The 57,671-nt window shown below is 61.7% G+C and carries 52 protein-coding genes and 1 pseudogene (1 of these 53 running past the window's edge); 24 read left to right on the top strand and 29 right to left on the bottom strand.

The features are described from left to right. From tcuC to EWE75_RS13860, 4 genes are all read right to left on the bottom strand, one after another. Window positions 1-827, bottom strand: partial view of an MFS transporter gene (gene tcuC, locus EWE75_RS13875; protein WP_130158461.1) — the 5' portion only. It extends 499 nt beyond the left edge of the window; the window shows 827 of its 1,326 coding nt (coding positions 1-827); its start codon is at window positions 825-827; its stop codon lies off the left edge, out of view. 219 nt (window positions 828-1,046) lie between these two features. Then, window positions 1,047-1,553, bottom strand: a complete 507-nt coding sequence (locus tag EWE75_RS13870; protein WP_130158459.1) for a DUF3237 domain-containing protein — start codon at window positions 1,551-1,553, stop codon at window positions 1,047-1,049. 27 nt (window positions 1,554-1,580) lie between these two features. Then, window positions 1,581-2,846: a spinster family MFS transporter gene (locus EWE75_RS13865; protein ID WP_130158457.1), complete on the bottom strand. Its 1,266-nt coding sequence runs from the start codon at window positions 2,844-2,846 to the stop codon at window positions 1,581-1,583. Between the two features lie 344 nt (window positions 2,847-3,190). Further along, window positions 3,191-6,079 carry a TonB-dependent receptor domain-containing protein gene (locus EWE75_RS13860; RefSeq protein ID WP_130158454.1) on the bottom strand — a complete coding sequence of 963 codons (2,889 nt, stop codon included), beginning with the start codon at window positions 6,077-6,079 and terminating at the stop codon, window positions 3,191-3,193. Between the two features lie 270 nt (window positions 6,080-6,349). Here EWE75_RS13860 and EWE75_RS13855 point away from each other — a divergent pair, with 270 nt between their 5' ends. The 4 genes from EWE75_RS13855 (at window position 6,350) to EWE75_RS13840 (ending at window position 11,055) form a co-directional block, all read left to right on the top strand. After that, entirely contained in the window at window positions 6,350-7,861 is a 1,512-nt protein-coding gene (locus EWE75_RS13855; RefSeq protein WP_231708351.1) for an NAD-dependent succinate-semialdehyde dehydrogenase, read from the top strand. Window positions 7,862-7,874: 13 nt separating this feature from the next. Continuing rightward, window positions 7,875-8,840 (top strand): amidohydrolase family protein, encoded by a 966-nt coding sequence (locus EWE75_RS13850; protein WP_130158452.1) that lies wholly within the window; start codon window positions 7,875-7,877, stop codon window positions 8,838-8,840. Window positions 8,841-8,858: 18 nt separating this feature from the next. Continuing rightward, window positions 8,859-10,361, top strand: a complete 1,503-nt coding sequence (locus tag EWE75_RS13845) for a carotenoid oxygenase family protein (RefSeq protein ID WP_130158450.1) — start codon at window positions 8,859-8,861, stop codon at window positions 10,359-10,361. 88 nt (window positions 10,362-10,449) lie between these two features. Beyond that, a complete protein-coding gene (locus EWE75_RS13840) occupies window positions 10,450-11,055 on the top strand; it encodes a TetR/AcrR family transcriptional regulator (RefSeq protein ID WP_165388383.1) in 606 nt (201 codons plus the stop codon). 125 nt (window positions 11,056-11,180) lie between these two features. On the opposite strand, the gene EWE75_RS25565 is transcribed toward EWE75_RS13840, so the two are convergent. Further along, window positions 11,181-11,534, bottom strand: coding sequence for an ATP-binding protein (locus tag EWE75_RS25565; protein WP_282432697.1), 354 nt, complete (start codon window positions 11,532-11,534; stop codon window positions 11,181-11,183). Between the two features lie 129 nt (window positions 11,535-11,663). Between EWE75_RS25565 and EWE75_RS13830 the strand changes: the two genes are divergently transcribed. Then, on the top strand, window positions 11,664-12,245 hold the full coding sequence (locus tag EWE75_RS13830) for an RNA polymerase sigma factor (protein ID WP_130158448.1): 582 nt from the start codon (window positions 11,664-11,666) through the stop codon (window positions 12,243-12,245). A gap of 394 nt (window positions 12,246-12,639) precedes the next feature. Continuing rightward, entirely contained in the window at window positions 12,640-12,957 is a 318-nt protein-coding gene (locus tag EWE75_RS13825; RefSeq protein WP_231708355.1) for a helix-turn-helix domain-containing protein, read from the top strand. A gap of 284 nt (window positions 12,958-13,241) precedes the next feature. On the opposite strand, the gene EWE75_RS13820 is transcribed toward EWE75_RS13825, so the two are convergent. Then, entirely contained in the window at window positions 13,242-13,430 is a 189-nt protein-coding gene (locus EWE75_RS13820) for a hypothetical protein (RefSeq protein WP_130158446.1), read from the bottom strand. Between the two features lie 142 nt (window positions 13,431-13,572). Here EWE75_RS13820 and EWE75_RS13815 point away from each other — a divergent pair, with 142 nt between their 5' ends. Then, window positions 13,573-13,764 carry a hypothetical protein gene (locus EWE75_RS13815; protein WP_130158443.1) on the top strand — a complete coding sequence of 64 codons (192 nt, stop codon included), beginning with the start codon at window positions 13,573-13,575 and terminating at the stop codon, window positions 13,762-13,764. Between the two features lie 270 nt (window positions 13,765-14,034). Here the strand turns inward: EWE75_RS13815 and EWE75_RS13810 are convergent, their stop codons facing one another. After that, on the bottom strand, window positions 14,035-16,005 hold the full coding sequence (locus EWE75_RS13810; RefSeq protein WP_130158441.1) for a M1 family metallopeptidase: 1,971 nt from the start codon (window positions 16,003-16,005) through the stop codon (window positions 14,035-14,037). 375 nt (window positions 16,006-16,380) lie between these two features. Then, window positions 16,381-16,917: an alpha/beta fold hydrolase gene (locus EWE75_RS13805; RefSeq protein WP_130158439.1), complete on the bottom strand. Its 537-nt coding sequence runs from the start codon at window positions 16,915-16,917 to the stop codon at window positions 16,381-16,383. A gap of 388 nt (window positions 16,918-17,305) precedes the next feature. Between EWE75_RS13805 and EWE75_RS13795 the strand changes: the two genes are divergently transcribed. Further along, complete coding sequence (locus EWE75_RS13795; RefSeq protein WP_206364769.1) at window positions 17,306-18,241, top strand: HNH endonuclease; 936 nt, start codon at window positions 17,306-17,308, stop codon at window positions 18,239-18,241. A 557-nt stretch (window positions 18,242-18,798) separates the two neighbouring features. On the opposite strand, the gene EWE75_RS13790 is transcribed toward EWE75_RS13795, so the two are convergent. The 4 genes from EWE75_RS13790 to EWE75_RS13775 all read right to left on the bottom strand — a co-directional run bounded on the left by EWE75_RS13790 (window position 18,799) and on the right by EWE75_RS13775 (window position 22,897). Next, on the bottom strand, window positions 18,799-19,653 hold the full coding sequence (locus EWE75_RS13790; protein WP_130158437.1) for an aldo/keto reductase: 855 nt from the start codon (window positions 19,651-19,653) through the stop codon (window positions 18,799-18,801). A gap of 11 nt (window positions 19,654-19,664) precedes the next feature. After that, window positions 19,665-21,071 carry an aldehyde dehydrogenase family protein gene (locus tag EWE75_RS13785; RefSeq protein WP_130158435.1) on the bottom strand — a complete coding sequence of 469 codons (1,407 nt, stop codon included), beginning with the start codon at window positions 21,069-21,071 and terminating at the stop codon, window positions 19,665-19,667. 86 nt (window positions 21,072-21,157) lie between these two features. Then, window positions 21,158-21,790 carry a glutathione S-transferase N-terminal domain-containing protein gene (locus EWE75_RS13780; RefSeq protein WP_130158433.1) on the bottom strand — a complete coding sequence of 211 codons (633 nt, stop codon included), beginning with the start codon at window positions 21,788-21,790 and terminating at the stop codon, window positions 21,158-21,160. A gap of 12 nt (window positions 21,791-21,802) precedes the next feature. Continuing rightward, on the bottom strand, window positions 21,803-22,897 hold the full coding sequence (locus EWE75_RS13775; RefSeq protein WP_130158431.1) for a Zn-dependent alcohol dehydrogenase: 1,095 nt from the start codon (window positions 22,895-22,897) through the stop codon (window positions 21,803-21,805). 241 nt (window positions 22,898-23,138) lie between these two features. On the opposite strand from EWE75_RS13775, the gene EWE75_RS13770 reads away from it, so the two are divergent. The 5 genes from EWE75_RS13770 to EWE75_RS13750 all read left to right on the top strand — a co-directional run bounded on the left by EWE75_RS13770 (window position 23,139) and on the right by EWE75_RS13750 (window position 28,513). Further along, entirely contained in the window at window positions 23,139-23,825 is a 687-nt protein-coding gene (locus EWE75_RS13770; protein ID WP_231708350.1) for a response regulator transcription factor, read from the top strand. Between the two features lie 371 nt (window positions 23,826-24,196). Then, window positions 24,197-24,652, top strand: coding sequence for a (2Fe-2S)-binding protein (locus EWE75_RS13765; protein WP_130158429.1), 456 nt, complete (start codon window positions 24,197-24,199; stop codon window positions 24,650-24,652). Beyond that, window positions 24,645-26,801, top strand: coding sequence for a xanthine dehydrogenase family protein molybdopterin-binding subunit (locus EWE75_RS13760; RefSeq protein ID WP_130158427.1), 2,157 nt, complete (start codon window positions 24,645-24,647; stop codon window positions 26,799-26,801). The genes EWE75_RS13765 and EWE75_RS13760 overlap by 8 nt, the downstream gene beginning before the upstream one ends. Continuing rightward, window positions 26,798-28,129, top strand: a complete 1,332-nt coding sequence (locus EWE75_RS13755) for a c-type cytochrome (protein WP_130158425.1) — start codon at window positions 26,798-26,800, stop codon at window positions 28,127-28,129. The genes EWE75_RS13760 and EWE75_RS13755 overlap by 4 nt, the downstream gene beginning before the upstream one ends. A 36-nt stretch (window positions 28,130-28,165) precedes the next feature. Then, window positions 28,166-28,513, top strand: a complete 348-nt coding sequence (locus EWE75_RS13750; RefSeq protein WP_231708349.1) for a carboxymuconolactone decarboxylase family protein — start codon at window positions 28,166-28,168, stop codon at window positions 28,511-28,513. A 478-nt stretch (window positions 28,514-28,991) separates the two neighbouring features. Here EWE75_RS13750 and EWE75_RS13745 read toward each other — a convergent pair whose 3' ends face one another. The 4 genes from EWE75_RS13745 to EWE75_RS13730 form a co-directional block, all read right to left on the bottom strand. Continuing rightward, window positions 28,992-29,810, bottom strand: a complete 819-nt coding sequence (locus EWE75_RS13745) for a CPBP family intramembrane glutamic endopeptidase (protein ID WP_165388382.1) — start codon at window positions 29,808-29,810, stop codon at window positions 28,992-28,994. Window positions 29,811-29,907: 97 nt separating this feature from the next. Beyond that, window positions 29,908-30,690, bottom strand: a complete 783-nt coding sequence (gene tetH, locus EWE75_RS13740) for a thiosulfate dehydrogenase (protein WP_130158421.1) — start codon at window positions 30,688-30,690, stop codon at window positions 29,908-29,910. 14 nt (window positions 30,691-30,704) lie between these two features. Then, entirely contained in the window at window positions 30,705-32,297 is a 1,593-nt protein-coding gene (locus EWE75_RS13735; RefSeq protein ID WP_165388381.1) for a serine hydrolase, read from the bottom strand. A 431-nt stretch (window positions 32,298-32,728) separates the two neighbouring features. After that, entirely contained in the window at window positions 32,729-33,553 is an 825-nt protein-coding gene (locus tag EWE75_RS13730) for an SDR family oxidoreductase (protein WP_231708348.1), read from the bottom strand. 804 nt (window positions 33,554-34,357) lie between these two features. On the opposite strand from EWE75_RS13730, the gene EWE75_RS13725 reads away from it, so the two are divergent. Together EWE75_RS13725 and EWE75_RS13720 are read left to right on the top strand one after the other, a co-directional pair. Then, a complete protein-coding gene (locus EWE75_RS13725) occupies window positions 34,358-35,974 on the top strand; it encodes an FAD-dependent oxidoreductase (protein WP_130158417.1) in 1,617 nt (538 codons plus the stop codon). Window positions 35,975-36,301: 327 nt separating this feature from the next. Further along, window positions 36,302-37,156 (top strand): alpha/beta fold hydrolase, encoded by an 855-nt coding sequence (locus EWE75_RS13720; RefSeq protein ID WP_206364768.1) that lies wholly within the window; start codon window positions 36,302-36,304, stop codon window positions 37,154-37,156. Window positions 37,157-37,261: 105 nt separating this feature from the next. On the opposite strand, the gene EWE75_RS13715 is transcribed toward EWE75_RS13720, so the two are convergent. Next, window positions 37,262-38,098 carry a pirin family protein gene (locus tag EWE75_RS13715; protein ID WP_130158415.1) on the bottom strand — a complete coding sequence of 279 codons (837 nt, stop codon included), beginning with the start codon at window positions 38,096-38,098 and terminating at the stop codon, window positions 37,262-37,264. Between the two features lie 194 nt (window positions 38,099-38,292). On the opposite strand from EWE75_RS13715, the gene EWE75_RS13710 reads away from it, so the two are divergent. Next, window positions 38,293-38,640, top strand: coding sequence for a winged helix-turn-helix transcriptional regulator (locus EWE75_RS13710; protein ID WP_231708347.1), 348 nt, complete (start codon window positions 38,293-38,295; stop codon window positions 38,638-38,640). Between the two features lie 92 nt (window positions 38,641-38,732). Next, window positions 38,733-40,481, top strand: coding sequence for a PAS domain-containing sensor histidine kinase (locus tag EWE75_RS13705; protein WP_130158413.1), 1,749 nt, complete (start codon window positions 38,733-38,735; stop codon window positions 40,479-40,481). 131 nt (window positions 40,482-40,612) lie between these two features. Here EWE75_RS13705 and tehA read toward each other — a convergent pair whose 3' ends face one another. The 6 genes from tehA to EWE75_RS13675 all read right to left on the bottom strand — a co-directional run bounded on the left by tehA (window position 40,613) and on the right by EWE75_RS13675 (window position 47,450). After that, complete coding sequence (gene tehA / locus EWE75_RS13700; protein WP_130158411.1) at window positions 40,613-41,623, bottom strand: dicarboxylate transporter/tellurite-resistance protein TehA; 1,011 nt, start codon at window positions 41,621-41,623, stop codon at window positions 40,613-40,615. A gap of 179 nt (window positions 41,624-41,802) precedes the next feature. Then, window positions 41,803-42,324: a hypothetical protein gene (locus EWE75_RS13695; RefSeq protein WP_130158409.1), complete on the bottom strand. Its 522-nt coding sequence runs from the start codon at window positions 42,322-42,324 to the stop codon at window positions 41,803-41,805. A 93-nt stretch (window positions 42,325-42,417) separates the two neighbouring features. Next, a complete protein-coding gene (locus tag EWE75_RS13690) occupies window positions 42,418-43,461 on the bottom strand; it encodes an AraC family transcriptional regulator (protein WP_130158407.1) in 1,044 nt (347 codons plus the stop codon). Between the two features lie 191 nt (window positions 43,462-43,652). After that, on the bottom strand, window positions 43,653-44,075 hold the full coding sequence (locus tag EWE75_RS13685) for a GlcG/HbpS family heme-binding protein (protein ID WP_130158405.1): 423 nt from the start codon (window positions 44,073-44,075) through the stop codon (window positions 43,653-43,655). 234 nt (window positions 44,076-44,309) lie between these two features. Next, window positions 44,310-45,140, bottom strand: coding sequence for an alpha/beta fold hydrolase (locus EWE75_RS13680; protein ID WP_130158532.1), 831 nt, complete (start codon window positions 45,138-45,140; stop codon window positions 44,310-44,312). Window positions 45,141-45,482: 342 nt separating this feature from the next. Then, window positions 45,483-47,450: a PAS domain-containing sensor histidine kinase gene (locus EWE75_RS13675; RefSeq protein WP_130158403.1), complete on the bottom strand. Its 1,968-nt coding sequence runs from the start codon at window positions 47,448-47,450 to the stop codon at window positions 45,483-45,485. A gap of 352 nt (window positions 47,451-47,802) precedes the next feature. On the opposite strand from EWE75_RS13675, the gene EWE75_RS13670 reads away from it, so the two are divergent. Continuing rightward, window positions 47,803-48,522 carry a hypothetical protein gene (locus EWE75_RS13670; RefSeq protein WP_130158401.1) on the top strand — a complete coding sequence of 240 codons (720 nt, stop codon included), beginning with the start codon at window positions 47,803-47,805 and terminating at the stop codon, window positions 48,520-48,522. Between the two features lie 81 nt (window positions 48,523-48,603). Next, the gene (locus tag EWE75_RS13665) at window positions 48,604-49,461 is read left to right on the top strand and encodes an alpha/beta fold hydrolase (RefSeq protein ID WP_130158399.1); all 858 of its coding nucleotides are present in this window, start codon (window positions 48,604-48,606) and stop codon (window positions 49,459-49,461) included. 82 nt (window positions 49,462-49,543) lie between these two features. Here EWE75_RS13665 and EWE75_RS13660 read toward each other — a convergent pair whose 3' ends face one another. From EWE75_RS13660 to EWE75_RS13645, 4 genes are all read right to left on the bottom strand, one after another. Next, window positions 49,544-49,804: an MDR/zinc-dependent alcohol dehydrogenase-like family protein gene (locus EWE75_RS13660; protein WP_130158397.1), complete on the bottom strand. Its 261-nt coding sequence runs from the start codon at window positions 49,802-49,804 to the stop codon at window positions 49,544-49,546. 16 nt (window positions 49,805-49,820) lie between these two features. After that, on the bottom strand, window positions 49,821-50,474 hold the full coding sequence (locus EWE75_RS13655) for a sensor histidine kinase (RefSeq protein ID WP_130158395.1): 654 nt from the start codon (window positions 50,472-50,474) through the stop codon (window positions 49,821-49,823). A gap of 162 nt (window positions 50,475-50,636) precedes the next feature. Beyond that, window positions 50,637-52,268: a sensor histidine kinase gene (locus tag EWE75_RS13650; RefSeq protein WP_165388380.1), complete on the bottom strand. Its 1,632-nt coding sequence runs from the start codon at window positions 52,266-52,268 to the stop codon at window positions 50,637-50,639. Between the two features lie 225 nt (window positions 52,269-52,493). Further along, window positions 52,494-52,883: a response regulator gene (locus tag EWE75_RS13645; RefSeq protein ID WP_165388379.1), complete on the bottom strand. Its 390-nt coding sequence runs from the start codon at window positions 52,881-52,883 to the stop codon at window positions 52,494-52,496. A gap of 381 nt (window positions 52,884-53,264) precedes the next feature. On the opposite strand from EWE75_RS13645, the pseudogene EWE75_RS13640 reads away from it, so the two are divergent. From EWE75_RS13640 to EWE75_RS13630, 3 genes and pseudogenes are all read left to right on the top strand, one after another. Next, a pseudogene (locus tag EWE75_RS13640) lies at window positions 53,265-53,525 on the top strand (TrbI/VirB10 family protein); the annotation flags it as partial. 9 nt (window positions 53,526-53,534) lie between these two features. Continuing rightward, complete coding sequence (locus EWE75_RS13635; protein ID WP_130158389.1) at window positions 53,535-53,765, top strand: DUF2274 domain-containing protein; 231 nt, start codon at window positions 53,535-53,537, stop codon at window positions 53,763-53,765. Next, entirely contained in the window at window positions 53,762-53,977 is a 216-nt protein-coding gene (locus EWE75_RS13630) for a helix-turn-helix transcriptional regulator (RefSeq protein WP_130158387.1), read from the top strand. The genes EWE75_RS13635 and EWE75_RS13630 overlap by 4 nt, the downstream gene beginning before the upstream one ends. Before the next feature lie 7 nt (window positions 53,978-53,984). On the opposite strand, the gene EWE75_RS13625 is transcribed toward EWE75_RS13630, so the two are convergent. Continuing rightward, the gene (locus tag EWE75_RS13625; RefSeq protein WP_130158385.1) at window positions 53,985-55,292 is read right to left on the bottom strand and encodes a tyrosine-type recombinase/integrase; all 1,308 of its coding nucleotides are present in this window, start codon (window positions 55,290-55,292) and stop codon (window positions 53,985-53,987) included. A 192-nt stretch (window positions 55,293-55,484) separates the two neighbouring features. On the opposite strand from EWE75_RS13625, the gene EWE75_RS26255 reads away from it, so the two are divergent. Next, the gene (locus EWE75_RS26255) at window positions 55,485-55,727 is read left to right on the top strand and encodes a helix-turn-helix domain-containing protein (RefSeq protein WP_130158383.1); all 243 of its coding nucleotides are present in this window, start codon (window positions 55,485-55,487) and stop codon (window positions 55,725-55,727) included. A 144-nt stretch (window positions 55,728-55,871) separates the two neighbouring features. Continuing rightward, complete coding sequence (locus EWE75_RS13615) at window positions 55,872-57,080, top strand: amidohydrolase family protein (RefSeq protein ID WP_231708346.1); 1,209 nt, start codon at window positions 55,872-55,874, stop codon at window positions 57,078-57,080. A 1-nt stretch (window position 57,081) separates the two neighbouring features. Here the strand turns inward: EWE75_RS13615 and EWE75_RS13610 are convergent. Next, the coding region (locus EWE75_RS13610) for an IS630 family transposase (RefSeq protein ID WP_130158381.1) at window positions 57,082-57,671 on the bottom strand (590 nt) is incomplete at its 5' end.

The following is a 57,671-nucleotide window of genomic DNA, read 5'->3' as shown; positions in this document are numbered from 1 at the left end:
ACGGTCATCGCGCTTGGCGCCGACAATTTCAGCACGCTGTTCCCGTAGGTCGGCGTGTAGGCGGTGATCATGTAGAAGAAGACGGTCGTCATGACCGCCATCAACGCGCCTAGCAAAATGACGCCTGCATGGTCTGCCACCGTCGTGAAGATCGCCTTCATGTCGGGACGGCTTTCTTCCAATGCGCTCACATCTTCCTGCAGCATACCGCGGATGACGAACAGGAAGGGAAGCAGCGCGGATCCGATGAAGAAGGGTATCCGCCAGCCCCAGGACGCGATCTCTGTCGGCGGCAGCATATAGCTCAGCGCCAATCCGATCAGCGCGGCGAACACCACGGCGACCTGTTGAGACGCGGATTGCCACGCCACGTAGAAGCCACGGTTGTTGGGCGACGCCAGTTCCGCCAGGTACACCGATACCCCGCCGACCTCTACGCCCGCAGACAGCCCCTGGATGAGACGTCCCGCCAGGATGAGCAGCGGCGCAAATATGCCAATTTGCGCATAGGACGGCATGCAGGCGATCGACAAAGTGCCGACGCCCATCAGGGCCAGTGTCAGAAGAAGTCCGCGCCGCCGCCCATGCCGATCCATATACGCTCCGAGAACCAATGCGCCGACCGGGCGCATCAGGAAGCCGGCCCCGAAGGTCATCAGCGAAAGAAGGATCGAGGCGGATTCGTTCTGTGCCGGAAAGAACGTTGCGCCGATCGCCTTGGCGTAATAGCCAAAGACCATGAAATCATACATTTCCAGGAAGTTGCCGCTGGAGACGATGAAGATCGACTTCAGTGGGCTAGCCTTGGCGCTGCTCGGTCGGGGCATCCGCTTTACTCTTGGCAAGGAAAATTGGGGTTCCGGCGGCCTGCACATCGATCAGAACCGTTCTCCGGCCACGGCTTGACCATGTGCGTGGCTTGATCGCCCAGATTGACGGCCGTCGGCAGAAGTGACGAAGCGCTAGTGATCGCGTTGAAGACAAAATTCATCTCAGACGACCTGTCGGGGCGGGGCGGACCTGCTCAGTCCGCAGAAAAACTGCCATTACAGTAACATGAAGTAACGCAGGAACAGCACCTCGGGGTGCCGCTCGCCAATGCCGACGAACACGTGCTTGGACAACCACTCATATTTGCCCAGCGGCGCTTCGAAGCGGGTATATGTCCGTAGATAGTAGCCGTTCGGATCGGCCACTGCGCGCTTGGCGTCGAGCACCGCCAACGTTTCCGGCGGCGCGTGGCGGTATCCGGTATTGATGATGTTGATATAGACGCCGTCATCCGTCTCGAAGGTATAGCGCGCGTCGACGATACCGACACCATCGGGGCGCAGCAGAGGCCAGTCACCACCGCCGGGAAGGATCTTTCCGCGCAATTTCGGCCCCTCGAAGTCGCCGCCCAGAATTTCCAGCATCTTGCGGTCACCCGATCCGCCGACGTTCCCCAGCACCCGGAGTTTTGGGTTCACCAGCACACGGGTCTGCATGACGAACTCGAACTCAGGCTCACTGACGCGGGTGGGTTGGATATCGGGCGTAAGGTCAATAGGCATGACAGATCCTTCAGTACCAAGGATGGTTTAGGAGACGGCGTTTTCGGCGCGTTCGATATCGTGTGCGACGTGCCGCGCGCCGAAGGCATAGAGCAGGCAGGCCAATAGCGCGCCGGCCGCCGGGATCAGGAGCGCGTAGCGCAACGCAGCCTCGCCATGGTTGGCATGCAGCGCATCGCTGGTCGCGCCGATCGCCAGTGCGCCAAGGCCCATGCCGAATAGCTGCGTAAGGGAAACGAACAGCGCGGCCGCAAGCGCTCGACTCCGGATCGGCGAGACCGTCTGTACCAACGAGAAGACCGGCCCGAGTTGCGCCCCGATGGTCATGTTGACCAATCCGAGGCAGACGATGGCGACTGCAAGGCTTGGCGCAAAGAGGAAGGCGAGGAGTGCCAGCCCCGATACACCGCAGATGCAAGCCGGAAAAAGCATGAACCACCGCTGCCCGTAGCGACGGACGCACCAGGTAGCGATCGACCCACCGGCAACCGCGCCCGTCACGCTCAGGCCGGCGCGCAGGAGGGCGATGGTCGTCCCGACGGATGCGGTATCCAACGCATAGATGCGGCGAAGATAGCTCGGGCTCCAGACCTGGATTCCGAAGATGTTGAGGCCCATCGCCATGCTGGCCAGTACGGCGATCACGAAACTGGGTCGCTGCGCCAATTCGGCCAGGGCCGCACCGATCGGGAGAACCGGCTGGCGCTCGACGGTCTCTCCTCGGGGAGGTTCCTTGAGCGTCAGGTGCATGACCACGGCAAGGACGATACCGGGCAGGCCTGCAACAAAGAACGCGGCCCGCCAACCCCAGACGTGGCTGACCCAGCCGCCGACGAGAAAGGCCAGAATCACCCCGATCTCACCCCCCGCACCCATGATGGAAAATGCGCGCGGACGTTCGGCCTTCTCGAAATTGCTGGACAGCAGCGCGTGAGCGGGACCGGTCAGGCACGCCTCGCCGACGCCCACGCCCATGCGGGCAATCGCGAGCAGGATCGCGCTCGTCGCAAGCCCGCTGAGGCCCGTCATCACGCTCCACATCAGAAGTCCGGCAATCAGAACTGTCACCCGGCGGGAGGTATCCGCCAGCCGCGCCAGCGGGATACCCAGCAGTGTCTGGAACGCGGTGAAACCGAAGCCGGTGATCAAGCCCATGATCGTGTCGGACAGCTGATACTCGTGCTTGATGGGGTCAAGTAACAAGTTGATAATGTTTCGGTCGGCGTAGCCCAGGGCATAGACGGCGGTGAGCAACGCAAGCGTGTAACGCGCGTCGCGAGGCGCAACGCTCATGCTAGCGTCTCCAGATGGACGGGGCGTGCTTGAAGGAAGCGAAGGTGCGCTCTCCTATCCACCACGGCTGTCATCTGCCTTCTCCTTGATAAGCTTTCGAGAATGACGAACGCGGTCGATGCGGTCGCCGCTGCTGAAGTCAAAACATTGGCGTTGACCACACTCGCGCAATCGCACTCTGTTCGCAGGGTCAGACATGGGGTTGCACCATCGAAGCCTGGCTCTCGAGGGCCTTCGAGTTCCGCGGGAGGAGCTGCGCCAGTCCGAGCGTACCAATGGAGTTGTCACCGCAGGTGCCTCAATGAGTGCGACTGTGGTCATTGCACGCCCCTCCGCCTGCAACTTCAGTACCGAACCCGCGCACCGAAGCGGAATCGTCTACCGGCAACATCGTAATAGCTGGAAGCGGTTCCACGATTGAAATACTGATACGGAATTTCGCTTGGCGGATCAGTGTTGAAGACGTTGTCGATACCACCGAAGAACTGGAACTGTCCCCGGGTCGATGTCGGCACCGTCCACTCGGCCGAAAGGTTCAGATAGGCAATGGCCGGAACCTTATTGGGTCCCACTAACTTCCCAGCAGGGGCGAATTTATCGAGTACGGAACTGCCGGTATAGCGGATATTGGCCAGAATATTCAGATGGTTCACGTTGTAGTTGACATTGGCAGACCCCGTCCAATGCGGCGTGTCATCGCCGGGGAAAAAGAATCCTCCGCTGATTTCACCGGCACGATTGAAGGTTCCGAGGGCGTCACTTGTAGTGAACTTATCGACGTAGGTGGCATAGGTGCTCAGGTCAAACCGACCCCCTAAAGCCCGAAAACCGTAAGCCAATTCAAAGTCCAACCCGCTCGTGCGAATGCTGTTCAGATTCGCTGGCGAACTGTCGATAAGCGGAACACCGTTGACGACGCTGATTCGTGAACAATAGTCCGCCAGACCTTGCTGTTGACAGCCGTTGATGAGCGCTTGCGAGGCCACCGTCGCAATCGCTCCCCGCAACCGAATGTCGTAATAGTCGACACTGAAACGGAAACCGCGCAGAAAGGTGGGCGAGAGGACAAATCCGAAGCTCAGCGTGTCGGCCCGCTCCGGTTTCAGGTTCGGATTGCCGGTCGTCCTAGTATTCGCCAACGTCGAAACGCCGTTGTAGATTACGGCGTTCTGGGACGTCGTCAGCGGCTGGAAAAGCTCGGACAGGTTCGGTGCCCGGATGTCGCGCGAGCGCGTGCCACGGAAACGTAGGCTGTCGTTCACTTCCCAGGTCAGACCGCCCTTCCATGTGGTGACGTTACCCGCCTGCGAGTAGTGCGTCTGTCGTACGGCACCGTTCGCCTCGAGGCTTTGAAAGAATGGGACGTCCCGCAGAAGGGGAACACCGACTTCGCCATAGCCTTCGTAAACGGTGGTGGATCCGGCGATCGGTTGGGTGTTCCCGAGATTGAACGCGCGTGCCAACGAGCCCGCATCGACAGTGACGTCCTGACTGTCGCGCCGATACTCGGCTCCGACCGCTACCGACACCTTACCCGCCCAGGTCGCGAACGGACTGCCAGCGATGTTGGCAGCCGCCGAAGTTCGCTCAGTGATTTGACTGACGTGCTGCGTGCCGACAAGCCAGGCCTGTTGGGCGCCCGTCAGGGACGGATTTTCGCCAAAGATGTTGAATGGGGCGCATCCGGGCGATGTTACCGTCACCTGATTGACGCGGCAGACAATTTGCCCAGCTGAATTGGTCACCGCATCGATGGCGTTCAGGAATCGGCGGGTTCCGGCGGGATCACCGGGCAGGGCGCCATCGATCCGCGCGGTCAAGTCGTAGTCGATCTTGTTACGACCATAGCCGACATAGGCGTCGTATTTCCAGCCGCCTCCCAGCGCCCCGTCTACCCCGACGCTGCCGCGCCACAAGGTGTTGTCGTCGGAATAGACATAGGGACCGAGATCGCGGGAGATTCGACCCACGGTAATGGTGCTGACGCCGGCCGTCGCCATCTGCGCTCGCACCGACTGCGGCAGAAACGCGTTGTCGCTCCGGATCGAGAGTGCGGCGTCGCGAGCGTACAGGAGAGTGTGAGGAGCGCCTGAATTGGCGTAGTTGACCGTCGCATGCAGGTTGAATGCGGGACTGAACTCATAGTCTACGCGGGCAAGTGCGGTGTACCGCTTGTATGGCATGGAAATTTGCGCTGCGTCGTAATTGAAGCTGCGCGGATTTCCGCCACCTTGCTGGGTAGTGGATGAGGCATTGCCGAAGGTGTTACCATAGGCAAAGCTGTACGGCACGCTGCCTGGGCCAAATGCAGTGCCGCGAAGCGGGCCGCTGTTGATGATGCCGCCGTAAGTCTGATTGTTGATCTGGAGGTCGTTCACCAGATATTGAACGCCATTGGCGCCGGCCACGATACCGCCGGCGCGACGCGACCAGTCGCGGGCCTCCAGAGTCCCTATCCCGGCGCTTTCCGCATAGTCGCCACCGAGCAGTACATGCCCGCCCGTACCGAAGTTAAAGCCGCCGATGATACCGGCGCGATATGTCTGGTTATCGCCATACTGGGTGACGCCGGTTTGTCCTTCGGCCTGAAGACCGACGAACTTCTTCTTGAGGATGAGATTGACCACGCCAGCCACCGCATCGGAACCGTACGCAGCCGATGCCCCCCCCGTAACGACTTCGACGCGATCGAGCATGATCGACGGAATGATGTTGAGATCAAGGGTGCCGGTCGTCGTTGTAGGCACGACTCGTTCGCTATCGATGAGCACAAGGGTGCGCGTAACGCCGAGACCGCGAAGGTTGACGAAGTTGCCGCCAGCCCCACCGCGGAAAGACGTGGCGGTTGACGTAGAGGACGTTGCCGACGAACGGACCGCCGGAATTTGATTGATGAATTCAGCGACATTGGACTGCCCTTGCCGCTCAAGCAGGGCCGAACCAAGGACGGTGGTCGGCGATGGTGCGGTGAAGCCTGTCGTTGAAAGGCGCGAACCGGTAACGACGATATCGTCAGTACTGGCCGAGGAATCAGCGGTTGCGACATCGGCCGTGCTCGTTGCGGGCGCCTGCGCGGGCGGCAAGGTGCCGGGAACAGCGGCTGGGCTTTGAAGCGCAGGCTGTGCCGGTGCATTTTGCGCCTGGGCCTGGGCTATCATGACTGTGGCGATCACAATCGCGCTGGCTGTGCGCTGAAGGGCTGCCGCGCCGAAAATCTTCGTTGTGTGCTTCATGCTCTCGTCTCCTCGCTGTCGCGGCTCTTCTGGCTCGTTGACGTGATTTTGCCGTTTGAGTGACAAGTGTCAACCTTCAATTTATGTCATTCAACCGGTTGCGCTTATTTAAATGACAGGTTACGGTTATTGACACTCAAGCTCTGTCATCCATCCAATGGGGAAATTGGAGAGGCGTGAGGTTTGGGATTGGAGGGTGTTGCCGTGTTGCTCGATCATCGTTGCAGGCTGTTCCGCGCCTTCTGAACCCTGTCGGGCGCACCCGGCAAGTTGCCTGAGAACAATGTTCATTCCCAACAGCTGAACGGCTTGCAACGCCGGTGGAGGATCATGCAGAATTACAAAACGCCCTTTCTCTGGATCGACGGCGAGCGGCTGGGTCCGGATCATCGTGCCACGATGCCGGTAGTGAACCCTTCGACGGGGGAGGCGCTCGCCAAGCTGCCGCTGGCCGATGCGGAGGACCTCGACCGAGCCGTTGCCGCGGCGCAGCGAGGTTTTCATATCTGGCGCGCAACGTCCGCGTATGATCGGGCCAAGATCCTCCGGCGGGCCGCCGAACTTCTGCGCGAGCGCAGTGATGAGATCGCAGTTCAGATGACTCTGGAGCAGGGAAAGCCGCTCCACGAGGCCAAAGGCGAGATCGCCGGCACGCCCGACTTCCTGGACTGGGACGCGGACGAAGGGCGGCGCATCTACGGGCGCCTGATCCCGTCGCGGGTACCCCATCAGCGACAGATGGTGATGAAGACGCCGATCGGTCCGGTCGCGACCTTCACGCCGTGGAATTATCCGTTCATGATTCCGGTGCGCAAGATCTCGTCTGTCTTGGCCGCAGGCTGTTCGTGTATCATCAAGCCCGCCGAGGAAACGCCAAACTCGACGCTTGCGATCGCGGAGGCATTTGAGGATGCAGGCTTGCCGAAGGGCGTGCTCCAGGTGGTATTCGGCGTGCCCGCCCAGGTTTCTCAGCACCTGCTGACGCACGCCGGGATCAAGGGCTTTGCCTTCACCGGATCGACCGCAATTGGCGCCGAGCTGGCTAGTCTTGCCGCGCGGCAGGTCAAGCGCTCGGTCATGGAACTCGGCGGCCATGCGCCGATCCTGATCTTCGACGATGCGGATATCGAGGATGTTGCGCAGCTGACCTACGCGCGCAAGTTCCGCAACGGCGGGCAGGGGTGCATTTCGCCGTCCCGGTTCTATGTTCAGGCGCGTAGCTACGACCGGTTCTGCGACCGGGTGGCCGAACTGGTCGGATCGATCAAGGTCGGCGACGGCTTTGCACCGGATACGCAGATGGGGCCGTTGGCGCATGAGCGCCGCGTGCCGTGGATCGAGGCGCTGATCGCCGACGCGGTGAGCAAGGGCGCCCGGCTGCTGTGCGGTGGAAAGCGTGTCGGTGAGATCGGCCACTTTATCACGCCGGCGGTCCTGGCCGACGTGCCTGATGATGCAAGGGTGATGCATGAGGAGCCATTCGGGCCGTTGATCGCCTTGAACAGCTTCACCGACACCGACGATGCGATCGCCAAGGCCAACGCCACCGAGTTCGGCCTCTCGGCCTATTGCTTCACCCGCGACAACGCGACCGCCATCCGCGTCGCCGATGAGATCGAGGCGGGTATGATCGGCATCAACAGCTTTGCGGTAGGCGCGCCGACCTCCATCGCTTCGCCCGAAACGCCGTTTGGGGGCATGAAGGCGTCGGGCTATGGTTCAGAGGGGGGCATCGAGGGTCTCGAACCCTATCTCGACACCAAGTTCGTCAGCCAGTTCTAGGGAGTAAGAGCCGGTGCGGATAGACGTTCACGGACACTATACGGCGCGACCCTTTTACGAGGCGCTGGAAGCCTTGCCGGGCGTGACGGTGGAGAGGCGCCCCGCCGGGGTTCACTTCCTGAAGCGCAACGGGTCGAACTGGCTGCCGTTCTGGGATCGGATGTTCGATCCCGACGATCTGTTGCGCGATATGGACGCAAAGCAGATCGACCGGCGCATCCTGTCGCTCTCGACCCCCAGTGTCTATGAATTTTCACCGGAAGTTCGCATCGCGCTGTGTCGGGCGGAGAACGACCGGATCATCGCGCGGATTGCCGCCGATCCCGATCGGTTGAGCGCGGTTATCACTCTTCCGCTGCCCGACGTCGAAGCTGCCTTGGCGGAGCTGGAGCGGGTGCGGACGGCGCCTGGCGTCGTAGGGCTTTCGCTCGGTTCCAATCTCGATGGCGTCCCTCTTAGCGATATCCGCCTGGAACCGCTCTGGGCGCGACTGAACGAGCTTCGTTTTCCGGTCGTCGAACACCCGATGGTCCCGACCTTCGCTGGCGCAATGGACGAGTTCGCCTTGGGTGTAAGGGTGGGCTTTCTCTACGACACCAGCCTGGCTATGGCTCGTCTGATCTATGCTGGCGTCTTTGAGCGTTATCCGGACTTCCCGTTCGTGGTCGCGCATACCGGTGCGGCTTTTGTCGACCTGCTCGAACGACTCGACAACGGATATCGGAACTATGCCGATTGTCGCGCGCACATCACCCAGCTGCCCAGTAGTTTCGCCAAGCGTTTCTGGTACGATACATGCTCCTTCTACCCGCCGTTCATCGAGATGGTGGGCGGGATCGTCGGTTGGAACCGCATATTGTTCGGGACCGATTATCCGTTTGTCGACCTGGGTGCCGAGCACGTCGCGGCGTTGAACATCGATGATGCCACCCGCGCTGCGGTGCTGGGCGGCAATGCGCAAAAGCTTTGGGCGTTCTAGGCACAAGAGGAGGTCGTTATGGCCACACTGTTTCCCAATGAGTTCGTCTATTCAGGTTTCATGAAGCCGAGCCGGTTCGAAGGAGACATCTTCGAGCTGGAGGTCGAGGGCGAGGTCCCGGCCCATCTCGATGGCACCTTCTACCGCGTCGGTCCCGATCCTGCGTTTCCTGCCAAATCAGGCAAGGACATCGCCTTCAACGGCGACGGCATGGTCACCACCTTCACGTTTCGCGACGGCCATGTCGACTTCAAGTCGAAATACGCGTTGACCGACAAACTGAAGCTGGAGCGTGCGGCACGCCGGTCTCTGTTCGGTGCCTACCGCAATCCCTTCGACGACGATCCTTCCGTACAGGGTCAGATCCGCGGGACCGCCAACACCGGCATCCAGCTGCACGGCGGTCGCCTGCTCGCAATGAAGGAGGACAGTCCGCCATTGGAGATGGACCCGATCACCCTCGATACGGTCGGCTACACCAATTTCGGCGGCAAGCTCACGTCGAAGACCTTTACCGCGCATCCCAAAGTCGACCCAAAGACGGGCGAGATGTTCGCGATAGGCTATGCCGCCAAGGGCGAAGCGACGCGTGACCTTGCCTATTATGTCATCAGTCCGGATGGCGAGATCATCCACGAGGCGTGGCTGGAGGCACCATATTCGGGAATGATCCACGAATTCGTCATCGGCGAGGACTATGTCGCCTTTCCGCTGACCGCGGTGACCAGTGACATCGAGCGTCTGAAGAAGATGGACGTCCACTTCCGCTTCGACCCGTCGAAGGACAGCTATGTCGGCGTTTTGCCGCGTTATGGCCGCGGCGACGAGGTGCGCTGGTTCAGCGGGCCGAACCGCTTCGCCCAGCATTTCGCCAACGGCTTTCAGGAAGGCCGGCGGATGCATCTGGATGCGCCGGTCGCGCACGGCAATGCCTTTCCCTTCTTTCCCGACATCAATGGCGCACCGTTCGATGAGGAGAAGTCGCTGTGCCGGCTTACCCGCTGGACCGTCGATCTGGATGACAACGAGTGTAAGATCGTCGAGACGGTGCTGTCGCCGGCCACCGGCGAATTCCCGATCGTCGACGATCGCTGGCAGGGGCGACCCTACCGCACCCATTTCATGATGGTGCAGACGCCGGGGCAGGCCTTCGCGCAGGGCAAAAAGATGATCTTCCGGACCATCGCGAAGATCGACGTGACGAACGGCGAAACCATCTATCACACCGGCCCGGACGAGGTGATCTTTCAAGAGCCGATCTTCATCCCGCGGTCGCCAGAGGGGCCTGAAGCCGATGGCTATCTTGCCTTCCTCATCACTCACATGACGGGGCAGCAACTTTCCGAGCTGTGGCTGGTCGATACCGCAGACTTCGCAGCGCCGCCCATCGCGAAGGTCAAGCTGCCGATTCGGCTGCGTCCCGGCCTGCATGGCGAATGGTATGAGCGCTCGTTCATCGAACAGCAGGTCCGGATTGGCCGGGCTCGCGCTGGTGCCAATCTGATGACAAGCGACAGGTAAGGCAGGCTAGGAAATAACATGAGGCTTTGCTTGAGCCATCGCTCGGCGGCTTCTACACCGGGGTCGTGCTGCATAACGGGGATTGAGTTTGGCTGAAGCTTCGATACCAGTTCCTGACATTCCCGACATGCGGGAGCGCATCCTGCAGGCGGCGGAAGACCTTCTGCGTCGGCATGGTCCTGCGAAGACGAAAGTCGTGGATGTAGCGCGCCATCTGGGGATGAGCCACGCGAATGTGTACCGGCACTTCAACAGCAAAGCCGACATTCAGGATCTCGTCGCTGCCCGCTGGCTGCGCGGCATCGCCGAACCTCTTTACAGCTTTGTTGCACAGGATGGCCCGTCCGAGGTTCGGCTCCGCGGGTGGGTAGAGGGGCTTATCGCGGTTAAACTGGATAAACTGGCGCGCGATCCAGAGCTGTTCGCCACCTACAATTCGTTAGCCGAAGCCTCACGCAACGTGATCACGGAACACGTTGCGCATTTGCGCGAGCAGATCGCTTCGATCATCGCCGATGGCGTAAAGCGCGGTGAGCTAAAGGTGAATGACATATCACGCGCGGCTCGGGCGATTCATGAAGGAACGAGTCGCTTCCAGCATCCCTATTTCGTCACTCGGGGCGACGCTCGGCCCGATGGCATTGATGCGGTTATGGACTTGCTTATTGCTGGGCTAAAAGCCGGCGTGATTTGAAGCTGCGCTGTCCGGATTCGGTTTATGAACCATAGAACTGTCGCTTCCTGCTGAGAATTTACCCGGCGTTTTCCATTTCGAAGTGACCCGGTCGCGGGCATACGCCACGCTTTCTCGGGCTTGGGTTAAGTCATGGTTTTCTCCTTTCGTGGGTTCGGCGGTGGCGGCGCTTGCCCTGAAGCGGAAGCTGTCATTGTCGGTCTCGACGACGTAGCAGTGGTGCGTGAGCGATCCATGGACGTCATCGTCATCTCGGGATCGCCGAGCACGTCCGCCCACTCGCTGAAGCTGGGGTCGGTGGTGATGATGGCGCTGGTGCGCTCGTATAGCTTGCTGAGCAGATGGAAGAGCATGGCGCCGCTGGGAGGGATGAACGGCAGATATCCAGTCCGTCGAGGATGACGAGGTCGAGGCGGGAGCAGCCGCTCGGCAAGCTGACCCGCTTTGTTTACGGCCTTTCGTGCTACAAACGGGTCCACCAGATCGACGGTAGAGAAGAGCCTCACCTTCACGATGAGCAGAGCCGGCCAGAATAATGTATTTGGCGTCAGTTGGCAAAGCCGCCGGTGTGCAGGCGTTGAGGGCGTTCTCGATTGTAGACCTTCACAATGACTGACGAATCGAAATCATCCGAGCCTACACGAACGAGCCAAGCCGATGCTTCCCACCAGCTGACCAGCCAAAGCCCGGTCCAACAACTTCTTGCCCTGCTCGAGACCGAATATGGGCCACTGCTGACGCGGCTCTCGGCACAACTCCGCTCCCCCGAGGCTGCAGCCGATGCGCTCCACGACGTCTATGTCAAGCTGAGGGCCGACCCGTCCATCGGCTACCTCTACAACCCGCGGGGGTACCTCTACCGGATGGCCATCAATCTCGCAAAGAACCGGAGCCGGAGTGACCGGCACACGGTCAACATCGACGATGCTGGGCTATCCGAGTTTCCGGATAACGCGTCGAACCAGGAATTTGCCGCGCTTGCCACGGATGAAATGCGCCGTGCCCTGCGGGCGCTTCACGCCCTCCCGGCCCAGCGGCAGGCGATATTCCTAGCCAGGTGGCGGGACGAAAAGTCGCAAGGCGAGATTGCCGTCGAGTTCGGCTTGCATAAGCGCTCCATTCAAAAAGAGCTCGCTCGCGCGGAAGCCCATCTCCGAAAGATCCTAGGTCGTCCCAAGCAGCGGTTCTGAAGGCACTCCCTCGATCGATTGATGGGGCGTCCATGTCCGCGTCCTGCGCCCACCTCCAAAAAAATGGGGCGTCTTTTGGTCCGCCAATGTGTCCACCCCTTGGGAATAGTAGGGCTTCCTCCTCGAGCGCGCGACGGCTTCCGCCGCCGCTTTCTGTGGTGGTGGCCGACGGGGGCAGGGCGCTGAGGTTCCCGGCGCGCGCAATCTGTCTCGCAACCCATTGGGAGTCGTCATGGCGACTTATGGAAGCGTGGGCGTGGGCGTCATACCGTGCGCTCGGCCAGAGCAGACTAAAAGACGGTTGGTTCCGGTCGGAAGGCAGCGGCGTTTCGAGGGCGGGAAACGAGATACGAACGCCCGTCCGATCCTCGCCGCCTGGCAGGTTAGCTTGGCCATGCGCACGATGCGGCGCAATCTTGGCAGCGCGATCTCGATCTCGGAAATCGCGTCTCTGTGCCGACTGTCGCTCTGCTATTTCGTGCGCGCTTTCACCAACACGGTTGGGATCGCGCCCTATGCCTGGTTCGTGCAGCAGCGCATCGCGTACGCGAAACGCCTCCTGACCGAGACTGCGCTACCGTTGGCGCAAGTCGCCCTGGAGTGCGGCTTCTCCGACCAAGCGCACTTCACGAAGGCTTTCGCCAAGGCATCGGGCTACACACCTGCAAAATGGCGACGCCGGACTACTTTCCGCGAGGGTGTCTCGGGCTGATCCATGAAGATGCCAGACGGCGGTCGGGCTTATACCAAGTCCTGTAGATCATAACGCATGTGCCCATTTCGGTCGTGCCGGGACCGGGCGAGGCCTGACGTCTCAGTCCACGGCATGGCAGCGCTGGATATAGTCGGCCAGTGAGAGGCCACAGCGTTCAGACAGATATTAAGGGACCCTTGACGGCTTCGTTCAAGGCAAACCTTGGCGGGGCAGGTCGCAGTCGTCTCTACCAAACGACTGCGTCGTCTTTTTTGGCTCAAACCGGCCAATGCGGCGGCGGCCTACTCGAAGCAGCAATAGCCGTGCTCGCAGATCAAGGCGATGGCCTCCTGCTCGTCAGGCGCTTTCACATCGAGAAAATAGCGGCGCAGCGGTGCCCACGGGGCAAGCTCTACGGGCAGGTTGTCGCCCAGCTCTACGGCCGTAAGCGCGCGCAATCGGTCGGAATTGGAGAAAAGCCAAGCGTCCATACCTGCCTCTATTCACGTCGCGCTCCGCAAGCGTCAATTGCCTGGCTGTCCTGGCGACAGCCAGGCACGTCGCGGCTGCGATGGCAACCTCCCGGCCGAACCGGATTCGACGCGAAGGCGGATTTGGGCGATAGGGCGCGCGATGACGACGATCGAAACCTATAGAGCGAATGCTGCGGCCCAGCGCGCGGCAGCCGAAAAAACGAACCTGCCGAACCGGCGCGAGATGCACGAGCGTTCAGCGATCACCTGGGAAACCATGGCCCGTGCTGCCGAGGATACACTCGGCAGGGCTGCCGTGAACCTCGCTTCCAAGGCGAGCGTCGCGGCATGAGCGCGCCGCTTGGCCGCCGGCCAAGCGGTTTGTGAATCCGGATGCACAGCGACTCTTCCCGACCTTGAGCGGAAGCTCGGCGACCTGTGACTGACACACGGGCCCTTGCCCCGGGGGAGCCGAGTCCGTCTGGTCGCAGCCTTCGAGCTGGCATCCGGCAGAATTCCTCTAACCTAGAATGAGCCAGCGTCCGGCTACCGGGCGGAAAAGTCCCCGTGACTGTCCACGATTGCTTCCTCGCTGCAATTGAGCGCACCTTTCCCTATTGCCTTACGGCGCCACGCGGTTGTTGCTTCGGTCGCGGTCCGGCAAAAGATGGTCGGGATCCAGCATGACCGATGCGATGCGCCCGGCTGGTGCCGCGATCACGGGCTTAATCCGCATCCATGTTTCGACCGGCAGCTTGATCCGCGTGGAGTGCCCATCGGCATATTTTACCTCCAGCACCGCCGGCATAACGAGCTTGTCACGGCTCTCGAGCGTGATGCTGGCACCCTTGGCCGAGTCACCATCGGTATAGGCAATGTTCGTCACCGCGAGATCGAGCTGCCAGTTGTTGAAGAACCAGCCCCGCCAGAACCAGCTAAGGTCTTCGCCAGATTCACTCGACATTTCGCGGAAGAAGTCTGACGGGCTGGGATGTTTAAACGCCCAGTCGGCAGTATATTTGCGGAAGGCAGGATCAAACCGGTCCGGGCCAAGGATGACATCGCGCAACAGCCGCAACCCCAACGCGGTCTTGAAATAGCTAACCGAGTGGCGGTATTTTTCGCCCATGACGTCCGGATAGCTCATGATCGGCGGCGCATCTTTGTCGGCCAACAGCGGCAGGATTTCGTCCACCGGATTGCCACCGCCCGGAGCATATTCGCTGTCGCGCTTGGGTCCGAAAACACCGTTCTTGAACTCGTCGCTTTCGAACGTGTCGATGAAGGTGTTGAAGCCTTCGTCCATCCAGGCGTCGCGGCGTTCGTTCGAGCCCACGATCATCGGGTACCATGTGTGGCCGATTTCGTGCGCAGTGATCCAGAACAGCTCCTTGCCCTTATCGGGGATGCCGTCGAACGCCATTCCCGGATACTCCATGCCGGTTGAACCGCCGGCGATGCTCCACGCGGTCGGGTAGGGATAGGTGAACCAGCGCCGCGAGAAATTCTCGACCGAGTCCTTAAGATATTCGGTCGACCGCCCCCAGCGGGCGGCGCCTGCGCTCTCGACCGGATACACGCTTTCCGCCAGCGCGGTCTTGCCGCCGGGCAAGTTCATCCGCGCCGCGTCCCACACGAACGCGCGCGAGGCGGAGAAGGCCACATCGCGGGTGTTGGCGAAGTGATAGCGCCAGGTCTTCTCGGCGTTTGCCGCGGGGCGTCCGCTGTCACGCGTCACTTCGTCGGGCGTGCGGATCATCACCGTGGCATCGCTGCCAGCCGCCTTGGCGAGGCGGGTGCGCTGCAGCGGCGTCAGGACTTCCTCCGCGTTGGTCAGCACGCCGCCGCCGGCGACGATCATGTCGGCGGGTACGGTGATCGCATAATCCACATCACCATATTCGCAGTAGAATTCGGAGCCGAGATAGGGGAGCGTGTCCCAGCCGCGCAGATCGTCATAGACGGCCATGCGCGGGAACCACTGCGCAATATCGAAGATCGTCCCGTTCGGGGTGTCGAGCCACGAGTTGCGACCGCCCCACACGCCTGGGATGGCATAATGGTAGGCAATGCGGAACGTCAGCTTCGTCCCACCGCCCTTGAGCGGCTGGTCGAGCCGGAGGTTCATACGCGTATCGGAGACGACGAACGGGATGTTCACCCAGGCCTTGCCGCGCAGCACTTCCACCGACGCGATGTCATAGCCGTCGCTATGCGCGCCCGCAGCGCGGCCCTTCCGACCGCCGCCGATCGTCGCTGCGCGTGAATCCGCACGATAGATATTCTGATCGAGCTGCATCCACAGGCTCGGCAGGGGATCGGGACTGTTGTTGGTGTAATCGACCGTTTCGGTGGCCGTCAGCGTCTTGCCTGCAGCGTCGATCCGCGCGGTGATCGCGTAGTCGACTCGGTTCTGCCAGTAACCTGGTCCGGGTGCGCCGTTGGAAGAGCGATAGACGTTTACGCCATCCGGCAGCGACTGCGCAGCGAACGCGGCCTTCGGGTCGAAATCGGCGGCTTGCACCGGAGCCGTGTACAGTACCGCAGCAGCGCAGGCGGAACGTAGAATTGCCCGCGAAAAATGATATCTCATCTATGCTCCTACACGTTCGATCGTGCGTGTATCATGACCATTCAGCGGCGCATTGATAGCGGACAAATGCCCATCAGCCCGGATGTCGATCAGGACCGGGTATGCCCTTGGCGGCCAAGCGACGCGAAAGCGGTTCACCGCTCATGCCCGGGGGAGCACTGGCCAAGATCGGATCGCGCAGATCGACCGCGATGACGACTGACCCAGGCACGGCGGCATTGGCGGAAGCGTAAGACGCTGTATTCTGCTATCATGGTGGCAACGCTCGCCTGCTTCGCCTTAAGCGCTTGTCTCGCGGACTGCTCCGTTGCATCTTTTTTTGCTGAAGCAACGGGGAACTCGTGAAAGAGCTCCCCGCCGCAGTTTTCGGCAACATCACGCAGCGGCAGTATCGATTGCCTGCACCATGCCATCGACGTCGGTCAGGAACGGGAGGTGGCCAGTCTGGAGCGAGACGGTCTTCCGCACCGGAACGCGGGCGACCATCTGCGCCTGGAAAGCAGGGCTTATGACCTGATCGAGGCCAGTATGGACATAAATCCGGTCGACTCGGCCGAAGCGTTCGTCGGTGACATGGACGGGCGTGACCAGCGGCGCGGCCGGTTCGTCGAGGATCAGATCGGGGAGCTTGGCCTTCAGCGGCGCGGGACCGTCGTTGACGAAGAGTTCCGCGCGTGCGGCATAGTTCACGATGGCGATACCGCGCTCCTTGCCAATGGTCAGTTGCGGGCCAATCTTCGCGTCGGGATCCTGCTGGGCGAGCGATAGCAGCGAGTCCCCGTCCTGCGGCAGATAGGCCGCGACGAACACCAGCGTTGCGATCTTTTCGGGCACCTGCTCGGCCGCGGCGGCGATGACGATGCCCGCGAAACTGTGGCCGACGAGGATCGCCGGACCCGACACGCTGTTCAGGGCTTTGACGACGGTGTCGCGATAGAGGTGTCAACGGCGGCGCAAAAGTCGGCCACGGGGCGGAGTAAAACCAGGCCAGTGTGGCGCACGCCCGGGGGAGTGGCGTGAGGGCGTAGCCCGAGGGCCACTCCCCCGGGCGTTGGCTCGATTTTCAACGGCCCCTTATTCGAACAGGCACTGGACGGTCCCGCGATCAAGTCGCGATCCAGTGATCCCGATCTTGCCGAGTATGTCGTGGGCGTCGAATGGAAGCGGACATTCGATGCCGACGATCCACGAACCTTCCGGGGCATCTTTGCCAATCAGAATGTCGTTTGCCGCCTTCGCGATCCGGCTACTGTGGATTTTCTGATCCAAGAGTTCGGAGTGGAAGCGGGGGGCTGAGCTGATGCGCTACAAATTGCACAGAGTTGCGCCGAACTCGGAAGGCTGGAGGCGGCCATCTGCTGGACGTTTAGGCAAAGGCGGTGTCGGTGAATATGTGCGCGAGCACGGCTTTGGCCACGAAGATTGGAACTTCAGTTTCGATCTGGCTAGAGAGGGAATAATGCTCGGCTACACCGTGGCCAACCCCGCAAAAAAGTATGTCGGTGAGAAATTTGGGTTAGTTTTGGCCACATACGATGCGGGTGGATGGCGCGCTGCTGGCTACTATGATGGCGCCGAATACCTTGAGACAGGCGACGCAAGACCTTCGGAGCCGTTAATCGAACAGATGGCGAGCGATGTCTTTGAACTATCGGCGTCCGGGCAAGCGCATCCGCGATATGCGGGAATGTCGATAGAGGAAATTGAGAAATCCATTCGACAGGACTTCACTTATTTCAACTGGCGGACTCCCGCTGAGAAGGTCAGGGTGTTCAGGCAACCGCTTCCAATCTCAGGTGACATATTCGCCCCCGGACGCCAGCGCATGGTCACGTCTTATGACCTCACTGAAGAGCAATTCCGGGCGATTGCGGGCACTGAGCCTAGCCTTCCCAGCGCGAGGCCAGAAGAAGGAGAGGAAGAGGGCGAAAAGACCCTGCGGGTGCATAAAAAAAGCGAGCGCAGTGCAAAATTGGTCGCAGCCTTCAAAGCAAGCCTCAACTCTTATGCTTGCGTGGTCTGCCATTTTGATTTCGAAAAGGCATATGGTGCGTTGGGGGCACAATTTATCGAGTGCCACCACACTAAGCCGATTTCGGAGATGACGCCCGGAGACAAGACCAAGATCAGCGATCTATGTGCAGTGTGTTCGAACTGCCATAGGATGCTCCACCGCTCCAATCCGATTCTCGCCCCCGGTGCACTTCGGAAGCTAATGCGCGGGGCATCCCGTTAGTGCCCATAGTAGCATTGAGGACGCGCCAAAACGGGTGAAAATCGCACCTTTCACCCAACTTCATCAAAAAAATTCCACGTTTTACGTGCTTGTTCGAATCCCTCCGTCTCCGCCAAAACCTGTTGAAATCATTGGATTTTTTCTGGTTTTGGGTTTTGCGTCCGGGTCTCCGTCCGGGTTTCCGCGTCGGATTTGGGCGAACTATTGCGGCCAGTTGAGGATCGGCTGCGATGGAATGCGCGGACCTAGGTCGGCGCGACGGTTGGAATCCGGCTAGCTGGTTGAGGATGCCGGTTGGTCCCGCCGCAGAAGCGGAACGGCGCTTTGGGGAGCGTCGACACCAATCACGGCCAGCGACCCATATTATCCCTATGCCCCAACGGGCAGACGGGTTCGCCCGAGTACGAAATGCCCTTCCCGACGATTCGGTGTACCGCAGGGCAGAGATCGACTCAGCCCTGCGCCCCAACCAAACGTAAGATGGGCGCGCTGTCGTCACCGCGAGCCGGCGATGAGAATTTCTTGCGGCCGGTCCGCGGGCGCGGACCGGCTCAACCTCAGGTGGCCGAGCGGCCTGCCTGGTCGAGTTGCTCGAATTCCAAGTCGGATAACGGGATGTCCGAGGCCGCGGCATTCTCTGCGAGATGTGCCGCCTTCGAGGTCCCCGGGATGGGGAGGATCACAGGGCTCCGGCGCAGCAGCCAAGCGATCGCGATCTGCCCCGACGTCGCGCCATGCGCTTGGGCGATCCGATCGAGGACCGATCCGGACTGAGTCAGTCGACCGGCCGCAAGCGGGAACCATGGAATGAACCCGATCCCGTTCGCCTCACAGTGATCGAGCACGTCCTCGCTCGCGCGGTCCGCAAGATTGTAGCGGTTCTGAACGGTTGCGACGGGGAAGATGCGCTGTGCCGCCCGGATTTGCGTAACACCGACTTCGCTCAATCCGGCATGACGGATCACGCCTGTGTCGAGGAGTTGGCGGATCGCTGCGAACTGCTCGCCTGCTGGGACCGCCGGATCTATCCGATGTAGCTGCCAAAGATCGATGCGATCCACTTTGAGCAATTCACGGCTGCGGTGCGCCTGGGCGATCAGATAGTCGGGATCGCCGTGCGGCTGCCACTGGTCCGGTCCCGCCCGTCGTAAGCCAGCCTTGGTCGCAATATGAAGGCCAGCCGCGTAGGGAAATAGCGCCTCGCGGATCAGCGGCTCTGTCACGTCCGGCCCATAACTGTCGGCAGTGTCGATCAGGTTGATCCCAAGCTCAGGCACGCGGCGCAGCGTCTCCAGCGCAGCTTTCCTGTCGTGCGGCGGACCCCACACACCTGGCCCGGCCAGCCGCATCGAACCGAATCCGAGACGGCGGACCGTCATGTCGCCGCCGATCGCGAACGTCTTCGTTTCCATGGTCATGCTCCTCACGCTCCCAGCTTCACGTTCAGGACGCGGCGCTGGGTAAAGTCTTCCATCCCTTCGATCCCGTTTTGCAGGCCGATGCCGGATTCTTTCGCGCCGCCGAACGGCACGTCGAGCGGCAGCGCCATATGCTGATTGACCCAGATCGTGCCGGTCTCGATCTGGCAGGCGACCTTAACGGCGCGGTCGATATCGGCACCCCAGATCGTCCCACCCAGCCCAAAGTCGCTGGCGTTGGCCTGCGCGATCGCCTCGTCGACCTGGTCATAAACCTGAATGGGGAGCACGGGTCCGAATTGCTCCTCCTGGACGAGCCGGGCGCTGTTCGGCAGCCCGGTGACGATGGCCGGCCGAATGAAGTATCCGGAGCCGGTGGGCTCGCCGCCCGTAAGGAACGTGCCGCCTTCGGCGCGCGCGGACTCGATGAATTCGAGAACCTTCTCGTACTGCATCCTATTTTGCAGCGGCCCCATGGTCGTCGCCGGATCCAAGCCGTCGCCAAGAACGGCCGCGTCGGCGCGTTTCGCCAGTGCCTGGGCGAGCGATTGGGCTAGCGCGCGCGGGGCGTAAACGCGTTTTGTTGCGTAGCAGACCTGGCCCGCGTTGATGAACGCTGCGGCGAAAATCTTGTCCGCAACCCACTCGATATCGACGTCGTCGAGGACGATCGCCGCGTCGTTGCCACCGAGCTCGAGCGTGAAGCGCTTGAGCGTTTCCGCCGCCGAGCCGAGCACCTTCTTCCCGGTCGGAGTCGAGCCGGTGAAGCTCACATGGGCGACATCGGGATCGCTTGTGAGGAGGGGACCGAGGTCGTTAGCGTCGACCAGCGTCTGGAACACACCGGCGGGAAAAATATCTGCCGCCAGTTCGCCGAGCATCAACGTGCTTAGGGGTGTCGACGGTGCCGGCTTGGCGATAACGGTATTGCCGGTAATAAGCGCCGGCCCGAGCTTGAACGAAAGCAGGGTCATCGGCCGGTTCCAGGGCATGATGGCGACGACGACACCCTGGGCGTAACGCTGCTCGATGATCCGCTCGTTCGCATTCTCGCGGAGAACTTGATCTTCTAGCCGCTGACCCGCGAAATGCGCGATGGCAGCCATCGCCCGGCCGACCTCGAAACGGCAATCGGCGATCGGGCCGCCGCGTTCACGGGTGAGAGTCTCGGCGATCCGATCGGTATTGGCGGCCATCGCCTCTGCGAAGCGCTCTAGATACGGGCGGCGCCCTTCATAACCGAGTGCCTCCCATCCTTTCTGGGCGCGCTTTGCTGCCGCGATCGCCTTCCCGGCCTGCGCCTTGCTCGCACGGGGCGCCTGCGCGAAGGCGCGGCCGGTCGTCGGATCGATCACATCGATGGTCGACGCACCGTCCGTCAGTACGCCGTCGATCAAAAGGCGGTGGGTCATTGTCCGGTCTCCGAATATCTGTGTTGCAATCGATCGAGCGCGACGCGCCCTGGCTGTCGGGTGTCGTGTGCGCGGCCAGAGCGAACTCATGGCTGGGGCGACGGGTCGGGCACATCGACCATCCCGTGTCCTTCCGCGTGCAGGGCCGCGCGAACGGCGGCACGGTTGCCGACGATGGCCAGCAGCGCGGAGATCCTGGGATAGGGTTCGAGCGAGATGCCGTAGAAACGGGTCCAGCTGGCAATAACGAAGAAATAGGCATCCGCGGCCGTGAAGGTCTCTCCGGTCAGGAACGGCCCGGTCAGATCCTGCTCTGCGACGGTGAGGCGACGATTGATATGGGCCAGCACGAGTGCCCGCATGGCATCGTCAATCTCCCAATTCAGGGGAACGAAGCTCTTATGGAGTTCAGCTGCGGTGAAGCTCTGCCATTCCATGACGCGGTAGCGCGCGATGGAACCAGCCGCCGGCATCAGGTCCTGCCGGCCGGCCCGGTCGCACAGATATTGTGCAAGGACGAGATTCTCAGTGAGGTGGCTCCCATCGTCCAGTTCGAGAAGTGGCACCATGCCGCGCGGTGCCACGGCCCGGTAATCCGTGCCGTCGGGGCGCCGCTTCTGGGTGACGTTGACCACTTCCAGCTCGAACGGGGCCCCGATCTCGCGCAGCACAATGTGAACCGAAAGCGAACTGGCGCCGGGATGCGTGTACAGTTTCACGATCCGCAGCCCTTAGAACGACGTGATCACGGAGCGGGCGATCGCGCCATGCTTCAGATCCTCGTACGCTTCGTTGATCTCGCTGATGTTGACCTCGCGGGAGACAAGGTCGTCGAGGTTGAAGCGGCCCTGCAGATAAAGGTCCGCAAACATCGGGATGTCGCGCTTGATGTTGCTCGATCCCATGAAGACGCCTTTGAGATCGATCTGACGAATGATCACGTCGAGTCCCGCCAGAGGGAACGTCTGACCCGGGCGATGCAGCCCAATCAGATAGACCGAGCCGCCCGAGCGAACCATCTGGATCGCCTGCTCGGTAGTGGGCGCGAGCCCGATGACCTCAAAGGCATGATCAGCGCCGCGCGGAAGGAGGGCCTTGACTGCGGCGACAGCGTCGCCGTCTCTGGCGTTGATGAAGTCGGTCGCCCCGAATTTGCGGGCGAGACCTTCTTTCTGGGGCTGGGTGTCGATCGCGATGATGCGATCGGCGCCGGCAAGCTTCGCGCCGGCGATGACATTGAGGCCGACCCCGCCGACCCCGATCACCACTGCGGTTTCCCCCGGTTTCAAATCTGCCGTATTGATCGCAGCGCCGGCGCCTGTGATCACGCCACATCCGAGGATCGATGCCTGGGGAAAGGGAACCGCATCGGGTATCTTCACGAGTTGGTTCTCGTGGACCAGCGTCTGCTCGGCGAAGGCAGCAGTGCCAAATCCGGTGTACACGGCCTGGCCATCGGACGTCCGGGTCAGTCGTTGCCCGTCTTCCGCCGGACGCATGGTCTCCTGCGGATTCTCGCACTGATAGGTGCGTCCCGAGAGGCACGATACGCAGTGGCCGCAAAACTGCACCAGCGATCCGACGACGTGATCGCCGACCTTGAGTTCGCGAACGTCGGGGCCGACCTGCTTGACCACGCCGGCGAGCTCGTGACCAAGGACCGCCGGGAGCGGCGTGCCGAAATCGGCTTCGGCGAGGTGAAGATCGGAGTGACACAGGCCACAGGCTTTGACCTCGACCAGCACTTCGCGCCCTTTGGGCGAATCGATGCTGACGTCCTCGATCTCGAATCGGCCTTTGTTGGCGTTGAGGACCGCAGCTTTCATGTTCCAGGCTCCTGTGTCTTTTGGGCGCTCGGACGAGAGCGCCGGTCAGGGCCTTAGAATGCGGGAATATCGGCGAGCATCCATCCGTACGCCGGTATGGGGCGATGTGCAGGAGGTATGCGGTACGATCGGTGGGCGACCCCATACTGAAGTATGGGTCGGACCAACCCCTGTCCGCTGGTGTGCCCTGTATCGCGCAGTTAGGGTAAAACCGTAGCAGAGGTGTATAGGGAGGGCGGTCGTGCAAGCAGGAACGCAGGTCGCTCTACGAACGACGGAAGACAGGCCGGTGGACGCTTTACCTCTCGTGCTCGTGGTAGATGATGATCCGGATATCCGGGCGAGTCTGACCGACATGTTCAACTCGGTCGGCATGGACACGCTGGTGTTCGCCTCTACGGCTGAGCTTCTGAAGCATGACATGCCAGACAGGCCGAGCTGCCTCATTCTGGACCTTCGGCTGCCCGGATCAAGCGGGCTCGATCTTCAGGCGCGCCTGGCCGAGGACGGCGTCAACATCCCCATCATTTTCATCACTGGCTATGCCGACGTTCCGACGTCGGTGCGTGCGATGAAGGCTGGCGCTCTCGATTTTCTGCCCAAGCCGTTCCGCGAGCAGGAACTGCTCGATGCCGTTGCGGAGGCACTGCGGCACGACCGGCAGCGGCGCCTCAATGACAGCGAGCGCAACGAGGTGCGGGTGCTGGCCGAAAGCCTGACGCCGCGCGAGATGGACGTATTGCGTGGCGTTGCCCGCGGGCTGCTCAACAAGCAGATCGCCTATGAGTTGGGTATCACCGAAATCACCGTAAAAATGCATCGGTCGAGCGCCGGGCGCAAACTCAAATCTGTTTCGGTCGCCGATATGGTTCGCAAGGTCGAGTTGCTGTCAGGCAAGTCCGGGACCGCTGGAGGCGGAGCCGGCTGAAATCCTGCCAGGGCCGCGTCAGCGCCCGGAAGGCGTGCCCCTACCGTAAATAGGCACACCCTCCCACTTCGGGAAATCTTCGTCCAATTCACGGAGCTTCCTCGCCATGGTCCGAATGTGACGGGCGCGGCGGCGATGATCGTACCGAAGGTTTCCCCAAGAACATCCGTTGCGCGACAGGCCGTGATCAGCACCCCTTCATTGCTGTTGCTGAGGCGAGCCCGGCTATTCGGTTCGCGCCGCTCGGGCGCTGGCGCACGCGCCAGTCCGACCTTGCCCAAAGCTCACCTACGCATGGTATCCCATACCGTCGTACGTCTGTTCCCCGCCCTCGTCACCGGCATAGCGTCTTCGCCGAAGCGGAGAATGCCATGGTCAGCATGCGAGTGAACGATGAGATGACAGAGGTGGCGGTCGATGCCGACACGCCGCTGCTCTGGGTTCTTCGCGACCTGCTTGGCATGACGGGCACGAAATTCGGCTGCGGGATCGCCCAGTGCGGGGCCTGCACCGTGCATCTCGATGGGGTCGCGGTCCGTTCCTGCCGATTGCCGGTCGGCGAGGTTGGCGACCGCGCCGTTCGGACCATCGAAGGCGTCGGTTCCACTCCGGTGGGCGCACGGGTTCAGCAAGCGTGGCTCGATCTCGATGTGATCCAATGCGGCTATTGCCAGTCTGGCCAGATCATGGCCGCCGCCGCCCTGCTGGCTGCCAATCCCGAACCGGATGATGCGGATATCGATGCGGCCATGGCGGGAAATATCTGTCGCTGCGGAACCTACGTTCGTATCCGCGACGGCATCAAGCGGGCCGCCCAACATGGCTGACGCGGTCCTCTCCCGACGGCAAATCCTGCGTACCGGCGCACTCGGCGGTGCCGCGCTCTTTCTCGGCGTCAATCTTCGGTCAGCCGATGTGGCCCTCGCAGCGCCAGGCGATAACGCGACCTTCAAACCCGACGCCTTCATCCGTATCGCGTCCGACGGGCGGGCGACGTTGATCATGCCGCAGACCGAAATGGGTCAGGGAATCTACACCGGCCTCGCCATGCTCATCGCAGAGGAGCTCGATCTGCCGCTCGACGGGGTGGTGCTTGAGGCGGCACCGGCAAGCGACAAGCTCTATGGGAACCCGATTTTCAAGGTCCAGGCGACCGGCGGTTCGACGTCGATGATGGGCTATTGGATGCCGATGCGAAAGGTCGGAGCGAGTGCGCGCGCGATGCTCGTGGCGGCGGCGGCGCGACGCTGGCGCGTTGACCCGCAAAGTTGCCGTACCGAAGCGGGTGCAGTTCTCCACGATCCCAGCGGTCGGAGCCTGACCTACGGTGCGCTCGCGGGCGCGGCGATGCGCGAAACGCCGCCCACCGAGCCCGTTCTCAAGGATCCTTCGAAATTCCGCCTGATCGGTCACTCGCACCGCCGGCTCGATACGCCCGAGAAGACCAACGGCCGAGCCAGATACGGTATCGATGCGATGCCTGCAGGGGTTCGGTTCGCGACGCTCGCCTCTCCTCCCGTCTATGGCGGCAAAGTTTTGGCGATCGATGACTCGCAGGCGAAATCTCTGCCCGGCGTCCGACAGATTATCGTCTTGGACGATCTGGTCGCGGTTGTTGGCGATACCAGTTGGGCGGCAATGCGCGGCCTGGCGGCGATCGATATTCGCTGGGATGACGGCGCTTTTGCCAACGTTTCCACCGAGACGCTGTACAACGACCTGGAACAAGCAGGGCGTTCGGAGGGCGCGATCGTCGTCGATACCGGCGCGCGCGACAGCCTGATCGGTGATGGAGTGATCTCGGCGAGGTACGAGTTGCCGCTCCTCGCGCACGCGCCGATGGAGCCGATGAACTGCACCGTTCACATCACGCCGGGTCATTGCGAAGTCTGGGTCGGCACCCAGGTCATGACCATGACCCAGCGCGCCGCCGCTGAGGAAGCGGGCCTCACACCGGAACAGGTCACCGTCCACAACCATCTGATCGGCGGCGGCTTCGGTCGTCGCCTCGAGGTGGATGGCATTCGAAAGGCCGTCAGGATCGCGCGCCTTGTCGACGGGCCGGTAAAAGTCGTCTGGACGCGTGAGGAGGACATCGGGAAAGCGCCCTATCGCTCCGTCTATGGCGCCTGGATGAAAGCGAAGCTCGAGAACGGGAAGCCGGTTGCATGGTCGCACAAGGCGGTTGGGCCAACGGTGGTTGGTCGCTGGCTGCCGCCGGCGTTCAATGGCAAGATCGACAACGATGCCGTCGATGGCGCGGCTGAGACGCCGTATGACTTTCCATCGAGTTTTGTCACGTGGGTGCGCCACGAACCGCGCGGCGTGCAGACCGCGTTCTGGCGTGGCGTCGGGCCGAACCTTAATATCTTCGCCACCGAGAGTTTCGTGGACCGCGTTGCGCACGAGGCGAAACAGGATCCGCTTGCCTTTCGCCGCGTGTTGATCGGCAAACATCCCCGGGCACGGGCTGTGCTCGACATCGCGACTGAGAAAGCGGGTTGGGGCGGCGCGCTCCCACCGCGGTCGGGTCGTGGGATCAGCCTGCAGTTTGCCTTCGGGACGTACCTCTGCACGGTCGCTGAGGTCATCGTGGCGGACGATGGCGCGGTTTCCGTCACCCGCATGACGACTGCGGTGGACTGTGGAACGCCGGTAAATCCGGACGGTATCATCTCGCAAATTCAGGGGGGCCTGGTTTTTGGGCTCTCGGCAGCCCTCCACGGCCGCATCACGCTCGTCGCCGGTCGGGTTCAGCAGAGCAATTTCCATGATTACCGGGTCATGCGCATGGACGAGATGCCGCGGATCGAAGTGCATGTCGTGCGAAACGCCGAAGCGCCGGGCGGTATCGGCGAGCCCGGCACGGTTTCCGTGCAGGGGGCCGTCTGCAACGCCATCTATGCCGCGACGGGTGTCCAACTTATGCGCATGCCAATCGATCAGGCGCTGATCGCCAAGGATCTCCAGGCATGACACCGCGTCGGCGCAACTGGATGCTGCTCGGCGCGGCCGTGCTGATATTCGCTGTGGTCTTTGCCTGGCGGCTGCTTTTCCTTCCCTCCGCGCTTGCTTTCGCAGGCGGGCACCAAGTCGATCTCTCGCAGTATCAGGGCGCGAGCATCACTGGCGTCCCCGCGGAGCTGGCGAACGCCGATCCGGTGACCAACGGCAAGTATCTCGCCGAAGCGACGGACTGCGCAGCTTGCCACACTGCGAAGGGCGGCAAGCCCTTTGCGGGCGGGCGGCCCTTCAAACTCCCCTTCGGTACGATCTACACGCCAAATATCACGCCCGATCGCGAGACCGGTATCGGCGCCTGGACCAATGCGGAATTCTTGCGCGCCGTGCACAAAGGCATCGGCCGGGCTGGCGAGCGACTGTATCCGGCTTTTCCGTACGCATCCTACACCCTGCTGACCGATGCGGATGTGCTGGCCATTCGGGGCTATCTCAGCACGGTGCCGGCGGTTCGCCAGGAGAACATGCCCAACAGCTTCGGCTTCCCGTTCAATCAGCGTTGGCTGATGGCGATCTGGGGGACTTTCTTCAATCCGAACACGCGCTTCCGACCCGTCGCCGAGCGAAGCGCGCAATGGAATCGCGGCGCGTATCTGGTAGAAGCGGCTGGCCATTGCGGAGAATGCCACACCCCGCGCACGCTCATGCAGGCGATGAACACCCGTCGGAAGTTTGCAGGCGGGCAGGCCGAGGGCTGGAACGCCTACAATATCACCGGCGATCGTTTGAGCGGGATAGGCGCATGGTCGCCGACCGATCTGGCCTCGTACCTCGCCAAGGGCCATGCGCTTGGACGCGGTGTGGCATCCGGCCCAATGGCTGAAGCGGTCGCGCTGAGCACCAGCCGGATGACGCCGACCGATATCGCCGCGATGGTGACCTATCTGCGCACGATCCCACCGGTCAGCAGCAAGGCTTCGCCGGCGATGGCGGGACCAGCACCCGCAGTCGCAAGCGCCGGGCCCAGCGACAATCCCGGCGGGAAGCGACTCTTCGAAGGCGCATGCGCCAGTTGCCATGCCTGGAGTGGGCGCGGGGCGGTGACGCCGGATCAGCAACTGACCGGCAACCGGGCGGTGAACGATGCAAGTGCGGCTAACGTGGCCATGATGATTTTGAACGGCATCGGCTCGCCTGAGCACAGCGGTGCCTTCATGCCGAGCTTCCGCGCTGCTTACAGCGATGAGGAGATAGCTTCGGTCGCCAACTATGTGACGGCGCGCTTCGGCGCGAAGCCGTCGCGGGTCTCGGCCGCCGATGTCCGAAAGATGCGCGAAGAATAGCCGCGACCGCGGCTTCGCCAAACCAGGAGACGTCACATGCACATGATGGATTGGAACGGATACCGCGACCAGGTTCTCGCGGGGGTCGGCGCGATCGGTAAAATCTCGCCTGACACGACGCGCGGATATGCGACGCTGAGCAACGCCGGGGAAAAAACCGGCCATCTCGACAAGAAGACGCGCGAGCTGATCGCGGTCGCGTGTGCGGTGTCGCTGCGCTGTGACGGCTGCATCACCGTCCACACAAAAGCCGCGCGTGAAGCGGGTGCGAGCGAAGACGAACTGACCGAAGCCTTGGGGGTCGCGATCGCGTTGAACGCTGGCGCGGGCTTGGTTTATTCAACCCGCGCGATGGATGCCTTCGGGGCAGCAGCGGAAGCCTGATCGCGCCAAAGGGCAAGGTCTGGGTCAGAGAGCTTCATCTCGTGCCCGGACCTGCTCTTGCCCATGGCTCCGGGCTTCCAGTTCGGCGAGACAAAATCTGCTTGGTCGGACGCCATATCTGGGCGGATCACCTTGCCCATGGGGGCCTCGGAACTGTACCCGATCTCTGCTGCGATCCGCGCAATTAGATCAACGGCACCCCCCCGAGCACCATATCGCCCGCAGCCACTCAGAAGGCAGAGGCGTGCGTGAAAGAAGACAATGCGATGAATATAATCATCAATCGGGGCTTCCACTCACCGCTGTCTCGCGTTCAGAGTGTATTGGCATCTGCACCGTGCAGATTGTCATTGCCATCATCTTTCTGCGTATCGGAGCCCTGAAGTTCGTGCCGTTACGCAGGATATCGATGAAGACCGGTAGCGGCCTTCTGCATGCAGCCTGGCTACCGGCTGGTCGAAGGCTGGCCCGTACAGCACTAGCCGACCCTCTGCAGGCCGCGCTGTGCTGGTGCACTGGCGCCCGTGAGCTGCATCGTGAAGAGAAACACGCCGAGACCGATCGCAACCGCGACGAGCGAGGCTTCGGGACCGAAGCTCCCGCCACTTAGCCACAAGGGTGCGCCTGATCGGGGCACGCTTACGAGGAGGCTTCCGTCGCTTGCCATTCCGGAAACACGCGCGCCAAAGATCGCGCCCTGCGCAAAGTTCCAGCCCGCGTGCGCGCCGACCGAGATCCAGACGCGGCCGGTGAGCAGGTAAAATCCGGCGAACGTCAGGCCTGCCTCTACTGCTATCGCGATCGTCGAGGATACCGATGCTGCAGGATTGAAGAAATGGGCAGCGCCGAACAGCGCCGCAGATAGAATGAGCGCCGGCTTGACGCTAAAGGCGCTGACGAGGAGCCGAAAGATGACGAGGCGGGCGAGCAATTCCTCCAGCAGCCCGGTGCCCAGGGCTTCGCGAATGTCATGGGGCCAGTCCGTCCACCTGCCGGCCGAGATGTCATAGACGCCGACCAGCCAGAGAAGGCTGATCACCGCCGACATGATGGCGACACCGATGGCGATGCCGAGCCCTAACTCGGCGGGCAGAGCGGTGAGAGCCAGTTCGCTGACCGTGCGCCGCTCGCCCCAGCGGACCAGCATTCCGTATGCGCCATAGGCGAGAACGACCGTCACGAAGGCCATCATCAGGATCACGGTTGCATTCGATGTGAAGCTGCGGACGATCGACTGCAGCGACAATATTGCCACAAGGACCACCATCAGTGCGGCCAGCCACAGCAGGCTGCGCAATGGGCGCCATTTGCCCAGGAGCACACCGCTAGGCGCGGGCAGGTTCTGCCCGAGATCAGCGGCGCGACTAACCCGGTCTGCCGCCGGTGTCCGGCGCTCAGGAGCCCTTGGCATAGGTGAAGCCCACATGTTGCAGTTCAATGAGATAGGCGACGACACTCGGAACCAGCACGACCCCGGGGATCAGATTGTTGGTCAGATCCGCAGCGATCGCGTCGGGGGCACCCCCCTGTTTCGCGACGATGCCGCGCGCGATCGCGTGAATCGAATCATGGCAGGCGACCATCACGGCACCGCGCCGTTGCAGTGAGGCGATGTTGTTGTTCGCGGGACCGTAGAAGCCACCCAATTTCTGCCGGTCGTCGGAAGGGGAAACGCCGCTGGCCTCGCGCACGAAGACATTCTCCGCCGGCTTCCCGCCGATATTGGCAGCGAGACTGTATTTCACCCACAGGTCCTGGTTGAACAGTGCGAGATGGGCCGACCCATGCACGGCCGCGACAGCGAGGAAGTCAGGGTGACCATGAGCAAAGGCCTGCCCGTTCATCGCTTCGCGCATCAGGTTCAGCCATGGTGCGGCGACATCCGAGCTCTCCCAAACCTGCGTCCGGGTTCCCCGGTAGCCAAGCAGGAGCGCGGAGGCCTCATGATCCCAAAGTTCGGGCCTGTCGATCATGAAGGGCACTGTGGCGAAACTGCGCCTGCGAGGGGCTGCGGCGAGCTTTCTGGACAGCTCCGCGAGCATCGGGGCGCCGGGCGCCAACCCATCCGCGCCTGAGGCCAGATCTGCGGCCCACACCGTTTGAGGAACCGAGGCGAGTAGCGCAGCACCGCCAAGCAGGCCGAAGGTCCGCCGCCTGCTGATCGAGATATCATGCATAGAGCCAACCCCTCTCAATATGCGTAGACATTGGCGACATGCCGGGCGATGCCGTCCATAAAGCCGGTCATCATCTTGATCGTCGCTGGGGCCTTCACCTCATAACGGTCGGCGAGCGTGTCGAGATTGGGATAGCCGATCCAGGTGCGGCCTTGCGCGTCCTGCCAGACGAGCATCCGCAGAGGGAGGTCGAGGCCAATCGCCTGGTTTTCCAGCATGAGTTTGGTCCCGACCTTCGGGTTTCCGAAGGTGATGACGGTGGTCGGGCGAAGCTGCTGGCCGATGCCGCGTGCGTTCTCGGCGTGATCGACACTTGCGAATATCGGGACCTTCGCTGCCGCCAGGCTGCTCTTGATGCGGGCGATCGTATCCGCCGGATTGAACTTGCTTTCCTGGGCCACGATCTGGCGCTGGTCGACGTCCGGACCGGTCTCACCGCGATAGGCCGCCGCGATCTGCCGCGCGAGGACGGTCAGATCGACGCCTTCCTTGTTCGTCAGAAGCGTCACGCAGACCAATTCGTCTGACTCGGTAAAGCGGCTGAGATACGAACTGAAGCCGGGCGAATTGCCCTTCACCTCCATGAATCCGGGATGGTGGGTGAACTCCCATCCGATCATCGCCGGCACGACCGTCCCGTTGGCGAGCTTTGCCGGCATGTACACGACGTCCCGGTCGGCAGCGTCCTTGATCAGCGTCGATCCTGCGAGACCGATGTCCCATTTGCTGATGTCCTCCGCCGAAGACCACAGGTCACCGAACCCGAAGAGATTGGACGACGCTTCGGGTGCGACCGCGACCATATGCCCGTCGATGAACTGGTAGCCCGTCGCCGGCTCGACCGGGTTGATGAACGGAACTTCCGATTTGAAGTGCGAGTGCTGGTTGTCGTTCGGATGCGAGGCCGGTCGATCGATTTTCGCCGACTTCGCAAAATCGGAGGCGAACATCGTGCTCAGGAGGCCTTCGCGCTCGATCTGATTGACGCGAATATAGTCCCGGTACGGCATCCCGCTCGCATGCTCGACCGCGAGCGCCAGCAAAGTCGCGTCGGTGGCGCTCATCTGCACCCGGGTTCCACTCTTGAAGAGCAGCGGCGCCGAACGAACCAGATCGATCAGCTCGAGCGGCGCATAGCGCTTGGTGTTGTCCAGCTTGGGGCGATAGTCAGGAATGCCAGAGCTATGCTGCATCAGTTGAAGGATCGTGACCTTTTCCCAGGCCGCCGGCAGGCCCGCGACGTGCGTCGAGATCGGATCCGACAGGTTGAGCTTGCCGTCTTCCTTCAGTTGCATGACCGCGACGGCCGTGAATGCCTGGGTGATCGGACCGATGTTCCACATCGTCTTCGTCGACGCGAGTTCGTCGAACTCGAGGCTCGCTTTTCCATATCCGGACGAGCGCGGGATGTAGGGCGCCTGCACGATGGCGAGAGTCAGGCCGGGTAGATCGTTATCGGCAATGAAGGCTGCGATGAGAGCGTCGATCGTCTCGCCGTGCAGCGAGAGGTTCGGGGACCCGCGTTCGATCGGGAGATGGGGCACCGGCGCGGTCTGAGCCTGCACGCCGCCGCCTACGATCATCGCCGGAGCCGACACCAGCACCATCCTCTTCAACCAACCAGTCCGCGTCATTCTCAGGATCCTCCAAACTGCGAACGCGAAGGGGTCGCGTTACCGATTTCAGGAGTGGTTTTGCCGCTGCGGCGTGATCCCACCATTCGACGCAAGCGTGGAGCGGCCTGTACAACGGTAGGTGTTGGCCTCGACTTCGGGCGGCTCCGCGCACCCGTTTTGTGTTTAGAGTCAGGCCCGATTTCCGTCGTGCCGGCGGGACTGGGAAGCCGCCACTTGCTTAGGATCCAGCGGCGCCAACATGATGAGGAACAGGCCTGCGAGGATTTCGGCGATGTACCGGTCCTCGAGTCTCGGCATGACGAGGAGCTTAGTCCGCCCGTAGCCACATGACCTCGCCATTCTGGATGCGTGATGGCGGGCACCAGTCGGGCAATGCCGGATGGTAACCGCCAAAACCTTCGTCAGGCCGCAGCCGGGACGGGAATCGGGTTCTCGATCATCGCGCTGTTGAAGCCGTTGAACACCGCGTGCTCGTTCGCGCCGGGGTTGTCGCGGAAGGCCTTGATAGCATCGACGACGATCTCTTCGTCGTCGGTCGCCAGCTTCTCTATCGTCTCGGCGATAAAGGCATCCAGCGGCATGGCGCGCGGGTCACCGCTCTTGCCGACCAGATCGGTATCCACCCACGGCGGAGCGATCTCCTGGACGCGCACCGACGAGTTACGGAGCATGAAACGCTGCGACATCGTAAAGCTGTGAAGCGCGGCTTTGCTGGCCGAGTAGACCGCATTTCCGGCGAGCGGCACATAGGCCAGTACCGAGGTGTTGTTGATGATGACACTGCGCGGCTGTGCCTTCAGATGCTCGATCAGCGCCGAGGTCATCCGGATCGGGCCGAGGAGGTTCGTCGTCAGGATCTGCTGGCTGACGGCGTCTTCGATCGCGAGCGACGCATCGTCGAACGGCATGATGCCCGCATTGTTGACAAGCACGTTTAGCTTCGGGAACTTCGCGATCAGTTCGGCTGCGACCGCGTCGATGCTCGCGGGGTCGGTGATGTCGAGACGGATGCCGGCCATGCCGGGGTTTGCCGCAGTGACCTCGTCGATGAGCGCCTGGCGTCGGCCCGCGACGATTACCTGATTGCCCTTGGCATGGAACGCCTCGGCAAGCGCGCGGCCAATTCCCGATGTGGAACCGGTGATGAAGATGGTATTGTCGGTGAGTTGCATGATGTCTCTCTCAGTTTTGTAGTTGTGGTCGAAGAGCAGTCTGGTCAGGCCCACACGGGGCTCCCGTCTGTGCGGACCCAGTCGGTGGCCAATGGGGTGTACGGGTCGGCAGCGTCTTCCGAGATGAAGTCGCCGTCACGAGAATCGCATGCCGGCAATGGAGTAGCGGGCATTCAGGCAAGGCGCCGTCGGCGGGCTGGACCAGCGGATCGGTTCGACCCGACGGGACGAGCACGGGCGTCCGGGTGCTCTTGCCGAGTTCCTGTAGGATGGCCGATCGCTGGGGTAGGCGCGCACATAGGTTGCCGCCTCGACACATCGCCCACCGATCGAGTGCCTGAGACGGGCTTGAGGCAGCAGTGGACTGCAGATCGTCATCTCACACCTCAGCCGAACAACGGGTGCCGGGCCGGCGCGCTGCGCAGGGGGCGGATGCAGCGTCACAGGGGGCGTGTCTGAGCCGGCCCGGTCGCTGCAATTATGCCGTCGGGCGATATGCTCAGACAGACGTGCGCCGGTCTGGCGTCCCCCTACATTGGTAGGGGGAGAGGCGGCCAAAAGGGGCATTGTTGACGTAGTCCGTCGCAGCCTGGGAAGCACCTCGTCGTTGCGGTTCGCAGCGACCAAACCCTGATCGAAGCGCCGCGCGAGGCTGCTCTTTTCAGCCCGATCCCCATACGCTGGTATCGTTCTCCGGTGCAGCGATCTCCTGTAGGGTTCCCGTTGGAAACGATGATGATATGACCCAACGCTTCGACGCAATCACCATGGGCACGGGTGCGTCATCGAGAAAGAGCCGCGCGTCGTCGCGCGCGAGGATCAGCCGCCCCTGAGACACATCATGAGGAGAGGTGCGCAATGGAAACCATAGGCCGCGATTTGCGCGAAATGCAGCGCGTTCCGCTTGCAGAATCCCACGTCGCGGCGTTACGCGCGGCGGGCACAGCGCGCCGCTACCCATCCGGGACTTTCGTCTCTCGCCCCGGCGAGCCTGTCGACCGGTTCATTTACGTCGTCGATGGCGAGATCGAGGTGGTGAACCCCTTTACGGATCAGCGCCATGTTCCCTCCACCCTCGGGCCGACCCAGTTCATGGGCGAAATCTCGTTCCTGGACGGGGGTAGTTGGTCGATGGCGATGCGAACCGCGTGTGACACCGAGGTCATTGAGGTGCCGCGTCAGACGATGCTGCGACTCATGTCAGAGATTCCCGAGATGTCTGACATCATCATCACGGTTCTCGCGGCTCGCCGCCGCCGCCAGATAGACGCCCGCGATGGCAATCTGGTCCTGCTCGGGGAAGATGCCGACGGATCGGTCCGGCGCATCGCCGAGTTCGCGAGCCGCAACCGGCTACCTTACACATCATATGCCTTGGGCAGCCCCGAAGCCCATGCGGTCGCGACGAGCTGCGCGATATCGCCGGATCGGCCCGCTGTCATTTTTGGCAAGGACAACGTCATAAGCGATCCGACGCCTGACAAGGTGGCGCGCCTGTTGGGACTCAACCGAGAACTGGTGGAAGACGAAAGCTTCGACGTTGTGATCGTCGGGGGCGGGCCGGCCGGCGTCGCGGCCGGAGTCTACGCCGGCGCGGAAGGGTTGAGTGCGCTGGTGGTGGAGGATACCGCGATCGGCGGACAGGCCGGCACGTCGAGCCGCATCGAGAATTATATGGGTTTTCCCACCGGCATTTCCGGCGCTGACCTCGTTTGGCGGGGAGAAGTCCAGGCGATGAAATTCGGGACGCGTTTCGCGATGCCGCGCCGCGTGGCAAAGCTGGAGCAACTGGAAGACGGCAAATTCTGCGCAACGTTCGACAATGGCCAGCGGGTTCGGGCAGGGTCAGTGGTGGTTGCCACCGGCGTCCAATATCGGCGTCTGCCGATCGACCGGCTGGCCGACTACGAGGGCCATGGCGTCTATTACTCCGCGACCGAGAATGAGGCGCGGTTTTGCCGCGGGGCCGAGACTGCCGTTATCGGCGGAGGCAACTCAGCTGGGCAGGCGGCTATGTTCCTGAGCCGATCGGCGGCCCATGTGCGCTTGCTCGTTCGCGGGCCATCCCTCGCAGCCTCGATGTCCCATTATCTGTCCAGCCGGCTCGAGGCAGACCCTGCGATCACGATCGAATATGGCGTCGAAGTAGTCGCTGTGGATGGCAGTGAGCACCTCGAATCCCTCACCTTGCGAAGTTGCGGCGATGGATCGACCCGCAACTTTCCGACATGCGCTCTGTTCGTGATGGTGGGCGCCGCGCCGAACACGGGATGGCTTTCCGGTCTGGTCGATCTCGACGAGAAAGGCTTTGTGCGAACCGGCGAGGTCGCGGGCGGCCATTCGCAATATGCGACCTCGTGCCCGGGTATCTTTGCGGTCGGCGACGTGCGTGCAGGCTCCATCAAACGGGTCGCCTCTTCGGTCGGCGAGGGCTCCGTGGTAATCTCAAGCGTCTGGGAATTTCTGCAGAGATAGGCGGCAGGTTCTTTCGATCAGAAGTGCCGGCGGGCTGGCGCCATGCGAGGGGCGGCCGCACGAAAATGAGCCCGCGACGGGCGCCGATGCGTCTGCGGGCGCTGGCGCGTCATAAGAGCACTCGCTCCTGGCAAGGGGCCATACCAACGGCCGCACGACTGCTACCCAAGTATGCTACCGCTAAACGCGCTATCGGTGCATCGTCAACGTGTAGTCTCGTCTGTCGAAACGACGATGCCGTGGTCCGAGGGAGAGCCCTCGGCGTTGCGTTGGCGTGCCGTTCCGTCGCCTTCGAGCAGGCAGGGCAAAGCGAAAAGGAACGCGAGGATGGCCGAGCTTAACGGAATGACAAATACCGCGCCGACTCAGTTCGTCGAGGCGTCCAACGGCATCCGATATGCCTATCGTCGCTTCGGCGCTGCCACGGGGACTCCCTTGCTGCTTCTGCCGCGCTTTCGTGGCGACATGGACACCTGGGATCCGGCGTTGCTCGATGCGCTGGCCGGGAAGCGGCCGATCGTGCTGGTCGACAATCGGGGGGTCAGCTCGACCAGCGGCATCACGCCCTCGACAATTGCCGAAATGGCGCGTGACATCATCGCTTTCTGCGAGGCGACGACGCTGAGCACTGTCGACCTGCTCGGCTTCTCCCTTGGCGGCTTTGTAGCGCAGGAAATCGCACTGCTCCGTCCACATCTTGTGCGCCGGTTGATTCTGGCTGCGACCTCGCCTCAGGGCGCGCCCGACATTCACGGCTGGCGGAAAGACATCGCTGACGCCGTGCGCCTCGACGAGCCCGGCGGACCGCAACTCCTCTACACTTTCTTCAAGCCGACAGAGACCAGTCAGGCGGCGGGAATGGAGTATCTGGGCCGGTTTCTCTCGCGCTCGGAAGATCGCGATGTTGCCAGCACCCTCCAGACGCGCGACGCCCATTACGACGCCGTATGTGACTGGGGAATCCCCGACCATTCAAAGCTGCAGCGCCTCACCGGCATTCGTCAGCCGACATTCGTGTGCAATGGCGACGCGGACGCGATGATTCCGCCGCGCTTCAGCCATCTGATGGGCGGCATGATCCCGAATGCGGTCGTCAAGATCTACCCGGACGCCGGCCATGGTTTTCTGTTTCAACATCACGCCGAGTTCGCCAAGGACGTGAGCGCCTTCCTCGACGATTGACGCCTTTGGATCCAGTCATCGTGTCGATGCGGCCGGTCGACGCACCAGATGCCGCCTGGTTCTCGGCGGGCCTTTGGGGTTGAGCTCAGCCGCGTCGCGTTTCGGTCAAGATGATCTCATGCCGCCGAACCCGGTCGTCTGAAATTCGTGAAACGCGCTCTGGATCTCGGCTTCGCTGCCCATGACGAAGGGCCCGCGTGCGACGATCGGTTCGTCGATGACCGGGCTGCTATATTGGACCAGCCGGGCTGCGGTGGGGGCCGAGAGAACAAGCGGCGTATCCGCAGCCTGTGGGGCAAACCAAATGACAGACCCGGCAGCGTAGAAATTCGCGCTTCCAAGCGCGACGGCGCCGCTCAGAATGTAGAGGAAGCTGCGCTCATTGGCGCGAAGTGGGACCGTACGATGGCCGCCTGGTTCAATCTCCACGTCGATCAGCGTCAGGGGCCAACGGCTCCATTCGGGGTCGGCTTTCGCCAAGCTCCCGGAGCCGTACACCCTCGCCGTCGACCCATTTGAGGTATCCGCCAATGCGCTTTCAAGACGTTGTTCACGCGTCCCAGGTGCGCTGTTCCGTAGCGCGGCCGGCAACGCCAACCAGAGCTGCAAGGCATGAACGGGCGCATCGTCGGCAGGCTGACCACCATGGAGGATGCCTTTGCCCGCAGTCATCCATTGCACTTCGCCGGGGCCGATCATGCCGCGATTGCCGACATTGTCGCCATGCTTGAGCGTGCCCGACAGGACGAACGTCACCGTCTCCAGACCCTTGTGCGGATGCGGGTGGAAGTCCGTACCTGGCTCGATAAAATCTTCGACCAGCAAGACGAAAGGCGATTGGCTCGAGAATTCGCCAGGCGTGACGACAAAGCGATTGCGCGCCCCTGGCGCCAGATCCTGCAGCGGGCCGGCCCGAGCGACTCGATCGATGATGTCATCCATCTCAGGCCTCGACCGTCACACGAACAATAGCCGCGGGATTGGCTTTTATCCTGAAGTCGATGGACGGGATGTTCATGGGGTGCAGGTCCGCTCGCAACCAGTTGTAATGCACTCTAACATCGCGACCCGCCGGTGTTTCGCAAGGAGGCACAAATTTGTTACCCGGAAGAACTCACGTGCCGCATGACTGCAGGGTGGTCGCCGACGTACTCACGCGAATCGGCGACAAATGGTCGGTCTTCGTCGTCATGTTGTTGGGCGAGAAGGATTGCCGTTTCAGCGAGCTGCAGCGCGCCGCATCGAGCATCTCCAAGCGCATGCTGACGCTGACGCTGCGGCGCCTCGAGCGCGACGGCCTGATCGAGCGGACGGTGTTCTCGACCCTGCCACCATCGGTCCACTACGCGCTGACGCCGCTCGGACGCTCGCTTCGGGGGCCTATTGACATGCTGGGCCATTGGGTCGTCGATCATCAGAAGGAGATCGTGGCAGCGCGCGAGCGCTTTGATGCGCATTCGCCCGGCCGCCGGCACGACTTGTGAACCGAGGCGCTTGCGAGCCGGTTGAAGACGGGATTTGAGAACTGCGCCAGCCTCACATAAGGCAGCAAAACTCAAAGACGAAGGAATTGACAGTGATCGAAGCCGTCGCGATTGCGCTCGTGCTACTGGTCGGTGTTCTCATCGTCGCTTTGCTGGGCAGCCGGGGGCGGCTTCGCGAAATGCGCCGTCATCTGGATCGCAGCAAGAGCGAGCTCGAACGCCTCGGCAACTCGGTTCCGCAATTTCTATGGAAGGCATCTGCCGACGGACTCGCCGAAATCGTCAACCACAGATTCTCGGAGATGACAGGCATCGCCGAGGTAGGGACTAGCATGGAGGTGATTCAGGGGGCGTTTCATCCCGACGACGTTGAGCCATTTTTTGCGGAATGGGCACGGGCCCGTGAGATAGGCAGAGAGTTTCGTGGCTACCATCGCCTCCGCATGGCAGATGGCACCTACCACTGGATGCACGCTGTGGGGTGCCCGCAATATTCGGAAAGCGGCGCGATACTCGGTTGGTATGGTGCGACGTCGGACGTGGACGCCGAGTTCCGCGCTCAGGAGGAGGTTCGCGCGCTGAATCAAGAACTCAAGAGTTTGGTGGAAGAGCGCACGCTGGAGCTAAAAAAGACCCGATGGCGATATCGGACTCTTTTCGACGATCCGAGCCTCGGCGTGATGGAGCTCGACTTCAGCGAAGCCAAGCGGGCTCTGGAAACTCTGCGTGAAGAGGGTGTCCACGACGTAGAGGCGCATTTCGAACACCACCCCGACCATTGGGACGCGATGATCACAAAGGTTATGTTGACAGATCTCAACGCGGCGTTCGCGGAGATGTGCGGCTATACCGATGGCGGCGATGCCCTGCGTGCGGGGCGGTTTGGCGGTACTCAGTTATGCAGCCGGGAAACCTTGTCAAAGCTCTTTCTCTCGAGCCTCGCCAGCGACAGCGGCGGTTTCAGCCTTACTACGGAGATTTCGAAAGTCGACGGCAGCCGGCTCGTCGTGGCGTGCTCGATCCATTACTCACAGGACTGTATCGCGACTATTACGGCAGTCGACATAACAGAGCGCGAAACAGCACATGACCTGATGCTCGCGGCTCAGAGCGAGCTCGCGCGCGCCAGCCGCGCGGGCTCGATCGGTGCGTTCTCGGCATCCATCGCTCATGAGGTCAATCAGCCCTTGACGTCGATGGCGATCGACATCGAAACCACGCGCCGTTTAGTGGATCGCCCTGAAGTCGATCGCGCAAAGCTGAAGAGTATGCTCGACCGGGTCAGTCGCAACGCAAAGCGCATCGCCGACATCGTCACCAGTATTCGGGAACGCATCCGAAACCGGCGACGCGACGCGCAAGCCGTCAAGGTCTGCCTGATGATCGAGGACACCAAGACACTTTTGCATCGTGAAGCGGCTGCCCGAAGGGCCAGCCTGGTGACGCATTGCACGGTAGGTCTAAGGCCAGTCTTCGCCGATCCAGTAGAATTGCAGCAGGTTTTGGTAAATCTCGTCGTCAACGCCCTTGATGCTGTCGTCGATGTGCCCGAGGAAAAAAGGACGATCGACTTGCACCTCGATCCTGACGGCCCGGACAGGATCCGCGTTCGCATCGCCGATTCAGGTCCCGGTATACCGCCCGACGATCTCGATAAGATTTTCGATCCGTTCTACACGACCAAGACGAACGGCATGGGAATTGGGCTTCAGATTTGTCGTTCGATTGTCGAGGCTCTTGATGGCGAGCTGCGTGCGTTCAACCGCCCGGAAGGTGGTGCCGTGTTTGAATTTTCCTTGAATACCGTCCCTGCATCGGCGGAAATCGCCGCGGCCGGTTGACGCCGCTTCCCTTGAGAAGGCGCACGGCCGCGCATCTGCTTTCTATCCGACGACCGCAAATACCTCGCTCGCCGCGTTGGCGCCTGCCAGCGGTTTCTGTGCATCTTCTCCGCATTTGGAACTCGCGCGCTTCAACGGGGCGCTGCGCAGGGGGTGATCGGAGCCGCAGCCGGCAAGAACTGGTGTCGCGCGATAAGACGCACCGTGCTGGCAGCCACAAGCAGCACCAGCAGGTTCGCCAATACGAAAATTGGTGGCGCTATAATCGAAATGGCACCCGCGTGATCCAATGGGCTCAGTCGAATTACGGCTGCTGCGAGCGCGGTCGCACCGAACGTAAAGGCCCAATAGCTGGCCGAGAATGGCTGTTCCGTGATCCAACGGCCCATTCGCAGCAGCAACATCGCCTGAAGACCCGCATAGCCGATCATGGCATGAGCCACCAAGTCGGGGGCTCCGGACCCGACCGACAGATAGCTCACGACGCCGACAGCCGGCGGCGCCAATTGGATGCCAAGCGTTGGTCGAAGCGCGGGCGGTAGCGGCGTACCGGTATAGAGCCGGTGCAGAAGAACGGATTCGATCGCGAGCCACGAAAAAAAGCCCGCGCCGAAAAGCATTTGGCCCCAATCATGCCAGCCAAGTGCTGCGGCGACCGTTCCGCTCACAAAGCCGCCAGCCACCGTCGGAAGGTAAAGCACCGGTGTCGTGGACGCGGGAGATCGGTCACCCCGCCAAAGCCGCCCGGTACGCCATAACGCGAAAATCACCGTGATTGCCCCTCCGATGGCGAAGAATATGACGGCAAGCGTGCGCGAAAACGCCAAGGCGCCCTGCGCGATCAGAAGAGTACTAACGCCGGCAAGCCCGATGAAACAGCATTGGACCGGATGCTCGGCTTCTGCCCGGGCAGCCTCCGGGGCCTGGACCCATTTGAGCGAGTATAGTGAAGCAATCGCGATCCAAGCGACGCACGCGATGAAGAACAGGCCTTCGCCAACAAACCCAGGCAGGTGCCAGGTCACGTGGGCGGCACGCCAGACGTTTGAAAAGCCCGCAAGCCCCAGGACGATTCCGAACATCGAGGCGGGTATCCGCGGCGAAAGCCGCCTTTCAGATTGCGTCAAGTTCGCGACTCCCATTCGTGCGCGAAGCAGTCAAGCACCCGCCCGCCACGGTGTTGGGCGGCACCCTGCACGGCTTTCGGATGGCGGCCAATCCAGACGGTGGTATGGCCCCGGGGGGAATCAATCTCGACCAGATCCGATCGCAAACCGCGCCTGATTCAGGACTTCACAGGCAACCTCGACACCGTAGCCCTTCAGCGATCGGACGATAGTGAAGCACCTTGGCATCGATCGCCCAACATTACGGCGATCGCACGATCCAAGTCTTGGATCGAATATCGCACCGCAGAAAGTCCTGTATGGAAGTCCGATGGCCCGGCCGCGGCGCCATGCGCACCACGCTCAATCATCTGGCCCAGTTCGGCAGCGATCGCTGCTGCCCGTTGCGCGACTGCAAGAAGTTCCAAATCAGGACGCATCGCAGAATCTGAGCGCAAGCTGGGTGCGACGATAATGTCAGATTCGACGCGATCCCGCTCGAGCGAAGTGACCAACCGAAGGAGCGATACTCTGCTGCCGGCCAAACGCGGCGGATCGGACTCCAGGAAGTGGCGCGCCGCCGTGAGGTTGAGCGCGGCGAGCCAGGCTGGGCGATCGTCGCCCAGGCGGTTGACCAGCGGAGCCGTGTCCCGGTGCAGGCGGCCCGTCCCGGTGCTCTCCACTCCATCCGTGTCACGGATGCCGGTCAGGCTGCTCGACTCAGATTGTAGAGGCATTGTCGCTCTCCCCTCGGGAGCGCTCAACCTGTCAGTGACTGCGGCATAAACCTATCCGATTTCGGCAAGCACATCCGGAACGCGCCAAAATCGTTACGCAGCCGCTCTTGTCCGCGACGCCCGCAACGTTTCCGACGGCGTCTCGTGAAAATGCTCCTGATAGTAAGCCGCGAAACGACCGCCGTGTTGCATGCCGTAGCGATTGGCGACCTCAAGGATGTTGGTACCTCCGCCACTCGCCAAGATGTCGCGACGGGCGGCTTCGAGGCGACGGACACGCAGCCACTGGGTCGGCGACATGCCTCGGAAACGCGCAAAGGCGTGATGAAGGGTTCGCTCGGGGACGCCTGCGGCGCGCGCGATTGTTTCAATGGTCACGTCCTCGTGCAGATGCGCTTCCATAAACGCTTCCGCGCGGTGCACGTGGCCTGGTGCAGCAGCGGATTTTTGAGGCAATTGCACTGCGCGTCCATTCAACATGGACTTCATCATACCGGCAATGGAATCCTCTACGCCCCCGCGGACCGAAGCAGACTCAAAGGCGGCCCCGCCGCGCTGGAGCTCGCGGCAGACGAACGACAGATAGTCGATCAGGCTACCGGCGAGATCGGTAACTGGTTCAGGGTCGATGCCGACACCGGGGCCGACGAAGCTCTCGTCCCCCAATTCGATCATCTTGCGGGGAACACTGACGGCGAGATGGGCATCGGCAATTTCATGGACAAAGCGGTACGGCGTGTCGGGTCCTAGCAGCATGTAGTCACCCACGGCGAGAGACTGCAGCTCGTTTATGCCGGTGACCCGCATCTCACCGCGTAAAGGCACGACAAAGATATACTGCGCCCGGTTGGTCTCTTCGATAAGCGTATCAATATTACTACCGTAAGCGATCTGATTGAATGTGGTTCGCTCGATCCGGGCCGAAGAGTGACGAAAGTCGAGCGGCACGCTGCTTTCATGACGGACAAGGCGGTGCGGGCAAAAGACCTCCGACACACTCTGTATCGCGCGCCTGGGGTCGCTGCACCGTTGAAGGTCGAAGCGAACCGGATCGAGCACGTCCGAGCGATGCGCAATAAAAAAGTCGTCATCCGCCATCGCGGCCATCGTGCGACCAAGGTTCATAATCATGGCCATCCGCAAACTTTATGCCCATCGGGTCAGTAGCACGAGCGGTGGTCATCGGGACCCATACGTCGGTATGGGGCAGTGCTATTTCGAGCAATACCCTTCGAGCGGGCCGCGTGCTTCGATTGAGCGGCAAGCAACGCCGAGCCGATCCTCCGGCCCCGGCTTGGCGACTTCACGACGGGAGCCTTCAGTACCTTTCAATCCAGGGCGACCGATCCAGCGCCGGCTTGGGCGATGATTTGATCCTGGTCCGGCGTACCGCCGCTTGCCCCCACCGACCCGAGGACCGCCCCCTGATGGAGGATCGGCACACCGCCGGGCAACGTCATATACTTTCCTGCTGCCACCCCGCTTACGCCAAATAGCGGGGCACCAGGCTGCACGAGGGGGGTGAACGCGCCGCTCTGAGCGGCAAACGCTCGAGCCGCATGCGCTTTGGCAAGCGCGAGATCGAAGGCGCCGGCCCAGGCACCGTCCATTCGGGTCGCAAGGACTAAGTCGCCGCCGGCGTCCAGGACGATGATGGTCGCGCGCACTTTCAGAATACCAGCCTCTGCCATCGCCGCATCGACGGCAATCCCCGCATCCCCGAGAGTGATCGTTTGAACGAGAACTGGCATGTTCGACACCCGGTACGATTGAACCAACGTGCTGGGCCCACTTCGGCAGGATCCAATCACGCCAGATATGAGGAGAGCCCATGCCAAGCTATGGGCTGACAGGAATCGAAGGCGCGGCTGCAGTGCGGTCCGGCGCCGCCAGCAACATACCCGTAGAGGCCGGGCGGTCCTGTTCAGGACCCTGTGGGGGATGCAGGCGGCATAGCGGATATTCCGCTATGCCGCCTGCCTTCCTCAAGCCTTGATGAAGGCGAGCAGATCGGGGTTGAGCACGTCCGCATGCGTCGTGAGCATGCCGTGCGGATAGCCCTTGTACACCTTGAGTTCGCCATGCTTGAGAAGCTTGACAGAGAGCTCGGCCGCGTCGGCGATCGGGACGACCTGGTCGTCATCGCCATGCATCACGAGGGTGGGGACCGTGATCCTCTTCAGGTCCTCGGTGAAATCCGTTTCCGAGAACGCCGCGATGCAGTCGTAATGTGCCTTCGCACCGCCGATCATTCCCTGGCGCCACCAATTCTGGATGGTTCCGGGATAAACCTTCGCGCCCTCGCGGTTGAAACCGTAGAACGGGCCGCTTGCGACATCGAGATAGAATTGCGCGCGATTGGCCGCGAGCGCGGACCGGAAGCCGTCGAACACGGCCATGGGCGTGCCGTTCGGATTTTTGTCCGATTTCACCATGATCGGCGGGATCGCAGCGACCAGCACCGCCTTGGCCACGCGTCCCGGCTTGGCCCGGGCGGCGTAGCGCGCAGCCTCGCCGCCGCCGGTCGAGTGTCCGATATGAACGGCATTCTTGAGATTGAGATGATCGGTGAACTCGATCACATCGGCGACATAGGTGTCCATGTCGTTGCCGGTATCGGTCTGGGTAGAGCGGCCATGACCACGCCGATCATGGGCGACCACCCGAAAGCCGTGGCCCAGGAAATACAGCATCTGCGCATCCCAGTCGTCAGCGCTAAGCGGCCAGCCGTGATGAAATACGATCGGCTGCGCCTCTTTCGGACCCCAATCCTTGTAGAAAATCTGGGTGCCGTCCTTGGTCGTGAAGAAAGTCATGTCTTGGACTCCGCGTGAATGGGTGGGCGAGATAGAAGAGGCCCAGGCGGGGGCCGCCGCGATCGCGCCGGTTGCGAGGAGACCTCCAAGCATTCGGCGACGGTCAAGGTTGAGCCATCCTTCAAGGGCGATGAGGGGCGGCGCGGTCACGATGCGCGTCCCCGGGCAGCGACGGCCCCTTCGATCGACCAGTCGGCAGGGTTGCGATCAGAATGGGGCATCGGCGATCCATGGGACGGAGTGAAAGGCGCGCGCTCATTCTGTCGAAGCCGACTGCCCCCCGCCATTCTACCTGAGCAGCACCGACCCCATACCAAGGTTGGCGCTCCGTGCTGCCCTGGACTATGCCGCCGTCTGGATCGCCTCGGCGGCAGGCAGAATGAATGCGAAGATTGCCCCGCCTTCTTCCCGGTTATGGACGTTGAGTGTGCCGCCCATGCTCTCGACGGCATTGCGGCAGACCTGGAGACCCATCCCCATCCCTGTCGCCTTCGTCGTGAAAAAAGGCTCGAACAAGCGCGTGAGCTGGTCCTGCGGAATGCCAGGTCCGGTATCGGCGACGGAGACCGATACGCCCCCACCCATGTTGCGCACGGACACAACGATCCGCCGCGAACCCGGGGTGGCGATCATCGCCTCGGCTGCGTTGGTGGTAAGATTGACCAGCACCTGCTGAAGCTCGATCGGATCGGCTTCGATCGGCGGGAAATCGCTGTCGCATTGCAGTTCCAGCGTTGCTCCTGCCCGGCGGACCTCTCCGTCGAGCAGATCACAGGTTTCGGTCACGAGTGCGCAAAGGTCGAACTCCGATACCTTGCGTCGATGCGCGGTTACGCTTTCACGCGTACGCTGCACGATTGTCCTGACGCGTTCGACGGTCCGGGTCAGCCGCTCCAGGCCACGAATGGCTGAAGCCAGGTCTGGCTGGTCTGATCGGAGCCACCTGAGCGTCGTTTGCACGTCCATCGTGATCGATGAGATCGGCTGGTTGAGTTCGTGTGCGATCGTTGCCGAGTAGGCTCCAATCGTAGCAATGCGGTTCGCACGGGCAAGCTCGTCCTGTGCGGCGCGGCGCAGTTCGGCAATACCTTCCTGCTCTGTCAGGTTGAGGTGGCTCGACAGATGGAGGCCGCTCTCCAGGCGGATCACGGTGAAAAAGACAGTGATGCGTTGACCGTCCTTCCCGATCAGCACCGTTCGTCCGTCGATATATTCCGATCCGTAAAAGGCCATCTCAAGTTGCCGAAGGAGAACCTCGGGGCCGTCTTCCGCATTCTCGGCAGGAGGGTTGGCCGCCAACTCGGCGAGATTCTCGTATCCCATAAGGCGGGCAAGGGCTTCATTGACCCGGGTCGTCTTGATGAGGCCGAGGCAATGCTGAAACAGGTCGGGATGCGCATTCATGTGGGCGCGCAGGTCGGTGACACCTTCGTCGCGCAGTTGGTCGAGGATCGGCTTCGTGGCCCTGAAATCCATTTCCGCAAAGCTGATGTTTCCAACGTCGAACAGGCTCGTGTAGCGCGCTTCGGTGCGGGTCAGTTCCTCCGTTCGCTCCTCGACGCGCTGTTCCAGTTGCGCCATGAGTTCATGGATCTTCTGCTGGGCAAGCACCTCCTCGTGGATGTCGGTGCTGCCCCCATAGAAGCGAAGGATTTCGCCGGTCTGGGGCGACCTGACCGCTCGACGCGCCATCGACATCCATCGGTAGCTTCCGTCCTTGTGGCGAAGTCGGACCTGATGGGAGACGTCTTCGCCGGTTTCCAGAGAGCGGATGAGTTTCTCGCGAAGTGGACCCATATCGTCGGGATGGACGCATTCGCGCCACGTCTGCCGTGCGATCCCCTCTTCGCGCTCGACCCCGGTAATCTCCGTGAACCGACGATTGAGGAAATCCCACCGGCCGTCAGGCGTCGAGCGCCATAGCAATTGGGGGACGGAGTCAGCGAAGGTGGTCAGCTCGGTCCGGCTATCTTCCAGCTCCAGGCGCATCGCCTGGAGCTTCAGCCGATTGATGAGCAGCGCTGCGGTTAGCGCCAGGGCGACCAGGACGAAACCGAGACGAAGTATGCTTGGCAGATCGGACGTGCCGCCGTGAACAAGGCCCCAGGCCAGGATAGACAGTGCGGCGCAGCCCGACGTCGCAATCAGAATATCGCGCCGAGCGCCTCGAAGGCCAACCAGACCGAGAACGCAAATATAGATAATCGCGACCGAGGCGTTCAGCGCGGCGTTACTGTCCACGACGAAGATCGCCGCAGCCAGGCCGGCCGCGATGATGCCAACGCCGGGTGTCAACTTTGCGCCTTCCACGTGCGAACTCCGTTTTCGACGTCGGCCGACGGCTTCGGTCCATTATGTCCTAAATAAGGGGCCGATCGCCCCTTGCCATGGTGCATATCGCCAATCGAGCGGGCCTTGGGCAACCTCCTTCCGACGGAGGATTAAGTCATGCATACCTACGAGAACGCCCCGACCCAGTTTCGTCTCGACCGGTGCGCCGCCGACGACGATCGAAGGCAAGCAGCTCGGCAGGCATTGTCGCTGCCGTGAGCGCGGTCGGCAGGACGGGTCCAAACCAACTCACGTCCATGCACCCCATACCATTGTCCACGTTCACCGCACGAATCCGCTTCCGTAAATTCACGGAAACAAAGGAACGCACATGGACAAGCTCGCATCGGAAATCATCGACGCTCATGGCGGTCTGGCCCACTGGAAGTCGTTCTCGACGTTGACCGCGCATCTTATCCAGGGCGGCGCGTTGTGGATGCTCAAAGGCAAGCCAGGCGTTCTCGACGATACCAGCGTCACCATCGATCTTCGCCGTGAACGGGCGTCGCATGCCCCTTTCGGCAACGCATCGCGTAAGTCGATTTTCACGCCGGCGCTGGTCGAGCTTCGGTCCGACACCGACGAGACGCTGGAGTTTCTGGAAAATCCCAGGTCCTCTTTCGTCGGTCACACGCTGGAGACACCCTGGTCCGACCTGCAACTCGCCTATTTTGCCGGGTGTGCGATGTGGACCTACCTCACCATGCCGTTCCTGCTCGCCGAAGACGGTGTTGAGACGCATGAACTCGATCCTTGGGAGGAGAGGGGCGAGAGCTGGCGGCGTCTGCGAATCCGTTTCCCCGCGACGATCGCCACGCACAGCACCGAACAGACGCTCTACGTCGGCGCTGATGGTCTGCTGAAGCGCCACGATTATGACGTCGAGATCGCCGGCAACACCCCCGGCGCGCACTTCGTGTCGGATTACGTGAAAGTTCAAGGGCTGATGTTCCCGACCAGGCGGCGCATCTATCCGCGGCAGCCCGATGGTCAGGCGATGGCCGAGCCTCTGGTCGTCTCTATCGATCTCGACCGGATCACACTGAGTTGAGCACCGGCGGCCGGGAAGACGGCGGCCCTCCCGGCCTCCATTCACCTGCCGCTCGCCCGGATTGATGAACGAGGTAAGATCATGGCCGACCTGAACGAGAATGCTGCGATCGGCCCGGTCGCAACCGATCATATCCTTATCGACGGCCTTCGCATCCGGTACGCCGTGGATCGCCGGGCTAGTACTGGCACGCCGATCCTTCTCACGACGCCCTTCCCGGAAAGCGTCTTTGCTTTCCTGCCGGTTTGGGAGGACTTCGCTACGCTCGGTCCCGTGATTGCCGTCGATCTGCCTGGGTTCGGTCGTTCCGAGAGCCGGCAAGATCTGATGTCTCCTTCAGCCATGGGCCTGTTTCTGATCAAGCTCCTCGACGCGTTCGAACTCACCCGGGTCCATGCGGTCGTGCCGGATGTCGGAACCCTGGCGGCGTTGTTCGCCGCCGCGCAGCACCCTGAGCGGTTTGCGAGCATCGTCGCCGGAAGCGGGGGCGCAGCCATGGACCTTCTTGGCGAGCCACTCATGCAGATCGCGCAAAGCAGCAGGTCGGATTTTGAGGGTGTCGATGGCGGCGAGCAAGTTGTCGGGCTTGTCCGCCAACTCGCAAGGATTACACCTCAAGATGCCGTCATAGAGGACTATCGATTGTCTGCTCTCGGGGATCGCTGGAACAAGGCCGCGGATTTCATTCGTGCCTATCCGCGGGATCTGCCGCGTCTCGCCCCGCTCCTTCCCCAGATCGACGTCGCGGTCCTCGTCCTGTCGGGTAGCGGAGACCCCTTTGTTCCGCCGTCAAACGGTGCTTTCCTGCAAGCGCACCTGCCGCGTTGCGAAGCGCATGTCATCGAGGCGGGCCATTTCGTCTGGGAAGACGCCCCCGAAGAATATGCTCGCCAGGCAACCGCCTGGATCAAGCGGCATGACATGGCGGTTCCGCACTAGCGGCAGCACCCGATAGTCCGCCTTTTGGCAAGCCGGGCTTATCCGAATAACGAGATCGACATCGTCGGCCTGCGCTCGCGCTTCAGTATCGCCGCATCGCGCCAGCAACCGTCAACACGTTCTCCAACCAGATTTCGCTCACCTTTAGAGCGAGCTTCTCCAGAACCAGATGTGTCGCCAGACGTTGCCATGCCCGCGCGCGGACCAGTCGCCGGACCGGCATGGAGCCGGCGCGGGCCGACGTCACCGTGCGCATGGCGAACGACTGCTCGGTCGCCGGCAAACCTGGACACAGTCGAGCCGACTGCGGGAACGATCGGATGGGAAGGATCGCAATCACCATCTGCGACTGACCAGATTCATGTCGAGGGCAGCTCACCCGTCATCAGGAAGAGGGTTCCCACATCGGCAGCGACATAGCGCGCATCAGCGTCGAGCTTGCGGGACATCAGGTCCACGATCCGCGAACCGAGACCGTGAAGCGATTGCCTTGCGTCGGCTCGACCGCAGCCGCGATCTCGCACCTCAAGGGTGAATCCGCGGGCAGTGTCGATCGCCAGCACGACCTTGATCACGCCCTGCTGGTCCGGGGCGTACGCGTGTTTGCATGCGTTGATCACGAGTTCCGTGACGATGATTCCGATGATCCCGGCGAAATCACTCGGCGTGATGACCGGTTCAGCCTCAAGGTGAATGTGACGATTCTCGCCGCTGAAACTGCCCTGCAGCCCCGCGAGAAGATCCATGAGGTAGGCACACAGATCGATGCCATCTTCGCCATGTGACCTGTACAGCTGTCGATGTACGCCTGCGATGGCACCAATTCGCTGAACCGAGATCTCAAGTGCAGCCCGGGCTGCCGGATCACTGACTTCGCGCCCCTGTGACGATAAAAGCGCCGACAGCAGTTGGAGGCTATTTGCGATCCGATGATCCGCTTCACGCTGCACGGCGTTTTCGTCGCCCGTCGAAGCGAGACGACTTGTCAGCCCCTCACCATTTATGACCATCATCGCGTCAATCCTCCACAGATACCTTTGTGGTCTGAGCCCGCGCGTAAGGAAACAATACGGAAGTCTGCTCTTACCTGTTCTGAGGCAGGGGATCGGCCAGCCGCCCCCCGCCTCCTTTGGTATCGGTACAAAATCAGGAAAATGTCGGGTTGGCGCGCCGTCTCAGCGCGGCAACCAAAACTCGAAGATCGAGCCGCCGCCGGACACATTGCGCGCCTGTAGATCCCCGCCCATCGTCTCGACGAGCGTTCGGCAAATCGGTAGGCCCATGCCGACCCCGCTCTGCTTGGTGGTGAAGAACGGATCGAAGATCTGCGGGAAGTCCTTCCCCTGGATTCCCGGGCCTGTATCGATGACCTGCACGCGAACTCCGCTATCGTCCTGATCGATTTTGAGACACACCCGGCGCGTACAAGGCGGCATCCTTTGGACAGCTTCGATGGCGTTCAAGACGAGGTTGACGAGTACCTGCTGAAGTTCGGCAGCGTCCGCCTCGAGCAAACACGGATTGCTTGGCCGCGCTACTTCGAAATGCACCGCGCCCTCCTTGATTTCGCGCTGAAGGAGCAGCGGTATCCCTTCGGCGATGGTGACGAGGTCGATCAATTCGACGCTGCGCCTATGGCTCAGCACTCGGTCGCGAGTTCGGTGGATGATCTGGGATAAACGTTCACACTGACGCGCAACCCGTTGCAGGCCGACGGCGCCCGATGGATGGCCGAGGCTTGAGAGCGTGTGCTCCAGCGCCTGCAATTCGAGCCTCATCGACGTGAGAGGCTGATCAAGCTCATGCGCGAAGCAAATTGAAAGCGCCCCTATCGTGGCTGACCGGCTGGCCTGAGCGAGTTCTGATTGAACGGCGAGCCGAAGCTCGGTCGATCTCTGTTGCGCGGTGATATCGACGAACGTCGCGTAGCAGGTCAAATCCTCGGAAATGTTGATCGCGTATGCGACCGTCACCTCCTGGCCATCCGCCATCGTCAGATCGGTGACGCCATCAAGCGTGTCTTCCCCCGTAAACATCGCCTGAACTACCAGTCGGAGAGGATTTTTCGATCCGAGCCGCCTGAACAATTCCCGATGTCCAAGCAGGCAGGCGTCGGCATCCTCGAACCCGAGCATGCGTGCCAGCGTTCGGTTTACCTCTATCGTTCTGGCACGGGCAAACAGGTCATCGACAGCTCCCGGATTTGAGGCGAGCAGTTGCGACAACCCCTGCAACCCCGCGCGCCGCAGGGCCTCCAACTCGGTTTTGACGCCTGCTGCGTCGATCTCGATCACGCCGATACGGCGGTCGTGGAACAGGGAGCGGAAGCGCCATCGCTGGCGCATCATCGGATCGGCTTCGTCGTCGATCTTCAGGTTGAGATCGCGATTCATCTGAGCGATCGAACGATGGGCGCGAAACTCGTTATCCACATCGACGAGGCCGCCGACCCAGTGGGTGATCGACCCGCTGTGCGTCGAAAAGACGGGGCGACCGATCGAGTGCATCCACCGATGATCACCGGTCCGGAGCCGCATTCTAAAATAGCTGCGGGACTCGCAGGCACCAGCGCGCGCATTGCGCCATAGCGCTTCGAGCGATCCCAGATCTTCGGGGTACACGACATCTTTCCAGCGGTCGCCATTGATCACTTGGCTGGCGTCCAGCCCGGTCAGATCGGTAAATCCCTTGCTCAGGAAACGCATCTTCCCGTCCGCACCGGCAATCCAGAAGATCCGAGGCAGGGAACTCTCGAGCCAATCGAAGTCTTCGTGGTTCGGTTGTATCGCCCGCTTTGGCTGCGACATTCTTCCCTCCCTGACCATCAGCAACGCCGTGTGGCAATTGACCTGGCCACTCACCGGTCGTGTCAGCATGACAGAAAGGTGGCCGGTGCCATATCCAACCTGGGTATGGGTCAGCGTTATCGGCAGCGTCGATCTCGCCCAATTCAAAGAGAAAGAAGAGCAGATTGAGGTCAGCCCGCCTCGCCAGTGCCCGACGGCCCGGCAAGCAAGGTTCAATAACAACCGTCAGCCAGCGATCGATTCCAGTTCATCAATCAGCGCCAAAGGGTCGAACGGCTTTCTGAGAAGGCACCGCACTCCGGCTGCCGCTGCCTGCTTGTCCAGGCCAATCGCTGGGAATGCGGTAATAAGGATGACGGGGAGCGGCCGGGTGCGCTGGATATGACGTGCAAGGGAGAGACCGTTCATCCCGGGCATCTGCAGGTCGGTCACGACACAGTCGAGTTCATTAAGTCGGCCTGATGCAAGCAAGGCACCCGCCGTCTCAAACATCTCGGACGTGAACCCGATGCTTGCGACTAATGCCTCCAATGCGACCCGCACGTCCTCGTCGTCTTCGACAATTCCGATCACGGTCTTCTTGGCGGGCGGGCTGGTATCGGCTGCACAGTCCATTCCTCCGCGTCCCATATCCGTTCAGGTCGACATACGTGACGAAGATGGCATCAAACGCTCTCCGCGCGGCACGGCTCTCCCTCTTCCATGACGATATTCGCCGCGCTTAGCGAGCGGAGAAACGCTACCCAATACCTAGGTATAGGCGTCCGGTCGGCCTTGGCGGTGGCTTGGTCTTCCGAACTGGCCGCTTCGCTATGTGCAACCGATCTCCGCTGGTATTGCTTCTCCGAATCAGGCTGTTAGTCTGCCGACGCGTCGCGAGGGCGGCGCCGAGGCTTGAGAACCTCGCTTGAGGAAAGTTTGACCCGCCATCGACGCGGCCGGGTGGCCGACGCGCATGTCCAAGCCGCTTGCGGCCAAAGGCGTCGGCGCATGTCTCAAGTCGATTTCCACACCTGGACGCTGCTGAAGGGCGTCGCGATCTCGACCTTGTTGGGCGTGGGCGCGAACGTGACGTTCGGAGGGGAGAGCGATCTCGTCCAGGCGATCCGCGAATCCACGCAGCAGAATGTGTCGCGCGCCGGTGACCAGATCACGTCCCGCAACCTGCAAATCCAGCCGACGATCACGATCCGCCCCGGCGCCCCGGTCAGGCTGGTCGTGCATCGCGATCTCATCCTGGCACCCTGGACGGAATAGGAGCCCGATATGGTAGATCTCAAGCTCAATCGCCTGCCCGACAGAACGCCGGTCAAGTTGACCATCAGCATCCCGCCTGACCTTCATCTGGCCTTGGCGGATTATGCAGCGATCTACCAGCAGGCTTATGGTGACGATCAGGCGATTGCCGATCTGGTCCCGCATATGCTTGCCGCCTTCCTTGCGAGCGATCGCGGTTTCGCAAAGGCGCGTGAAGGGCTCACGGAGCGGCGCAAATGACCGCCGAGCCCGACGCAGCGCAGCCGGAGAGGTTGCTCAGGCTGGCTGAGGTTCGCCATCGCGTAGGTTTGGGCAAGACCATGATCTACGCCATGATCGGAGAGGGGCGCTTCCCGAAGCCATGCAAGATCACCGCCGCTGCGGCACGCTGGAGCGAGCGCGAGGTCGATGCCTGGATCGCGGGCGTCGTTCACGATTCCCGGGCAAAATGATTGTCGATCAGGCGGCTTGGAGCGTCGCGATCTCAGTGTCTGCGCGGCCAGCATTGTTGCGCTTCGCGCGGGCATTGAGCTTCTGGGCCGGCAGCAGGAAGTCCTGCCATTCCTGCATGAGCGAGCGCCGCTTGATGAACGCGTCGCCACGGCGATATGCCCGGGTGGTCTCGTCGCCGATCTGGTGGGCCAGCGCCTGCTCGACGAGCGACTCTGGATGATCGGTCATGTCGCCCATATAGTCGCGGAAGCAGCTCCGCATGCCGTGGACGGTGAAATGTCCGAGGTTCATCCGTCGAAGGACCATCGTCATCGCCATTTGCGATAAGGGCTTACCCGGCTTCTGGCCCTGGAAGACATAGGCATCGGGTGCCTGATTTGAGGTTTTGGCCTGTGCCTTGAGCAGCTCGACGGCTTTGCTGGGCAAGGGCACGCGATGCTCGATGCCCATCTTCATCCGATCGCCGGGCACGGTCCACACAGCCAGTTCGAGATCGAGTTCCGACCAGGTCATTTTCAGCGTTTCGTTGGTCCGGGTCGCGCACAAGATCGTGAGTTCGAGTGCCCGCGCAGCAGTCGCGGGGCGTCGTTGCAGCTGTCTCATGAAGTCCGGAAGATCATCATAGGGCATGGCCGCGTGATGCTTCACCTGGGATTTTTTCGGCCGGCGAGGCAGGAGATGCATCAGATTGCCGCGCCACCGCGCAGGGTTCTCCCAAGGGCTGACGATATGCTTGGACGCCTTCGCCGCATCGAGGATGTTCTCGATCCTGCCTCGCAGGCGACCGGCCGTCTCCGGAACCTTGCGCCAGATTGGACGAAGGACGGCGACGACGTCGTCCGATGTGATCGTATCGACCGGCTTGTTCAGCAGCGACTTGGCATGCGTCTTGATCGTATTGCGCCACTGCTGCCGATGCTTGGGATTCTTCCAACCGTCCTCGTGGGCATCAATGTATGTATCGGAGAACTGGCCGAAGGTCGGAACGCCGGGAACATCGTCTACGACATCGTCGGTGGCTGCGGGAGCTTCCCGATCGAGGTCTTTCGCGCGACGCTCTTCGATGGGATCTAGCCCCTGTGCCAACAACGCACGAGCCTCGGAAGCTAGTTCGCGGGCCGTCGCAAGTGTTATCTCGGAGGCGGCGCCCAGCCCCATCTCTCGGCGACGTTTGGATCGTTCCCAGGCGAATACCCATTTCCGAGAGCCGCTGTTGTCAATGCGCAGCCAAAGGCCGCCGCCGTCACCATGCCAGCCCGGCGCCTTGATCGTTTCCGCGCGACGGGCGCTCAGCTTGTGCATTGCGCGAGACATTCGAATCCTCCGTCGTCCTTCCATCGGCTTCAGTCCGGGTCCGTCCGGGTCTTGTTCGAATCCCGATCCCTCCGCCGACAGGCTCAGTCCGGGTTTCCGTCCGGGTTTGATTCGCGGATCGGTGCGATCCGCTCCGAACCGCTACGATCCAAATAATCCAATTGGACTTAGAAAAGCCGTTGTTTTACAAGGATGTTAGAGCATAAAAACGGCGGATTTGCTAGGCCGCGAAAAGGGGAGTACGAATCCCTCACCTTCCGCCAGTTCCGCCAGCACGTTCGCATTTATCAGTCTCTGGCGATGCTCGCCGATGGCGGGTCAATCCAGGATGTGGCATTCGCCATCGGCTATGAAAGCGCACCGGCGTTTATCGCTGCGTTCCGAAAGATCATGGGGCAGTCGCCAGGCCGATATCGTCGGAAGCAAGCCCCATGAGTTTAGCGCCGGTTATGCGATGCAACACGCGTCTAGATAGCACCTCAGCCCTCCGTGCCCTTATTCTGCCCAACGTTGAGCAGCGGAGATAGACCACCGATTCACGCGTCCGAGCGACGCGCCAATCTTGCATGGAACCTTACGATGAAGATGCGAACGCGCAGATACGAGAAGAAGATCGGGATGTGGAGCATCGCGGCTGGCTGCCTGCTCTTTGGATCTGGTCTCTTCACGGCGGCTTCGGCGTTGGCGGCGCCCCCAGCCACCACGCAGGATATGCTTTATAGCGATGCAACCGTAATCGACGGAACCGGCGCACCGCCGCGTCCGCATCAGGACATTTTGGTGCGCGGCCAGCGGATCGTGGCAATTGCGCCGCATGGCACGATCCCCGCTGCGGCAGCTGCACATAGCATCGACGTGTCGAACCGGTTTATCATCCCCGGTCTGATAGACAGCCATGTCCATCTCGAAACGCCGCCGAACAATCAGCAGGCGAGGGCGGTATTGCGGCGCGACCTGTACGGCGGCGTGACGGCCGTGCGCGACATGGCGGACGATCTACGTCCTGTCGCCGAACTCACCCGCGAGGCGCTGGCGGGGGAGATCGCCGCGCCCGATATCTACTACGCCGCGTTCGTGGCCGGGCCATCCTTTTTCAAAGATCCAAGGATAATCGCAACCAATCTTGGCATGACGCCAGGCCGCTCACCGTGGATGCAGGCGATCACGCGCGACACCAACATCCCCGAGGCGATTACCTTGGCGCGTGGCACGTCAGCGACCGGGCTCAAGATCTATGCCGACCTACCCCCTGATCTGGTGGCCAAACTGGCACATGAGGCACATCGCCAACATCTCCTGGTGTGGGCACATGGCGTGGTGTTCCCGAGCAGTCCCGCGCAGGTGATCGCGTCTGGCGTCGATGTTGTCAGCCATGTCTGCTATCTCGGATTCCAGCACGACACCGTGATACCAGCGTTGTACGAAGATCATGCGCGGGTGAAAGAGACGTTGTTTGCCAAGGAAGGCGACGATCCTTTGGTGGGGTCGCTCCTGCGCGAAATGAAAAGACGCGGTCAGATCCTCGATGCAACCGGGCGCGTTTTCGTCGGAACAGACGCCGCCCGTGTGGTCGATCCGACGGTTCCGATGCAGCGGTGCTCTGGTGCGCTGGTCACCAGGTTGACCCGGCAAGCATGGCGGACAGGTGTTGCCATCTCCACCGGCACCGATGGCATTGCTCAATACGATCACGATTGGCCGGAGGTTGACGATGAATTGCTGTTTCTCGCGCGTGATGTCGGGATGCCACCGCTGCAAGTGTTGCACTCGGCGACCCTAGTGCACTGATTCAGAGGGAAGATGCAGGCAGTCTGGCGAGCTTGTCGAGGATTTGAGCGGCGGACTTGGTCCAGACGAAGGGCTTTGGGTCGGCGTTGTGTTCCTTGAGGTAGCGATTGATGGCGGCCTGCAGGTCGACGATACCGCAGAATACACCGCGCCGTAGTCGCCGTCTGGTGAGGATCGAGAAGAAGCCTTCAACGGCATTGAGCCAGGAGGCTGAGGTCGGAGTGAAGTGAAATGTCCATCGCGGGTGACGGACAAGCCAGGCTTTGACTTTAGGATGCTTGTGGGTCCCGTAATTGTCCATAATCGCGTGGATATCCTTTCCGGCGGGCACTTCGCGCTCAATGGTGTTGAGGAAACGGATGAACTCCTGATGGCGGTGCTGTTGCATGCAGCGGCCGATCACCGCGCCGTTAAGGACGTTGAGGGCGGCGAACAGGGTCGTGGTGCCATGGCGCTTGTAATCATGGGTCATGGTGCCGCACTTGCCGGGCTTGAGCGGCAGGCCCGGCTGGGTGCGATCGAGCGCCTGAATCTGGGACTTCTCGTCGATCGACAGCACCAGGGCATGGGCCGGCGGGTGCATGTAGAGGC

Source organism: Sphingomonas populi (genome assembly GCF_004208535.1).
Classification (GTDB): domain Bacteria; phylum Pseudomonadota; class Alphaproteobacteria; order Sphingomonadales; family Sphingomonadaceae; genus Sphingomonas; species Sphingomonas populi.
This window is presented reverse-complemented; position numbering and strand designations above follow the sequence as displayed.

Coding starts and splice junctions, on each gene's coding strand:
- EWE75_RS13690 (WP_130158407.1), bottom strand. CDS start 43,461: ATGGCCATGATTATGAACCTTGGTCGCACGATGGCCGCGATGGCGGAT.
- EWE75_RS13820 (WP_130158446.1), bottom strand. CDS start 13,430: ATGGACGCTTGGCTTTTCTCCAATTCCGACCGATTGCGCGCGCTTACG.
- EWE75_RS13650 (WP_165388380.1), bottom strand. CDS start 52,268: ATGTCGCAGCCAAAGCGGGCGATACAACCGAACCACGAAGACTTCGAT.
- EWE75_RS13645 (WP_165388379.1), bottom strand. CDS start 52,883: ATGGACTGTGCAGCCGATACCAGCCCGCCCGCCAAGAAGACCGTGATC.
- EWE75_RS13750 (WP_231708349.1), top strand. CDS start 28,166: ATGCACATGATGGATTGGAACGGATACCGCGACCAGGTTCTCGCGGGG.
- EWE75_RS13630 (WP_130158387.1), top strand. CDS start 53,762: ATGACCGCCGAGCCCGACGCAGCGCAGCCGGAGAGGTTGCTCAGGCTG.
- EWE75_RS13815 (WP_130158443.1), top strand. CDS start 13,573: ATGACGACGATCGAAACCTATAGAGCGAATGCTGCGGCCCAGCGCGCG.
- EWE75_RS13760 (WP_130158427.1), top strand. CDS start 24,645: ATGGCTGACGCGGTCCTCTCCCGACGGCAAATCCTGCGTACCGGCGCA.
- EWE75_RS13830 (WP_130158448.1), top strand. CDS start 11,664: ATGACTGACGAATCGAAATCATCCGAGCCTACACGAACGAGCCAAGCC.
- EWE75_RS13870 (WP_130158459.1), bottom strand. CDS start 1,553: ATGCCTATTGACCTTACGCCCGATATCCAACCCACCCGCGTCAGTGAG.
- EWE75_RS13680 (WP_130158532.1), bottom strand. CDS start 45,140: ATGACTTTCTTCACGACCAAGGACGGCACCCAGATTTTCTACAAGGAT.
- EWE75_RS13775 (WP_130158431.1), bottom strand. CDS start 22,897: ATGAAAGCTGCGGTCCTCAACGCCAACAAAGGCCGATTCGAGATCGAG.
- EWE75_RS13865 (WP_130158457.1), bottom strand. CDS start 2,846: ATGAGCGTTGCGCCTCGCGACGCGCGTTACACGCTTGCGTTGCTCACC.
- EWE75_RS13845 (WP_130158450.1), top strand. CDS start 8,859: ATGGCCACACTGTTTCCCAATGAGTTCGTCTATTCAGGTTTCATGAAG.
- EWE75_RS13790 (WP_130158437.1), bottom strand. CDS start 19,653: ATGGAAACGAAGACGTTCGCGATCGGCGGCGACATGACGGTCCGCCGT.
- EWE75_RS13670 (WP_130158401.1), top strand. CDS start 47,803: ATGGACAAGCTCGCATCGGAAATCATCGACGCTCATGGCGGTCTGGCC.
- EWE75_RS13660 (WP_130158397.1), bottom strand. CDS start 49,804: ATGGTGATTGCGATCCTTCCCATCCGATCGTTCCCGCAGTCGGCTCGA.
- EWE75_RS26255 (WP_130158383.1), top strand. CDS start 55,485: ATGTTAGAGCATAAAAACGGCGGATTTGCTAGGCCGCGAAAAGGGGAG.
- EWE75_RS13735 (WP_165388381.1), bottom strand. CDS start 32,297: ATGGTGCTGGTGTCGGCTCCGGCGATGATCGTAGGCGGCGGCGTGCAG.
- EWE75_RS13625 (WP_130158385.1), bottom strand. CDS start 55,292: ATGTCTCGCGCAATGCACAAGCTGAGCGCCCGTCGCGCGGAAACGATC.
- EWE75_RS13765 (WP_130158429.1), top strand. CDS start 24,197: ATGGTCAGCATGCGAGTGAACGATGAGATGACAGAGGTGGCGGTCGAT.
- EWE75_RS13720 (WP_206364768.1), top strand. CDS start 36,302: ATGGCCGAGCTTAACGGAATGACAAATACCGCGCCGACTCAGTTCGTC.
- tetH (WP_130158421.1), bottom strand. CDS start 30,690: ATGCATGATATCTCGATCAGCAGGCGGCGGACCTTCGGCCTGCTTGGC.
- EWE75_RS13825 (WP_231708355.1), top strand. CDS start 12,640: ATGCGCACGATGCGGCGCAATCTTGGCAGCGCGATCTCGATCTCGGAA.
- EWE75_RS13685 (WP_130158405.1), bottom strand. CDS start 44,075: ATGCCAGTTCTCGTTCAAACGATCACTCTCGGGGATGCGGGGATTGCC.
- EWE75_RS13795 (WP_206364769.1), top strand. CDS start 17,306: ATGCGCTACAAATTGCACAGAGTTGCGCCGAACTCGGAAGGCTGGAGG.
- EWE75_RS13725 (WP_130158417.1), top strand. CDS start 34,358: ATGGAAACCATAGGCCGCGATTTGCGCGAAATGCAGCGCGTTCCGCTT.
- EWE75_RS13810 (WP_130158441.1), bottom strand. CDS start 16,005: ATGAGATATCATTTTTCGCGGGCAATTCTACGTTCCGCCTGCGCTGCT.
- EWE75_RS13655 (WP_130158395.1), bottom strand. CDS start 50,474: ATGATGGTCATAAATGGTGAGGGGCTGACAAGTCGTCTCGCTTCGACG.
- EWE75_RS13785 (WP_130158435.1), bottom strand. CDS start 21,071: ATGACCCACCGCCTTTTGATCGACGGCGTACTGACGGACGGTGCGTCG.
- EWE75_RS13635 (WP_130158389.1), top strand. CDS start 53,535: ATGGTAGATCTCAAGCTCAATCGCCTGCCCGACAGAACGCCGGTCAAG.
- EWE75_RS13615 (WP_231708346.1), top strand. CDS start 55,872: ATGAAGATGCGAACGCGCAGATACGAGAAGAAGATCGGGATGTGGAGC.
- EWE75_RS13665 (WP_130158399.1), top strand. CDS start 48,604: ATGGCCGACCTGAACGAGAATGCTGCGATCGGCCCGGTCGCAACCGAT.
- tehA (WP_130158411.1), bottom strand. CDS start 41,623: ATGGGAGTCGCGAACTTGACGCAATCTGAAAGGCGGCTTTCGCCGCGG.
- EWE75_RS13695 (WP_130158409.1), bottom strand. CDS start 42,324: ATGCCTCTACAATCTGAGTCGAGCAGCCTGACCGGCATCCGTGACACG.
- EWE75_RS13755 (WP_130158425.1), top strand. CDS start 26,798: ATGACACCGCGTCGGCGCAACTGGATGCTGCTCGGCGCGGCCGTGCTG.
- EWE75_RS13715 (WP_130158415.1), bottom strand. CDS start 38,098: ATGGATGACATCATCGATCGAGTCGCTCGGGCCGGCCCGCTGCAGGAT.
- EWE75_RS13860 (WP_130158454.1), bottom strand. CDS start 6,079: ATGAAGCACACAACGAAGATTTTCGGCGCGGCAGCCCTTCAGCGCACA.